Origin of the sequence: Microcoleus sp. MON1_C5 (genome assembly GCF_036701875.1) — a bacterium.
In the GTDB taxonomy this organism is placed as follows: domain Bacteria; phylum Cyanobacteriota; class Cyanobacteriia; order Cyanobacteriales; family Microcoleaceae; genus Microcoleus.
In genome coordinates, this window is the sequence record NZ_JAUBRN010000035.1 from 1 (window position 1) to 57,671 (window position 57,671).

A 57,671-nucleotide genomic window follows, 5' to 3' on the forward strand; every position below is an offset into this window, starting at 1 on the left:
TGACCCCATCTTTTTTTACCATAAATCGGTCTAACCTTTGTTAGCTATGGGTCTTGACGGGGTTGTCACCCCCTGAAGTTCGCGAAATAACGGACATTTTTTTTGAACTTCATTCGGATCGATTGCCATCAAGAGCGAAGGTGTATGGTATCCTTTATAAAAGCGTGCTTTATCGCGCTCGACTTCATATTGAACACTTGACTCAATTAAAGCTTTTGATAGTTTTTCTCGACAGCAATCTCTTTTAGAATCATATTCACTAAATGATTCTGGAGGAGCAAAAGAAAGTTTTCTTTGTGTACTTAGCCACCAACGCATCCGTTCATGTCTGCCTCTAAAATCTCAATGTTTAGCTATTGAATTATTCCAATCAGCAATAATAATCCAAGCTTCGATTTCCGGCGCTGCCAACCCAACAAATTTTTCGATGTCAGCACATTCTGGTATTTTTGATATGACGGTAGATTTTTATAATTCTTTGGTTGTCAAAAATCGAATAATTGGTTGATTCATACGATCGCTCGGGTTATACTTCAGAAAGTTAGGGCAGGCAAGATGCCTACCCTACAAAGGTAAAAAAATATTTTTTTACCTTTTAACTCTCGAATTTCGGATTAGCCGTTACTGAACAAACTTCTTGAATGCCAGTGTCACGTTGTGGCCGCCAAATCCAAAGGAATTCGACAGCGCCACATCAACTTTTAGATCGCGGCTTGTATGAGGAACATAATCCAAATCGCACTCAGGATCGGGATTTTCCAGATTAATTGTCGGCGGGATTTTGTCATTGGCGATCGACATTACCGTCGCCACCGCCTCAATTCCCCCAGAACCGCCCAAAAGATGGCCGGTCATCGACTTGGTAGAACTAATTGCTATTTTGTAAGCATGGTCTCCCAAAGTCTTTTTAATCGCTTTCGTTTCCGTAGAATCGTTGGGAAGCGTGCTCGTGCCGTGAGCGTTGATATAGCTCACTTGATCCGGCGTCAAACCCGCATCCTTGAGCGCTAAAGCCATCGCCCGCGACGCACCTTCCCCCCCCGGTACCGGAGAAGTCATGTGATACGCATCGCAAGTTGAACCGTAGCCGACGATTTCTGCGTAAATCTTCGCGCCACGCGCCAGAGCGTGTTCCATTTCTTCTAGAATCAGAATGCCAGCACCTTCGCCGACGACAAAACCATCACGATCGCGATCGAACGGACGAGAAGCATGAGTCGGGTCATCGTTGCGAGTCGAAAGCGCCCTCGCCGCAGCAAAACCAGCGACGCACAAAGGTGTCACTGCAGCTTCCGTACCGCCGCAAATCATGGCTTGGGCGTAACCCCCCTGAACTAAGCGAAACGCATCGCCCACGGCATTTGACCCGGCAGCGCAGGCCGTCACCGTGCAAGAGTTTGGCCCCTTAGCCCCCGTGTGAATCGCCGTCAGCCCCGCGGCCATATTCGCAATCATCATGGGAATCATAAACGGGCTGCATCGATCGGGGCCGCGATTTAGATAGATCTCTTGCTGCTCTTCCAAAACCTTCAGGCCACCAATGCCAGTGCCAAGAATGACACCCACCTGTTCTGCGTTCAGGTCGTTAATCTCAAACTTTGCATCAGCAATAGCTTGTTTGCTCGCTGACACCCCAAATTGAGCAAAGCGATCCATGCGCTTTGCTTCCTTGCGCTCTAAATAGTCGTGTGGGTCGAAACCCTTCACCTCTGCGGCAAAGCGGCAGTCGTGCCGCGACGAGTCGAATAAGGTGATCGGGCCTATACCATTCTTCCCGGCAAGCAACCCGTCCCAATATTCGGACAAGGTATTGCCGATCGGTGTAATCGCGCCGAGACCCGTGATAACAACGCGCTTACGCTCTAAATTTGTCATGATTTCAGTTTCAAAAAATTAAACACCCAGAACGCAGAACAAAAGAGGAGTTTCCAGTTTTCTAACTTCTCTCCTCTTAGGGGAAAAGACAGGTATTTTATGCTTTTGGAGCTGCAAGTTTGCTGCTGATGAAATCTACAGAAGCTTGAACCGTAGTAATTCCTTCGGCTGCTTCGTCGGGAATTTCAATATCAAACTCTTCTTCCAAAGCCATGACCAGCTCTACAGTATCTAAGGAATCTGCTCCTAAATCGTTAGCAAAGTTGGCTTCGGGCTTGACTTCGCTCTTATCGACTTCCAGTTGCTCTGCCACAATTTTCTGGACTCTAGCAAAAATGTCGTCTTGGCTCATAACATCGTGTCCTCATTGGTTGCTGCGTATCTAATCTTATCCGAAAGGGGGATCTTCGGGGAAAAGGGTTGCCGCTTTTCTAACTGACCCTTTGTGTAGGGAGTGGGCCGTGGGCATTAGGCATGGGTGTCAAGTTAAGGACTGTTGCGGGCGTGCGATCGCTTTTATGAATAGTCCTGGACGCATAAACTCTATTTGACGGTGTAGACCCACCTTAACCGCTACAAATAGTGTTGGAAAGCAATTTTTGCGTCCAGGACTCCCCAGAAAAACTGGGATTACCGATCGCCACATTCATTACCATCAAGTCTTTTGGGCATCGATGCGATAAGATTCGATCGCTCCTCTAAGAATCTCCAGAGGTCGAAGCTTGCTACCGTGTGATAGGCAGCGACCATTATCTAGTCAAGGTAGCCGTTACATCGATGGCTAATTTTGAGCAAATCGAGATTATTAGAGCTGTGTCAACTCTACTCGATGTCCATCTGGGTCTGCCACAACTGCACGTCGTCCCCAAGCTGAATCCGCAGGAGGTGAAACAATTGAAGCACCATGCTTTTTCACTTCACAGACAACAGCATCTACAGAAGACACTTGAAATCCCAGCCGAGTTGCCGTCGTTGGTAGTGTTCCAGCAGTACACGGATAAATCTCAAAGGTGACACAGCCTACCTGACTAGCAAAATGCTCTAAACCATTGCCATGCTGATGTTTGATGAAATACAGACCCAGCCTTTGATAGAAGACAGTAGCTTGTTCAATGTTACCTGAGCGAATGACAACAAGATTCAGTTGGACTTTACTCATTGCTTTTATCAATTTCTGGACATGATTCATCGTGACCCAAGACTCGAACTATTTATGCACCAGGATGTTTGAACAACACATCAAACTCACTATTGGGTATTCTCAATCTTTCAGGAACGAGATAAGTCTGTATGGGTTATTTTAGCACTAACCCATGCCCAGGAAGCAAGATAACGGTAATTTCACCACCGCGCAGGCATCCTAAAACTCGTACTTGAACACGCATATAAAAGGATGGATTGTCTTCTAAATGTTGCATTACAAGATGCTTAACGATTACCTATGTTTCGCGATCGCCAATAGCTTCTCTGGACTCAACAACGGAGCCAACCATCTTTGCTTGCTTAATCTCGGCTGAAAAACTACAAATTTAACAGGCCCGATCTGTTCCGCCTAACGGTGTGATTGAGGGGCTGTCAAAACCATTGCATCTACACCAGTGACTTTCGCCAGTCGGCTCCAAGCGAATTGTTAGACAGCTTAACATCAACTCAACTTACAAGAGCAGAGATTGCACTTTGTTCATCAATTGTGGATGATTCCCCTCATTTCATGGATTTTCAGGAAGAAGCGCCTCAATATATGGGGCAATATAATTGCGACCTTTTTCGATATAGTACGTTGTAAACAGAGATTCAAACTCCTGTTTTACTAATTGAAGTGCAGCATTCAAACGTGGGCGACCGTATACTAAGAACTGAGCCGTCGAATAGGCATAGTATTCTTTCTCTTTATCGGCAATATTTTTCTTGAATGCATCTTGGTAAAGTTCACGTCCCTCCTCAATCAATTGTTTAATGGATGAAGTAAAATGAATTGACTCTCCACTTGGAAAATCTATTTTTTTATTTTGAATAAATCCAATCACTTTTTTCATGCATTCACGGGTCTGTTCAACTGATAAGCATTGCTCATCTTTTCGTCTAAACCCCCATTGAGTGCAACCATTTGTAACTTCAAGAACTCGTAAAATTGCGAGGTTATCAAGCTCTTTAGATGGGATTTTCTGCAATTCATGAATATGATGCTCAATCCGTTTACTAAATCCGTGGAAATCTGTTTCAAAGTAGTCTTTAAGCTCTTTGATCTGGGCTAACTTTTGCCAGTCGAACATTATTGAGTTTAACATAATTGAATTCCCTCCAAATCCTTCATGTTTAGGCAGTATGGGCGACTAAGGATTACCTCAATCCGCTCTAAATCCTCATTCTATCATAGCGATACTCAAGCGTTTTGAAATCTTGATCGTAGCTGACCCGATTGATCAAAACTTCAAGAACGCCTTCTTGAAGTTTTGATTGAACTCCTCGGCAATACTTCTGTCATGTGGACCAGCAAAGTAGCAACTCCCATCAAGGTAGGGAGAATTGTAGGAGAAATCAGTGGGTTGAAACCCCTCCTCCAGTAACTTTTGCCCTTTATCTTTTTGAGGAGCTTTGTAAATTGTGACGGTTTGGGGGAATTGTGCTTGACCAGACTGCATGATTTGACATCTTGGCTGAGATGAAAAGCAGTATCATAAACTACCCCTATGTCATGAACCAAATGATTTTGCAACTACCGACAGCATTGAAGTACAGTCGCACTTATAACCCAGCAAGCTAACGGTTTAGTTCAGCCACCTTGGCTTATTTACTCTTGAATCATAACACTCTAATGGGTCGGTTGTAACGATGTGTTATGCTTGAGCGCCTAACAATTACTTATGCTAGTGCGCTCGCCCTTCGCCTTTGCGAACTGGCAAACTTAGTAACTCTTTTTTGGTTGCCCAGCAGCGATCGCAGATACATAACTTTGACGGTGCGATCGCTTCCAGTGTCTAGACGAACCATCAGCGATGCAATGTTTCCAAAAGCACCTTAAGCAGATTAGCGCGATCGCCCCGCCACCCACCTGAACACTGCGTCCTCATCGATAATAATTGTCTAAAACTAGGTAAGGATATGGAGAGGGTAAACGAAGCAGGAAGCATCCCAACTTCGATCGCTCTCCTTTCTTGTCCCTTGCCTTTTCTCCCCTGCAGAAAAAATTATGCCATCCCCAAATCTCAAATATGCTTATTTTCCCGGTTGCGTAGCCCAAGGGGCTGCCCGCGAACTTTACCTGTCTACCCAAGCCCTCACTCAAGCGTTGGGGATTGAACTGGTGGAACTCAAAAAAGCTTCTTGCTGCGGTTCTGGCACTTTCAAGGAAGATTCGCAGTTACTCGAAGATACTGTCAACGCTCGCAATATTGCTTTGGCTGAGGAACTGAATCTGCCTTTGCTGACGCATTGCAGCACTTGTCAAGGCGTAATCGGTCATGTGGACGATCGCCTTAAGGATTGCCAAAAAACCGATCCCAACTACATAGAAAAAGTCAACGGTTTACTCAAAAAACAAGGCTGTTCGCCTTATCAAGGCAGTACCGAGGTGAAACATCTGTTGTGGGCGATCGTTGCCGATTACGGGCTCGACGAGGTGCAGAAGCGAGTCACCCGCAAGCTTTCTGGCTTGAAGTGCGCGTCTTTTTACGGATGCTACCTGCTGCGAGCTCAGGATAAGCTGCTTTACGATGACCCGCACCAACCCGAATCGATGGAAAATGTGTTTCGGGCGATCGGGGCAACTCCGGTTTATTATCGAGGGCGGACGCAGTGCTGCGGCTGGCCGTTGGCGAGTTATGCCACTAACCAATCTTTTCAGATGGCAGGCAAACATATTCAAGATGCTCTTGACAATGGCGCTGATTGTATGGTAACGCCTTGTCCCCTTTGTCACTTGAATTTGGATTCGCGACAGCCGGAGGTGGAAAAAGTAATCGGGCGCAAATTGAGTTTGCCGGTGTTGCATTTGTCGCAATTGGTGGCTTTGGCTTTGGGTGTGGAGCCAAAAAAACTAGGGCTCGATCGACATATTGTTTCAACTAAGCCCGTGTTAGAAAAATTAGGCTTTTAGTCGATCGATTTGCGCCGCTTTGTAGTAAGGACTTTAGTCCTTTCTAATATCCAATCCAGGTTTGTAGTAAGGATTTTGGTTCTTTCTAAGATGCAATCCCGTTAGATCGGAATTATACCCGAATGCTAGCGGGAAGCTCGATCGCGCTCATACATTCTTGAGCTGATAGAAGATGCCAGCCAAAATTTGTCCTTTTGTGCGGATAGGTAGTCTAGTCTTCTTCTTGTGGGGCAACAATAGCGCTGCGGAGTTCTGACTCTTTGTCGGTTAAGCTGCTGGACTATCCCATTTATTCCCGATCTTAGCTCCTTATCAGACATCCCAAATTGGTTTTTTAAGCTATTGACACCACCAAAAGATGAAGCAGTCTAACGGCGGGGGCTTCAACGGACGGCGTTACAAGGGGGCTACACCACTGATAACCTGTGCCTGAGTTCGTTGTCAGCCCTTGTTTGACTGCGATTGTTAGAGCGCATTCGATAGCCAGATTTACACTCAATAGCAAGTGTGGTGGTTGGTAGGTTAATATGCAGATAACAGAAACAGAAGTTGTATACCATTACACAAAATATTTTTTTAACACTTCCTAACTGGCTAGCTCTTGACAAGGAATAAGGAATGAAACGGAACCCAGTAAATCTCACACGTTCGGTATTGCTATGGGCAATGCTAGGAATAATTTGTGGTTTATTTGCTGCAACTTATTGGATGTTTTTGTCTTACATAATGCAGGGATTTGAATATTTTAGTGGAGTTTCTCTACTAATTATTATGCCCCTTGCTGGTTTGCTCATCGGTTTGCTCATTCATTGGCTGGGAAATCCTGGCGAAATAGGGTTGATTATTGACAATATTCATCTCAATGGTGGGCGGTTACCCATGAACGAAAATCCTTCGATGATTCTGTCGTCGCTAATCAGTATTGCAAGTGGAGGCAGTGCTGGTCCAGAAGCACCAATGGTGCAAGTCACAGGTTCAATTGGTACGTGGTTGGCCGATCGCTTTAAATTGACCGGAGAGGCACTACGAACTTTGAGTATTGCTGGCATGGCATCTGGTTTTACAGTTTTGTTCGGTGCTCCTTTGGGTGGTACTTTTTTTGCTTTAGAAATCCTGCACCATCAGAATGTTGTGGAGTATTTTGAAGCAATATTGCCTGCGGTCGTGGCAAGTTGTGCAAGTTACACCATCTTTGTAGGAATTACCCAGCTTGGAATTGGCCCTACCTGGCATTTTCCTCAATACAATGTGGACAGCCTTTATGACTTTGCCGCAGCGATGGCTTATGGAATCGTAGGGGCAATTATGGGGTGGTTTTTTATCGCTGTATTTCGCAGTGTTGGTCGCTTGTTTGATTCAATACGCAGTCCCATCTATGTGCGAACTACTTTAGCTGGGCTAGCACTGGGTGTTTTATCAGCTTTATTTCCGCTCACTCGTTTCTTTGGCGAACATCAAATTGAAAAAATTGTTGAGGGAAACTTTTCTTTGGGATTTGTCTTAACTTTAGTTATTGCTAAAGTGTTTGCCATTAGTACGACCGTAAATGGAGGCTGGCGGGGGGGGATTATCATCCCACTCTTTTTTATAGGAGCCTGTTTAGGAAAGGCAATCGCTATCATTAATCCCGCGTCCAACGAAACTTTGGCAATGATTTGTGTAATGGCTGCTCTGAATTCAACAGTTACTCGGACTCCAATTAGTACAACTCTGCTACTCGCCAAATTAACAGGATTTAGCACTTTTACACCGATTCTCTTCGCTAGTCTCGTGGGTTTCTTCTTGGCTCCCCGATCTCCCTTCATTACCTCACAGCGTAAAATTGATTGACAAACGCCTAGAAATCCTCTAATAGCTCCGTGTAGCCGTAAAAAATACGTGCAATTTGCGAGTGTCGAGTCTCAAGGCTTCTGCCATTACAAATGCACCAATGGCATCAAACAACATCTAGCCGTTGATACCAGTCAGCTTGCTGTTTTTTATCCATTGCACATTTTGCACCATTCTTAAGAACAGGCTTTCCGGCCTGTTCCACAACAAGTGCATTTTCTTGTGGGGTGGGCATGAGAGCCCGCCCATAGAAGGGTTATTGATAATGGTGCAATATCTCAGATCCCTTGCACAAAAACCAGTGTGCTCGAGGACTGTGGCTTGATGAAATGTTGATTCACCACTGCGATTACTTTCACACTCGGGCTCGTCAATATTCCGAAGACGATCGTTCTGCAAGGGCAAGGGCAAGGGGTATCACCCGGCTCGGCTCATCCCAGAGAAAGTAAAAACTCTATCCCCAGATTATGACCCAGATCCGGTTTAAACTCGCACGGAAACTAACGAAAGCCGAAAAAATGGCGCTGGAGGGGAAAACTGGATTTGTCGTGGTGGCAATTCGCGCTCGTGATTGAACGGTCAAATCCTTGGATGTAAAGCTGTAAGAGTTTAGTCAAGCACTTTGAGCAGACTCTCACCAATGTCACTGCGAAACTCAATTTGTATTTCATAAGGCTGATGCTCAAACGGTTGGCGAATGATTGAGATCCCAAATGGGTTCTATCAGAGTCCCAGCGTGAATAACTGTGAAGTTTTGTCGCTTTTTCGCGAAGTGCTTCCAGGCACTGCGGTAGACTAACCTTTAATTCTCTGTGCAGGCTATAGCGGTGGCATCTCGCCGTCAAATCTGTTAATTCGCAGAGCAAGCAAATTTTTAGTGACTCGTTGGGAGCCTTTATTCAATGTCTCATTCAGTCAAAATTTACGATACTTGCATCGGCTGCACTCAATGCGTCCGCGCTTGTCCGACTGACGTTTTGGAGATGGTGCCCTGGGATGGCTGCAAAGCAGCTCAGATTGCCTCTTCTCCCCGCACCGAAGACTGTGTAGGCTGCAAGCGTTGCGAAACTGCTTGCCCTACCGATTTTCTCAGCATCCGGGTTTACCTGGGAGCCGAAACCACTCGCAGTATGGGTCTAGCTTACTAAAAATCGATCGACACGCCGATCGAATTAGGGGCACAAAAGAGGGGGCAATTTAATTGCCCCCTCTTTTTTTGTCGCGGAATCTGCATTCTGGGGCCGGAAGAAGGTAAAAATGATAAAACTTGAGTTTTATTGCGATCGCTAAGCAGGAGTAGTACGTTAAATGTGCGGAATCGTTGGCTATATCGGCACGCAAGCAGCAAGCGAGATTTTGCTAGCAGGATTGGAGAAACTAGAATACCGGGGCTACGATTCAGCGGGCCTCGCTACCATCTCCGAAGGAGAAATTACCTGCATCCGAGCAAAGGGCAAATTGCACAACCTCCGGGAAAAGTTAGCAGAGATAGACTCTCCCGCTCCCATCGGCATCGGACACACCCGCTGGGCAACTCACGGCAAACCAGAAGAATATAACGCTCACCCTCACATGGATAATAGCGGGCGAATTGCGGTAGTTCAAAATGGAATTGTCGAAAATTATCGCGAGTTGCGGAAAGAATTGAAAGCAAAGGGACATAAATTTGTCTCGGATACGGATACAGAAGTTATTCCTCATTTAATAGCTGAATTTTTGAAAGAAGCAAGAAGGGAGAACGAAGAAAGAAAAGATAGAAAAACAGAAAGAGTGGCTGATTTATCGTTTTTGGAAACTGTTTTAAAGGCGGTAAATAAATTAGAAGGAGCTTTTGCGATCGCCGTTATCTGTGCAGATTTTCCGGAGGAAATAATTGTCGCCAGACAGCAAGCTCCTTTGGTGATTGGCTTTGGTGCAGGCGAATTTTTCTGCGCTTCCGACACGCCGGCCTTAGTATCTCAAACCCGCACTGTTTTGTCCTTGGAAAATGGCGAATTAGCAAGGCTAACTCCGATGGGAGTCGAAGTTTACAGCTTTGCAGGAGAAAGGCTGAAAAAAAGCCCGCGCATCCTTGGTTGGAGTCCGGTTTTAGTCGAAAAACAAGGCTTCAAACACTTCATGCACAAGGAGATTTATGAACAGCCAGCCGTAGTCCGAGCTTGTTTGGAGGCTTATTTAGACAGCGATTGGCAGCCAGGAAATCCGCGCTCTCCCATCAATCTCAACTTGCCCAAGGAACTTTGCGCCGATGTCGAACAAATTTCAATTCTCGCCTGCGGAACGAGCTGGCACGCTTCGCTAATTGGCAAATATTTGTTGGAACAATTAGCTAATATTCCGACTGCCGTGCAGTACGCTTCTGAATACCGCTACGCGCCCGCACCGCTGACAGCAAATACTTTAACTATTGGGGTAACACAGTCGGGAGAAACGGCGGACACACTGGCTGCTTTGGGGATGGAACAGCAGCGCCGCGCGGGTTTTACCGATAAATTTCGGGCGAGAATGTTAGGCATTACTAACAGAACCGAAAGTTCGATCGCCCACATGATGCCGCAGGTAATCAACACCCATGCTGGTATAGAAGTCGGCGTTGCTGCGACTAAAACTTTTGTGACTCAGTTGATGGCATTCTATTTCTTAGCTTTGGATTTGGCGCACCAGCGGCAAACAATCAGCACGGATAGATTGGCAGAAATTATTGCTGGTTTGCGCCAGTTGCCGGCAGAAATTGAGAAGTTTCTGGAGATTCAAGAACAGTATGTGGAGGAATTGTCCCACCAGTTTACAGACACCCAAGATTTTATTTTTTTGGGGCGGGGAATTAACTTTCCGATTGCTTTGGAAGGGGCGCTGAAACTGAAGGAAATTAGCTACATTCACGCCGAAGGATATCCGGCGGGAGAGATGAAACACGGCCCGATCGCCCTTTTGGACGCAAAAGTGCCTGTAGTGGCGATCGCCATGCCAGGAAGCGTCTACGAAAAAGTGCTTTCCAACGCTCAAGAAGCGAAGGCGCGCGACGCCCGTTTAATTGGTGTTACGCCGAAGCAAGGTGTGGCGGAAGCCGATATTTTTGACCACATTTTGCCGGTGCCTTTGGTGGATGAATTGTTGTCACCGATTGTGACAGTGATTCCCTTGCAATTATTGGCTTATCACATTGCGGCGCGTCGGGGTTTGGATGTGGATCAGCCACGAAATTTGGCGAAGTCGGTGACGGTAGAATAAAGGAAGTCATTAGTCAGTAGTCATTGTATTCTGAAAATAAAGTTGTACACTACCTCAGACTCCTTACTGATCAAGGGTTTTGGTATCTGGTGTACAACTTTAGGCGTAAAGTTTTGTACGAGATATCAACGCTTTCGAGCGTTTTCGGTGTACAACTTTATTTTGCATACACAGTCATTAGTCATTAGTGGGTTGTTGGTTGTTGGTTGTTCGTTCTAATAACCAATAACCAATAACCGATGCCCGATGCGCGATGCCCAATGCCCGATCGTCTATTCCCTCTGGCTGACTCCGCAAATTGCGGCTAACAGCAACCAGCTTGTAGTATTGAGTCGAAAATCAAACAGCGTCACATCTACAGTGTTAAAAAGCGTACAGGCGGCGAAGGCTAATAAATAACTGAAAAAAATTAGGCGGTCGGCCGCTCTTACATCTTCATAAGCAACCTGGTTTGTGATAGGAACTCTAGATTTTTTATGAAGAAATAAAGCATTTTTTGCTACTTCATGTGTTGCTATTTTCTCGTGTTTAATATCCCCACGAAAAAGAGGCCAATTCCCCAGCAGCAAAACACCCCTAGCCAAAACCCAACCAACTAAACCAAACAAAAAAAGCGTTGCGGGTATTCCCGTTTCCGCAGTCAACATCAGTATCAAACTGTGAGGATGACCGAGCCATTCTTGCATCTGAGCTTGATAAAGAGGCGTAAAATTTCGCAATCCCCAACCAGTCCAAGGACGCTGCTGAGTCATAGACCAAGCAAATTCCCACTGAGTTTTTCTCAAAGTAGCAGTCGGCCGATTTGGGAACATCTCGTCCGTGAGTCTAGCCCAAAAGAAAGCCGGAACAATTGTTCGTAAAGATTGCCGCAGTGGTTCCGGGCCAAAGGCAGACAAAAAAATTGTGCTAGCCACACTCAAAACCGCAGCTAATAATTTTTTATAACCCGCATAAAATGCAAAAGCCAAAACTGCCAAAACTGCCATTACCCAAGCATTGCGAGAATTAGTAAAAATCAAAGCAAGAGCATTTCCGATCACTGCAATACTTAAAAATAGGAATTGGGCATTGGGGATTGGCCATTGGGCATTGGGCATTGGTAAGTGGTGACGACTGACAACTGCCAACTGACAACTGACTTCTTCCATCCACAGTCCCAGTGCTAAAATAAAAGCAATTGTCAGATAGCAAGCTAAAATATTAGCGTACATAAATACAGAAGCCATACGGCCGGGGGGATTGCCTTGGGGTGCGAGTACCCAGCCAAAAACAGGCTGCAATTGATCGATGCCGCTCCAGCCTAAAAATTGCTGTCCCAGGCCTAAAATTATCACTGGAATTGAACTAATTACAATTATCCAAGACAATTGCCGCAATTGAGGCAAAGTTTGAATTAAACTGCTGAAAGCGGCAAACAATATAAAGAACGGCAAGAAATTGTACAACCCTACAAAAGCCTCAATGCGGTTGTGGGCAAAAACCGCTGTGATGACTAGCAGCGCGCTCAGAATTGCGAATCCTCGATTCAACGGGCGGCGACTAATTTGACGGAACTTTTGCTTGCAAGTGCCGGCCAATCCCAGGAATAAACCTAAAGCTCCCAAAATCGGAATTAAGGGAAAAATCAGCATCCCCACTTGAGCGAAATTCCAAGGGATTTGCAGGCGGGGATCTGGATGTTTTTGGAGGCGAGACTTGAGATTTTCGGCTGTCTGTTTGGCAGCTAATTTCAACCGATTTTTGATATTCACTCACACTCCCAATCTCAAATCTAAAATCTACAATTTACCATCGTTAAGCTAGTTCCCAAACGCATTCCGATCGCGTCAGGCGTATTTGAGCTAAGGCAAAAATGGTCGGGATAATGCGGCCGTAGTTCGTGGAAATCGATCGCCAACCCAAATCCGCTAAAAACCAAGTCCACATCACCGGGCCGACCAACGAAAATACGCTCCGCGTCGCACCGTAACGAGCCGCACTCACCGCCATACCGCGCCGCGCCGTCTGAATTGCGACATAATTTTGAAACTGGGTTGCTGCAGTTGCAGTGCCTGCAAGCACTCCTTGTTTTGCCATTTGATAGGTGGCAAAATGCAGCGCAAATTGATTGGCCATTAGTTTGAGCAGCATTGGTTTTAAGATGGAACTAACAGCTAAAGCGCTGCCACCTTTGAACAGCAAACCGAGCGGGTCTTTTTCTGCAGAAATTGGCAGGGGTTCTGAGAGTTTAGAATCAACGATCGCTCGCTGTACGCGCACTGTCAGCGCTTGCTGTTCGTCTGCGGGTAAACGCTTCCACGCGCGGCCCATTAAGTGCAGAAATACTTCTGCCTCTAAGTCGGTGGTTGACAACTGTCTGGGATAAGGGATTTTGAGATAGCGACAAACTTGAATTAGTGCTTGTCTGTAAGTTACTTGTTGGGTTCGCCCTCTGAGTACCGTCAACCCGTCGGCTGCAAGATAGCGAAACCGCTGTTCTACGGCGTCGAGCCATGCTTGGCGATCGCGACTTTGTACATCTATCGGTGCGGGGGTTTGCACGTAATCTAAAGGGTTAAACTTGCGGCTGAACAGAAGTTCTGTTAGTTGCTGCAATTCTTCTTCTGTTGTCAATTCGAGTGCTGCTCTGAGTTCGTCCAAAATTTTGCCCTCCCCTATTCGATTTTAGATTTTAGATTTTAGATTTTAGATTGCTGCTGGTTGACAACCATTAGGATTTAGGATTTACCTACAGTGGCATTTTTTGATCTGGTCTTAATCATGGATTCGTGCTGTCCTTTATTCTACTACTTGGTGCAGGGCGATGGCGTCGGGTTCCGCAAGCTACGGCTCTTTTAAGCCATCAGTAAGGTACAAATTTAGCTCGCAGCCTTTAAGCTGATGTTTAGATTCACAAGGCTGACTGATTGATTATGTTCGATGTTGCGGTGATTGGTGCGGGTATGGCGGGGCTGAGTTGCGCTCAACGGTTGCGTAAAGCTGGTTATTCTGTAGCTGTTGTTGAGAAATCTCGCGGCGCGGGGGGACGTGTTGCTACCCGCCGCGTACAGGGTACTAGGGCCGATCACGGGGGGCGGTATCTGGAACCGCAGGGGGATGCGGTGCAGGGGTTAATTGAGGCTTTGGTCGATCGGGACATCCTCAAACTCTGGACTGATACTGTCTGGGAATTCAGACAGGGAAAACTTTCTGCTATTCCTAGTTCTTGTTATGTCGCACCAGGGGGTATGAATGCTATCGGTAAGTATCTAGCGGAGGGTTTAGAAATTTGGTTTGGTCGCCGCGTACAAGCTATTTCTATTACAGATAACCAAATGTGGCAGCTTTCTCTAGAAGTTGATGACAATTTACAGACGCCTCAAGAATTGATTGCTAAGGCTGTTGTAGTAGCAATTCCTGCTCCTCAAGCCTTAATGTTTTTGAATTCAGAAATCGGTTTGCAATCTGATTTTCTTGACAAATTGCGTACTGTGGAGTACGACCCTTGCATTACCGTTATGGCTGGCTATCCTGCGGCAAAACAGCAAGATTTGAGTAATCTAAATCCGCAGTGGCAAGCTGTTACTTTTCGAGATGATGCTGATTTAGCTTGGATTGGCTTAGATAGCAGCAAGCGGCTTGAGTCGCAGCAGCCTGTGTTTGTGGTTCACAGCAGTGCTTCTTTTGCCGATCGCCATCTAGAATCTGCCGATTTGCCAACAGTCGGTCAAGAATTGCTCGATCGCACTTCTGAATATTTAATTTCTTGGCTGAAACAGCCGGAATGGTTGCAGGTTCACCGCTGGCGCTATGCTTTTTGTCGAAATCCTTTGCCTGTTTCTTGTTTGGCGGCTGGGGGGACTTTGCCGCTGGTTTGTGCGGGGGATTTGTGCGGGGAAGGTCAAATAGAGGGTGCTTTGCGATCGGGTCTGGCGGCGGCTAATTGGATTAATTCCCAATTGCAGGATTTGCCCTTAGATGCAAGCCTAAATTGGTAATATGGGTAAAATTAATGTATCGATTTTGCCTCTAACGCTATGATTGCCATCCCGTCTGGGTTTAGCCCCGAAGATTACCTTGCCCTCGAACGTGATAATACCGTCCGGCATGAATATCGGCGCGGTTTGGTGTACGCGATGGCGGGAGGTAGCGATGACCACAGCCGTCTCTGTATTAATTTTATAACTGCGATTAACCTTCACCTGCGCGATGGTGACTGTCAGTTTTTTTCGGCTGATGTCAAGGTGAATTATGCGGATGCGTTCTTCTACTATCCAGATGCGTTTGTCACCTGCGATCCGCGCGATCGCGAAGATCGTTATGTGAAGCGTTATCCCAAGTTGATTGCTGAGGTGCTATCCCCTTCGACGGAAAACTTTGATCGCGGTGAGAAGTTTGAGGATTATCAACAGCTTGAATCGTTGGAAGAGTATGTTTTAATCGCGCAGAACCAGATGCGGGTGGAGTGTCGTCGTCGGGTGCAGGATGCGAGTTCCCTGCGGTGGGAAACGGTGGTTTATGAAGCAGGCGATCCGGTGATGCTGCCGAGTATTGGGCTGGAGATGCCGATCGAGGAGTTATATCGGGGTGTGAGCATACTCTGAACTCCTCAGCTTCGATCGATTGAATTGCACTAACGCTTTATTTTGGAGTAGTGGCCCTTTATCCCAATCGCTGCACCTCTTCCAGCGACATGAGAAAGCGCGTGGGCAACTTGTTCCACGTTAAACCCATTGCTAGTAGTTGGGGGATGGCATCTCGTTGTGTTTGCTCCACGCGATCGATCGACTTGCGATCGAACTGATGCTCTGTTATAGCCCAATACGGTTCACTTAAGGCTAGGCTGTGCTTAAAACAGTAAAAATAGGAGGATTCATTTTTATTCCAGTACCTCTATGTTGAACTTTTTTGGAGATGAATTTTGAAACAGGCTTTTTCACCACTCTTGGGTTATTTCTCTGAATTATTTCCGGTAAACTTTGGTCAAGTATCTCCAAAGTTAACCAACTTAAAAAAAGGGAAGTTCTTGTGGTTCTAATCGCTGAATTTTTGGGAGTGCACGACGAATAACTCGTAATGTTCCCGTAAAAGACAGACGTAATGGTGAAATCTCTGCACCCCAAGCTGCTTGACAAATTAATGACCGCACCGCCCAATGTCCTAATAATAGACCATAAATTTCTTGCACTACTTCCTTCGGTCTTTGAGAACGAATATGAGTTTTTCGCTCTAAGAGATGTACTTTGAGTTCATCTATTGTATTTTCGACTTCCCACCGTTGATGATATTCGCAAGCTAGTAACTTGGCGGGAAATTTTTTAGTATCCAACAAACTTGTAATCAAACGATATCTAATTTCGGCTTCCGGGTTCTCTAAATTTTCAATTTTATACTCGATTACTCTAATTTTTATAGGTGGGAATCCTTTTTTTCTGAATTTACCTGGTGGATAAATCAAACTCAAATAAGAACCATCTTTTTGTTGTGTTTCGTTTGTGAATTTAACATTAGATGGAATTCTCCCTAAATAGTCACAACCCTTGCTGACAGTAGCTTCTACCATCGCATAGGAATGTAAACCTCTATCCCACATCAACAACATTTCTTTGGTAACTGAGCGTAATAATCTTAAAGCTCTTACTCTTTCTCCTATCTTATATGGACATATTAAGGCATCGAATATTAAATGTGTTCCTGCTTCTACTAAAATGACTAATCTAGCTTTTGGAAAGCCAGCTCTTGTACCTGGACGACTCCCTGGACGGCCAAAAACTCTGGCATTTTCATCACTGTCTGGGATGTCTAAGCAGGTTCCATCTATCGCTATAATTCTCAATCCATTGAGAAAAGCTCCTACTGTTTCAACCGTAGCCATTGGTTTTACCAACTGATGAAACAACTGTCTCATTACTCCTGCTCCTAATCTTTGTCTGGCTTGAGTAATAGCTGCTTTACATGGGATTTTCCAATATTTACCAGTTTTTAACCCGACTTCATTAAGGCCATCAATTAGATTTTTTAGCACATCCCGCATTGAGTCTTTTGACCACAAACTCATTGCTATTATTAGACATACTACCAGTTGTGATGGTAGCCCGCGATGCCGTTTTTCCTTAACTTTTGTTTTGAGAATCGCCAATTCTATTGCTGTTGATGGAATTGCTATCTCTATAGCTTTGAATATCTCCTTACTTTTGAGCTTGGGAGATTCTAATAATAATTTTTTTAAAGGCACTGTCCTTGATTTACTTTTTTGTACATAATACCTAGTTTACCCTTTTTTCAGCCTTAAGTGAACCGTATTGTGTTATAGCCTAGCGATTGTCGCTCGATGTGTGTATCTGAATATAGCCATCGTTCTGAAAAAATCGATCGCACGACCTACAAAAAAATGGAAAAATGGTGTTAAGTCCCACTTTTCCAAATTTTTATTTTTGTGCTGTTTCCTGCTGTTTTGACTCTTGTTCTTGCATCTGCAATAACTCGGGAACTGTTACGAAACTGTACCCTTCCTTTCTCAATCGAGCAATAATCTCAGGTAAAGCTTTGACAGTTCTTGCTCGATTGCCGCCGCCGTCGTGCATCAGCACAATGCCGCCGGAATTTGCCTGCCTCATCACGTTGTCGATTAAAGATTCCGTAAGAGTGCGCCAATCAAAAGAATCAGCAGACCACATCACAACTGCATAATTTTTCTTTTGAGCGTAAGCTGTCAATCCATTGTTTAAAATGCCTCCTGGCGGGCGGAACATCGATGTTTGGATGCCGGTCAACTCCTCAATTAAGGATGAAGTGCGATCGATCTCGCGATCGGCACCGTCTTCGTTATACTGAAGGTATTCATGATTCCAAGTGTGATTGCCGATCGCGTGACCTGCTGCTGCGACCTGTTGGCCAATTTCGGGAGAATTTTTCAGGTATTTTCCTACCCAGAAAAATGTAGCCTTAATATTATTTTCCTTGAGAATATCTAGGATTTGTGTAGTTGTTTTCGGCCAAGGGCCGTCGTCAAATGTCAGGGCGATCGCCTTGCGCTGGGAGTCGAGTTTCGCGTGACTAATGGTTGTACCTTGAAACTGATCCGGTACGGCTGATTGAAATCGGATTGCCTGCACTTGGGCTAGAGCCTGTTGGGAAAATTCTACTCGATTGGCGATTGCCTCGGAGAACTTATTAATATTGGACATCGGCTGTTGTTCTTGGGACTGGGATACGGCCAAGACTTGCGCCTGAATCGGTTGCAAGGGCTGATTTGCCCGGAAGTTAATTGGCCATGTCACACCCAGCAAAAAACTTCCTGTTGCTGCCATCAAAGCAACGATTAAAGTTTTTCGCCGCCTCCACAGCCGTTTCAATTTTGTCACGTCATTGTCTCCTTCACACCTTGCACAGTTAATTTGAGATTTTATGTTGATATCAAGTTAATCCACTTAAGAGGATAATCTTAAATTGGACTGCCAGTAAAAATGCTACTGGAAATAACCGATCGCGGGGAAGTCCATCCGGATAAAAAAATTTAAGATTTGTGTGCCAGAAATCCCCTAACCCATAAAAACGTGGGATGGTTGAACTTTTTCCCCAGCCAGGGGGACGGCGCTCAAGTCGGATTCATGGCACGATATTCTTCGGGACTCAGCCCGCATCAGCCCGCGTCCCTAGCTGACACTGCAAGATGTGATGAGTTTAACCTGAGAGGTTGCACTATTGTTAATAAGCCTTTCAAGGGCGGGTTAGAAGATTCCACCCCACAAGAAAATTTAGTCTTTGTGGGATAGATGGGAAAGCCTATTAAGCGAGAATGGTGCAAGATGTGAGTTTAACCCGATTTGATATGAGGGCGATCGCGCGCCCCCTGGCTCGTAAAATTAACTTTTAGGGCCGATTCTCTCTTTGTACAAGCCGACAATCCGATCGATAACTTCAGCAACAGTCAGATTGTCTGTTTGAATTTCCACAGCATCCGCCGCTTTACGCAAAGGTGCAACCTCGCGGGTGCTGTCCTTTTCGTCCCGTAGGGCGATGTCTTGTTCCAATTGGGCCAAGCTAATATTAGCCCGATCGGTATCTTTAAGTTCTAACAGCCGCCTGCGCGATCGCTCTTGTACCGAAGCCGTCAAAAAAATCTTCAGTTCCGCATCGGGAAACACGTTAGTGCCGATATCGCGGCCTTCTGCTATAATTCCGCCTTTTGTGCCGCAGCGCCGCTGTTCCTCCACCAGAAACTGCCGCACGGCGGGAATTGCCGCCATTTCCGAGACGCGGGATGTCACTTCCAAACTGCGAATTGCCTCGGTTACCTCTTCGCCGTTAATCTTCAACATCTTTGATGCGGGATCGAGGTTGTATTCCAAATAACTCGAACTGATTAATTCGGCGATCGCGCATTCGTCGGAAATCGGCGTGTCTGTTTTCAATGCCAGCCAAGTCAGCGCCCGATACATCGCACCGGTATCCAGATAAAACAAGTTCAAAGCAGTTGCGGCAAGGCGAGTTACGGTAGATTTGCCTGCTCCCGCCGGGCCGTCGATCGCCACAATGGGCCGGCGATTCCTGAGAATTATATTGTCAATCAAGCGAGTAGAGCCAACTCTGGCGGCCACGGCTAAAAGTCCCGCTGTTTCCACAACCTGCAACGGCGTCAGAGTATCGGAATCGACGATTTCGGCGTATTCGAGCTTTACTGCGGGTTCTTCTGCGACTGCTGCGCGGGCTGCTGCGAGTGCGGCTGCTGCGGTGCGGTCCCCTGAAGAAAAAGTTTCCGAGGCTTGTTGCAGCGCGCGGTAGAGTACGGAGGCTTGCTGTTTTTGCTCTGCTGTTAAATACAGATTGCGAGAACTCATTGCCAGTCCCGACTCTTCGCGGACGATCGGACAAGCGACAATCTCTACAGGCAAGTTAAAATCAAAGACCAGCTTCCGAATAATTGCTAACTGCTGGGCGTCTTTTTGACCGAAATAAGCTTTTGTCGGCTGCACCAAACTCAAGAGTTTAGTAACAATTGCCGCGACGCCCTGAAAATGACCGGGCCTTGCTTTGCCGCACAAAACCGATGTCATCGCCGGTGGCGGCACTACTTGAGTTAAGGATGAAAGGTGAATCTTTATCTGTTTTTGGGCGGTTTGCTCTGTTTCTGCGCCGACTGCTTGATGGCCGAACATTTCCGTTGCTGAGGGAGCAAATATGGCATCAACCCCAGCTTGTTCGCACAACAGCCGGTCTTGCTCGAAATTCCGAGGATAATCTTGAAAATCTTCTGTCGGCCCAAATTGCAGCGGGTTGACAAAAATGCTGACCAGGGCGATCGCATTTTCTTGCCTTGCCCGCTGGATCAAGCTCAGATGTCCTGCGTGCAAAGCTCCCATCGTCGGCACCAAACCGACTGTCAAATGAGGTGCAGCAGACTTTTGTAAATTTAAGTAGCAGCGAAGTGCTGCAATGGTAGTAAACAGGCGCACCGGTAGAATCTCCTGAAGGCATTCTGCAGAAGGCAGAATTTGTTTGTCGGAATTTGTTCGACTTGACATCTTCCACCATCCTGCCTTAACAGGCTTTCGGGCCTCTTCCACAAAGATATGGTGGAAGATGTCAGTTTTATTCTACTTTCTGCTTTCTAAAGTTCGGATAACTTTTGTATTCTGCCTTACAGTACCGTTCAGCGTTCAACTGTTGTTTGCTGCTGCGGTTCGATCACTTCGATTTCCACTCTCGCAACGCCACTGCTCATCATTCCCAGCACGCTGGCGGCGCCGGCGGACAAGTCAATGACCCGATCGCCCACATAGGGGCCGCGGTCATTAATGCGGACGACTACGGTGCGGCCGTTGTCGAGATTTCTCACCATGACTCTAGTTCCAAAAGGCAAGTGGCGGTGGGCTGCGGTCAAATCATTTTGGTTGAAACGCTCGCCGCTGGCGCTGAGGTTGCCGTCAAATCCGGGGCCGTACCAAGAAGCCCAGCCGCTGAGGCGCACTTGAACTGGGCCCATAGACAGCACGGGGGGTTCTGATTGGGGTTTGCCTGCGACTTTTTCTAGGGGTGGGGCGTTGCCCAGAAGCCGGCGGAGGCGATTGGTTGCTTGCAGGGCGTCTCGGCTAAAGTCTGTGGTGCTGTCGGGGAGGATTGTTTCGGCGTTGATGTTTACCAAGTCCTCGCCGTTTGCCTGGATAATGTAGCGATCGCCTTTTTCCCACTTAACGGTAATGCTGTTCGGATCGATGTTGTTGCGGGCTAGCTGGTTGAGTCTTGCTGCTAAGGTTGATGCCCGCCAAACTGAATCGGGTTCTTGGTTGCGGTCGTTGCTGGCAATGTTTCCGACTTTGGGATTTTCTCTGGCGCCCGCTACTTTTGACCGACTGCTAGCACCGGCTTGGCTGTTGCCAGCTTCTCCCATTTTCGTGTTTGTTTCCGGATTGGCGTTCAGAAAGGTGATGACTGGAATGTTTCGCACGTAGACTGTCGCTGCTTGTCGCCCGTCTAACTCGTGGGGCTGGATTTTGGCGATCGAGTCTCGGGCAATTTCAGCTCTTGCTTGATACTGATACTGTCCGACTTTTTGCGCTTCGACCCGACTCGCGTTTAACTGCCGGGACGGTTGGGTGGCAATTACTTGCTCGGAAACCGGAGAGTTTTGGTTGTCGGCACCTGTTGCTTGTGCGTGACAAGAGGATGCCGTTCCTACCACAGGAACTAACAGGACAGCGAGTAGACCACCAACAAATTTTTCCTTCATACGTCCATTTTTGTGAATAGCCATTGCCAACCGAGATTGGAGGATTGGCCATTTGGCGGCGGGCGTCAAGGATTTCTCTCTTGCCCTTCGCCATTCCCCCGTGAGTCAAAGCAAAGTATCGGGGTGCGTTTTTGCTTTCATGCTTCCGCCCCAAAAAAAATTGGCGGAAACTTCCCTGACACTTGACAACTCGTGCTCGATCCGCAATTTGTGTTTTGTTCACGAACTGCAACAGACTACCACAAACTTTTGCGGTTGGGGATCGCTGCGATCGCGATTTTCACCAAATATTCATCAAATTTTCTCCAAACCCTCTATCATAAAATCCTTTAGTTACAGTGCTTACAGCCGTTTCAGTTATTCCCGAAAAATTTATAAAAATTTACAAAAATTTAGTGTCTGTTGTGGGCTGCCGAATAGCTAGTGTGAAAAAAGCTGTTTGTCAACTGTTATGGCCATAAACTAAAAATTAGAAATCGATTTGGCGGACTTATGGATTATCGAGAAGCAGGTGTGGATGTTGAAGCGGGCAGAGCTTTTGTCTCGCGCATCGGGAGTATGGTCAAGAGCACGCACAGATCGGGAGTTTTGGGCGGATTCGGCGGGTTTAGCGGGTTTTTCAGCGTTCCGGAGGGTTTAAAAGAGCCGATTATGGTTTCGGGTACTGACGGCGTTGGGACTAAGTTGAAATTGGCCCACAATCTCGATCGGCACGACACGGTAGGTATCGACTTGGTGGCGATGTGCGTCAACGACGTGCTGACATCCGGGGCCGAACCCCTCTTTTTTCTCGATTATTTAGCGACGGGAAAGTTAAATCCCGAACAATTAGCTGCGGTGGTGGCTGGGATAGCTGACGGTTGCAAGCAAGCGGGCTGTGCTTTGTTGGGCGGGGAAACGGCAGAAATGCCCGGTTTTTACCAACCGGGAGAGTACGATTTAGCTGGTTTTTGCGTGGGAATTGTCGAAAAGAGCAAATTGTTGGACGGTTCGCAGGTGCGGGTAGGAGATGTGGCTGTGGGGCTGGCGAGTTCGGGCGTACACAGCAACGGTTTTAGTTTGGTGAGAAAAATTGCGGGCGATGGAGGTTTTGACTGGAATTCCCAACCCGAAAAGTTAGGTGGCAAAAGTTTAGGAGAAGTGCTGCTAACTCCGACTACAATTTATGTTAAACCAGTCCTCGAAGCAATTAAGAGTGGTTTAGATATTCACGGCATGGCTCACATTACGGGCGGCGGTTTGCCGGAAAATTTGCCCCGCTGTTTGGGAGTTAATCAATCTGTGAAAATTGACAGCAATAGCTGGCCAAATTTACCAATTTTCCAGTGGATTGCTGAAGCTGGCAAAGTTGCCACAGCAGATATGTTCAATACCTTTAATATGGGGATTGGGTTTGTGCTGTTGCTCGATCGCACAGAAGTCGATCTGGCTGTTAAATGGTTTGAATCTCAGGGAATTGGTGCGTTCGCGATCGGGGAAGTGATTGAGGGGAAAGGAGAATTGATAATGGATAATGGGTAATGGGCAATTAGTAAGAAGCAATCGCAGGGGCTGAAGATTGCTTCGCTTTGCTTTGTGCAATAACAGACAATCTCAATCTGCCTTTATCTGTGTATATCTGCGGTTAAATTTATAATTTTGAAAGTAAACGCAGAGGACGCAGAGGAGACAGAGGAAGAAAGAGAAAAAGGAATTCACAACTGATGACTCGTTGCTACAATTTTCAATGAAAGTGAAATAAGCTGTTGTGCCTTTAAATACGGTATAATTCAAAATTATTTCCGTCAAGGAGTGCAAAAATAGCCGCTCAAAAGTATCTGAATACCAAATAAATAGAGCAACTGCAATAGGCATTAAAATAGGAACAAAAAGGAGATATTAGAGGAAAAATTATAATTTTATTATTGCTAAATAACCGAAATAATCAATCTAAAAGCTGAATTTTTTGGTTGCACCGTAAATAAGGTGTTTCATTGGTGGATTCAGGGATATCCAGAGAATCTAGACACGTACTACTATTTTATGTCCGAAGAGAGCCTAGTGAAGCAATCTCAAATCCTTGATTTAACGCTCTTGATTACGTAATTCCTCAATATATTGCTAATGGACTGTTTAAAGTAATTGAAGAGCTAGAGTATTTATTACATCGCCTTTCAGCGAACACCATGATTATTACGATCGCACTTCCTCTCCTCTCATTTGTTCACAACACTCTTTGACGGATGGGTCAACAGGTTTGTGAAGTGCGATTTAACTCAATCCAGGAACATCCTCATACAAAGCAGAGATTGGACACTGAAAATTCATCCTAGCCAACTCTAGACAGTCCCCCTCACCGTAGGAGAAAAAACCCAACGTCCTTCCACATCGCGACGGTAGCAATCTACATTCATCTGCTGTTGACCGATTAATACCTATTCTTGTATAGTTGAGTGCGATCGATAATCCGCAAATTTATCTCCTGTGTCAAACACCTGAGTTGTTGGAGATAATAATTCCACTTTATATGATGTTATGTTAATTACCCATCGAAATGCCTGGTAGTAAGGAGTTTAGTCTTTATTGACTAATATTTTCCCTATTCATGACAGAATTCCTCACTACCAACTTGATTATTTTACGAGCCTAATAGATCGCTCCAAATGAGCTGATTTTGAGACAGAAATCCTAATTTATTAAGAGGGGATTGGCAATCATTAGACTTTTTACAAAAATAGATAATATCTGTGTTCATTTGCGTTTATCGGCAGTTAAAAACAGAAAATCCAGAACTCTTGCAAAAAGTCTAACCACCAATCTTATTTAGTCTTGTCCAAATTCCGCGACTCCAACCAAATAGGAATTGCAATCCAAGCAACTGCTAACAGCAAAGCAAATACCGCAAATTGAGCGGCCCAAGCTACCAATTTCTCCAAAGACACAACTTGTCCCAAGAAGTAGGATAAACTCACCATTACAGATGCCCAGCTTGCAGCACCCAGAACATTGAACAGCGAAAATTTCCAAAAAGGCATTTCTGCAATACCCGCTAGGGGGCTAGCAAAAATTCGCAGCAGTGCGATGAAACGGCCCAAAAATACGGCTTTAGCTGCATTTTTGCTAAACTGTTCTTTTAAGTCAAACAGTTGTTCTTCTCGAAAGCGGAAAAATTGTCCCAGCTTCAGCAGCAGTGGCCAGCCACCGTACCTGCCGATCGCATAACCGAAATTTCCGCCCACAGTCGCACCGCCGATCGCACTGGCGAGCACAAACCAGTAATTCAGTTCCCCGCTACCAGCTAAAAACCCGCCAGCAATCGTAATAGTCTCACCTGGGAGAGGAATTCCCAGATTTTCCAGTAAAATTCCCAGAAATATTGCCCAATAGCCGTAATCATGGGCAAATTTCTGAATAGTCTCTAGCGATAAAAACTCAAAAGACATTGGATGCTGCCTTCGTAAACTTTTGCAAAGCTCAATACTTTTATATATTGGCTCGATTCAGCCAATAGTGCAATCTTTCGCTGTGATGAAGAACACACTATTGTGGCGATCGCTGGTTCCACTAAAAATTAGCCTTTCAGGCATACTAGACTAATAGATAATTGTGGCCGTTGCGTTCTGCGCGATAGCTAGCCAGTTTTCCTACTAAATTTATCACAACGGCTCTCCCCACCGATTCCCACAAGGGCGATCGCCCTTCCTCAAACCTTAGCTGAAATCCCCTGATTCTTTCAACAGAATCAGCAACTGAACTCACTTATTCATACTTTACGATGGTAGGATAACTGCTATGGAATTTCCCAACTTCAACCAACACATCATCCTTCAACCTCACAACTGCCTCGACTCCCAAGCCGGAAGCCTCCTCCAGCAACAGCTAGCCGAGATTGTCCCCGAACGCCACAAACTCTGGGTAATAGACATGGCCGCCGTAGATTTTATCGACAGTTCCGGGATCTGCGCCTTAGTCGGCGGACTCAACGCCGCCCGCCACCGGGGATGCCGCCTCGTCATCTGCAACCTCTCAGCCACAGTCAAGCTAATTTTTGAAATTACTCAACTCGACCAACTCTTTGAAATCTTCGACAGTTTCGACCAAATTATCTCCGCTGAAACTCCGGCTCTAGTTGCTTGATTCAAATGAGGTTCCGAGTTTAAATCTCAAGTTTGCAAGAGACTTCAAGCAACCGCAGAGTAGATTTCTATATCATAAATAGGTTGATTTGTCAAGCAATACCAATGACAAACAAATAAATCCGGCACTTGAACGCCGACAGAAGTGATCGCAGGTGCAGCCGGAAAAGGCCAAAGTCGATCGAAACAAATCCTTTCCCCTACGAACCCGAACTGCATCAAATAAGTCGCCGGCGGCGCATTTAAAAGATTCAGCAAGCGGTAAGCCAACTCATACAACTGCTGTCGCCAAACATCCGACAAATGCACCGGTTGAGAGTAACTCAACTCGCCAGACTGCTTGTCAGGTTCCCCACCGATCACCTCAGCATACAGTGGCCCCTTTGCCGTCAACACCACAGGCAGCCAAAAATTGCCACCCCCGACGGGAACTTGCAACTCCTGGGCCACTCGATCGCGCGCCGCCGAAACATTGCGGCAAAATCGAAACACATCTGGAGCCGGAAAAACGAGATTTTCTGGCACATCCAGCGTCAAGGGACAAACGATAGCCCCACCCGGAGCGATCGCGCCCGAATTGAGTTGAGAAACCCCACAGATATTGACTTCAGTTAAAGGATGAGATTGAGCGATCGCCGCCTTGAGACTTGCGGCTGGGCCTTTCTCGCCACCCGCCACAATCAAAACCTTAGACATTGCCAAAGCTCGGCATTTGAATGCCGCGATCGTCCTCAGCATCGACGCTCGGCAGATCCAAGCCCTTAGCCTTGCGGCTCCGCACAGCGAGACGGTAAGTGACGCTTTGCAACTCTGTGTGCAACTGGCGGTTTTCCTTTTGCAGTTGATCCAATTTTTCCTTAATCGGCTCGATCCGCTCGGCAAACTTTTGGCGGTAAACCCCTGGCAATTCCTGAACCACCTGTTCCAGCATCCGAGAGCGATCCGTCAATTCCTGCACCGACTGCCGCAGTTGGTAAACTTCAGCATCCCGCTCTGCGATTTGTTCCTGATAAAAACCCACCTGTTCTTCAACAGCTTGGAGTTGTTCTCGCATTGCCTGCATTTGAGCTTGGTGGCGATCGGAAACTTCCGGCGCCGGCACAAAACTCGAATTGCCCTTCACCAGCCTGAAAAGTTCTTGAGACAACTGCTGCACCAATTGGTCGCGCATTTGCAGCTCTTCGGTGAGACGAGATACCTCTGATTGCAGTTCTTTTGAGCTTACAAGTTTAGTTTGATTCACGATGACTCTCAGCTTTTGTTATATAATGTGTTTCTCTTTAAAAATATCTTTCCCTTACCGCAGAGGCAAGAGGCACTTCAAAAGTTTTGAACCCATTAGGCTAAATCGAGCCAGCGGCCCGATGTCAAGGGTAAAGCTCAGTCTAACTCAAATCAGGCATCCACGTCATCACCTTAGTTTCTTGCCATAGACACAGGTAGAATCCTAGGTTTTTTGTCAATAAACCCGGTTTCTTAGCTTTTTCTGATAATAGTGCAAGATCTCATGTGTAACCAATCACAGCCGAAAGCACTTTGCCAGCTTCGTCCACGGTGCTGCCAAAACAGATAATGCCGTCCTCGTGACCGGCCATCGCCAGAATTTGGCGCTCTGCCAAATTCTCCTCCTCAAAAAGTCTAAAGATTTCTAAGGCCATCTGAGGAGTGCCGTAAGGTATTTCTTTTCTAGTAGTAGGAATCTTAAACAGCAGTTGCTGCCATAGCTTAGGATTATGCACGTGAATTATCGCGCCCACATCCTGTCTCTGAAGGTACAGGGCCCCGTGAGTCAGGGACTCCGACGAAGCTTGTACGGGGCCCCGGCAGCCGAGGTAATTTTGTTCTAAGTTAAATTCGGTAACAGTACAGTATGATTCTGGTCCCAGAGTTCTCAAGTGTGCAGTCTGGGTTCCCGAAATCACGAATTGGCAAGAATTGCCGAGCCTGACGCTGAGGTTGCCAAACCCTATGCCATTTTCGTAGACGCCAATTAATCCCAAACCGTGGAGCCGATCGCGCCAGTCCATCAAATCTGCTATGTTCTGGGCAGCTACAGGGTCTGCTTTTTCCCAATCACAGCGGTACTTAACGACTCCTTCATCCATCCATTTTTTTGTCCGAGCTGACACGGCAGACATGGCCCAAGCTGAGACTTAATCGAAGTTGTCAAACAGCTTTTTTTGCTTGCTGCCTTATGTCTCGGTGCATAAGTGCCTTAACTAATCTACATTCCAGTGTCGCCGTAATTAGCGACCGACATTAGCAAAAAGTAAGCTAGGAAAGAAGAACCAATTATTTCCAAAATCATGGTTTAGCCTCTAGGTGATTAGAAAAGTTCAATATGAAGATGTACGCTTTCAGTCGGGGAGTTTGATTCAAGGCTTGTGCCCGATCTAGTTTCTGATGTGAAACTACATACTCTCCCTGAATCGGTTATTGTTCTACCCTACAGCATTTTTACTGAGTGTAGTTCTACCTTAAGAAAGATGTAAGGATAAATTACCCTTTAATCAGATAAATTATCTAAAAAGCAACCGTACATTTACTGATTTTTTATCATTATACATATATGTAAGCAAAAAGCAAGCGGAACACAAAAAATATTTTTTAGCCGGTCTGGCAGGGACTGGCACAATCTTCGGGTGATCTACGTTAGTCCACACCTGTGTCGATCGAGCAATTTTTAGCTCCGGGGCATCCTACAAGCTAAGAAACCGGGTTGAGCGTAATATCATGTCGGGTCAAATCACCGCAACGCCAGCTCGCGTCGGCGGGTTCACCAAAATCTGTAAGTAGTAGTATAAGTTATAGATCCCGTAAACCCGCGCCTACCTAGAGGGGGATAGTCGATCGACCGAACCTGATATAAGTCCTATTAAGAAAAAAACCAGCCGATCGAGCAGTGAGGGCCCGATCGGCTAAATTTTTCTGTGGAGCGCGATCGCTCGCAGCCCTTTAAATGTGGAAGTGATACAAGATACTGCCGTCGTCTTTAATTTCGCAATTGGCATTAAAGACTTCAGCTTGTTGGTTCAAAAAACGCTGAGCGACATCCGGCGACAGCCGCGTTTCCATTGCAAACCGCACCAGAGTTATTTCGCCCCGGCCTTCTTTGATCAGTCGGTACAAAGCACTTTGGAGCCTTTCGCTCTCTTCTCGCTGAAAAGCTGCCTTGTACCTCCAATCCGCCACCGAAGGAATCAAACCCCGGCTGACCAAAATCGCCAACAGCAAGCCAATTCCCAAAATCAGAGGCACTGTCGGATCGCTCGTGGGCGTCGCCACAATTTGCGGCACTGTAGCGGCGGCCAAACTGCTCACCATTTCTTTTTCCGAAGCTTGCGTATCCGCCATTGCAAGCTGAGTTTTGTTGTAAAAGTCTTGCTGAAGCTTCATTTGCTGCAACAGCCGAGCGCGTTCTCTTTCGTATTGGTCGAGTTTTTGCTGAGCTTGTTTCAGGTCTTGAGTGACTTGTGCCAAGCGTTGGTTGAGCGACTGATTGACTGATTGCCACCGATATCTGTTAATCAGGCGGCTTTTTTCCACCATGCCCTTCATCAACATATCCACCGTTTGGATTGCTTGCTCCTGATCGAGCGAGCGATACCCAACAACAATCTCTAGGGGTTGTTCCGGCTTAGAAATCTTGACACTAGCATTTTGTCGAACTTGCTGGGGCGACAGCTTAACTGCATCTGCCACTGCTTTGACAACATTATCTGCCAGCAGAACCTCTGGGGTGAGTTGCTCTCCCTGCTTGAGAATTGTCGTGCCCGTACTCGAAAATTTGACTGGCGGATTATTAGAAGTGAGAGTGCCTTGAGCCATGAATCCGGGGGGCGGGGCGAGGCGGTAGGCCAGAGCGCCTGAAATACCCATAATTACAGCAAAACTGCCTAAGGCAATCCATCTGTATTGATGTGCTGAAGATCTAAAACGTAAATTTCCCATTTTGATAGTCAAGTCATAACATTCGCTTGCCGCAGCTCCTGCCAAACCCAAGAGCCATCGTTTTTTTCTGGTTAGTCAAATTGACTGCTGAAAATTTTCTCAGTTTCTACCTAAAAGCTATTAGCTTTTGAGAGTTGTCAATATTCACGATCCGAAAAAACCGATTGCGCTTTTATTTGATCCGAGCTATAACTTCAGTTTTTGTCCTTAATAATTAATCTGTAACAAGGCTTCTGGAAGTCTACTGGCATCAGACTAGCACTCAGGCGTGCGATCGCCTCGCCTCCCCGTGTTTGTTGACATTCAAAACAGTCTCCTTTTCACCCTTGGCAATTCTCCAATTATCTTACGTCTTGGCGTCTTGCGGACGCGGTTGAAGAATAAAAAAAACCTTAAATACTCGACCTAAAAACTTAACAAGCAAGAATTATACCATGCAGTTAAGAGTTTGCTGCGTATTAAAAAAAATTGTGGAGCTGGTCTCGCCCCCAGCTCCACATATTCACATAACAATTATGGTTCGATCGGTTGATGGTTCGATCGAGCTCACCTAGGCGAATGTTCAGAAGCCGATCGGCAAAATAAGACCCTCGCGTGCCATGACAGCCTTGGGAAAAGCAATTTGCACGTCTTCGGCGATGCGATCGAGAAAATCGTCTGTGTGAGCCGGATCGTGGTGAAAAATCACCACTCGTTTCACCCGCGCCTCCTTAGCCATTCTCACCGCTTCCTGCCAAGTCGAGTGTCCCCAACCCACCTTCGGAGACTTGGGGTTGTGATATTCCTCGTCTGTGTACATCGCATCGTAAATCAGCACATCAGCGTCGAGGGCTAAATTGTAGACATTCTCATCTAGGCGATCGGGAAAATGTTCAGTATCCGAACAATAAACAACAGAACGTCCCTGCCAAGTCACCCGATAGCCCATAGCAGTATTCGGGTGATTCAGAGAACCCGTCCTAATCTCAATATCGTCCAGCATCATCGTCTGGTTGTGATGGAGTTCGTAGAAATTCAAATCTGCCTGCAAACCCATCAGTGGCACCGGCGAATTCGAGTGCAGCACCCGTTCGACAAAGTGCCTTTTCATGCAATCTCCATCCGGCGGAGTCGCCCCGTAAATATCAAAGCTATTGCCGCGAATGAAAGCTGGGGCGAACAGCGGGAAACCTTGAATGTGATCCCAATGATAGTGAGTAAAAAACATATAAGCTTGCACGGGCATTTCTTGCACCAACTGGTCTCCCAGCATCCGCAAGCCTGTTCCGCCGTCAAAAATCAAGCGTTTGCCAGCGACTCGCATTTCCAAACAAGAAGTATTGCCGCCGTAGCGAACAGTTTCCTGTCCGGGTGTCGGAACACTGCCCCGCACGCCCCAAAACTGTACTACAAAATCATCTATACCTTTTATTGATTCGGAGGGTTGAGGGCAATCAACGGGAGTTGCCGCTACAGAGGACAAGCTGATTTCCATTTTAAAATTCAGGCTTTAAGGTTCCACATTGTCCGTGATGGCGCAGCAGATGGTCGCACAACACTAAAGCTACCATCGCTTCCACCATTGGCACAGCTCTTGGCAAAACGCAAGGGTCGTGCCGTCCCTTGGCAGCCAGCAGCGTTTCTTCGCCTTCTCGGGTAACGGTGCGCTGCTGCTGGCGAATTGTTGCAGTTGGCTTGAATGCCGCCCGCAAAATGATATTTTCGCCGTTAGCAATCCCACCCTGAATTCCGCCAGAGCGATTCGTTACTGTACGAATTACACCCTTATCATCAGTATAGTATTCATCATTATGTTCGCTGCCCTTGAGCAGAGTCCCGGCAAACCCGGAACCAATTTCAAAGCCTTTGCTGGCGGGCAAGGACATGATGGCTTTTGCCAAGTCGGCTTCGAGTTTGTCGAATACGGGCATTCCCAGTCCTTTGGGTACATTGCGAGCGACGCATTCGACTACACCGCCGATCGAATCTCCGCTGTCGCGAACTTTTTCGATCAGTTCAATCATTTTTTCGGCACATTCGGCATCTGGACAGCGGACGATGTTGCTTTCTACTTGTTCTAAGGTAACAGTGTCCGGGTCGGCGACACATTCTAAGTCTTTGATGCGTTTGACGTAGCCGACTATTTCGACTCCTGCTGCTTGTTTGAGAATTTTTTTAGCGATGGCCCCTGCTGCTACTCTACCTATTGTCTCTCTCGCCGAACTGCGACCTCCGCCTTGCCAGTTACGAATTCCGTACTTAGCATCGTAGGTAGCGTCAGCGTGGGAAGGGCGGTAAGTTGTCGCCATTTCGCCGTAATCTTGGGGGCGAGTGTCTTGATTGCGGACTAAAATTGCGATCGGCGTTCCCAAAGTTTTGCCTTCAAACACCCCTGACAGAATTTCGCAGGTATCTGCTTCTTTGCGGGGGGTAGTAATTTTGCTTTGGCCGGGGCGGCGACGATCGAGTTCGGCTTGAATTTCCGATGCGTCGATCGACACCAGGGGCGGGCAACCGTCAATTACTACTCCCACACCGCCGCCGTGAGATTCCCCAAATGTCGAGATCCGAAATAAATGCCCAAAGGTATTGCCCATTATGCTTTGCCCTGAAACTTAATAATTTTTAGCTTAAATGGAATAGAGATTTACTGTATTTCTGAAAAATATACCATTGACGAGTAGGCGACACGCGATCGCCCCACAGCATCACTCCCTTCCCACCCCTAGAAGAATATCTACCAGGGAGAGAGGGAGAGACAGAGAATAGGAGATATCTGGAAACACACTTAAATTCATCCGTGTCTCCGTGTCCGAATCCGTGTTGTGTCTTCCTTCTTCTTTAGTCTTCGTGTTCTTCAAAAGGATCTCTCAATTCCTTAGACGGGGGACCGAAAGCGGTGTAGATCGAGAAACCGGTGATTGCCACCAGACACACGCCCAGAGAAATGCCGAGAACTGCTGCAGGTTCCATATTTTTGATCGATTATGAGTGATCCACTCTATAATATTACAAAAAATAACAATCCGTCTGAAAGTCTAGTGATTTTAGGCGCTCTACGGTATGGCAACCAACCCCCACTCCCCGTTGTCCGAGTCCCGTTCCCGCATTTCTGAGAAATTGCGATCGCAATTAGCGGTGAAAATATGTCAAACTTCTCTGTAGAGATTCATTGCAGGTGACTTATGGCACAACGAACTTGGTTAGGAGATATACTCAAACCCCTTAACTCAGAGTACGGCAAGGTGGCTCCTGGTTGGGGCACCACGCTGTTGATGAGCGTTTTCATTGGACTGTTTTTCGTGTTCTTGTTGATTATTTTGCAAATCTACAACTCTTCTCTGATTCTGGAGAGTGTGGATATGGATTGGTCGAGCCTAGGCCGCTAAAAATTGATCGCAAAACAGTAAGGCTAAAAGTAAAAGCTGAGGGTTGAGGAGAAAGGGCAAAAGCTAAGTTTTCCCGTTTTTCCTTACCCTTTCCGATTACTTTTGCCATAAATAAACAAGAAGTAACTAAACAAATTGCTGGAGAAAAACCATGAATATTTTTGGCATTGGTTTGCCCGAAATGGCCGTTATTTTTACGATCGCCCTATTGGTATTCGGTCCGAAAAAATTACCTGAAATCGGCAGAAGTATGGGGAAGGCAATTCGGGGCTTTCAAGATGCTTCGCGGGATTTTGAGTCGGAGTTCACGCGGGAAGCTAAGCAGTTAGAAGAAGCAGTAGCAACTAGCAGCAAACCGGAAACTGAAAAACTCACGGCGGCTACTCCCAAGGAAGATAGCACAGACAGTTAAATGAACAACACTCAGAAGTCGGAAACACCAGCGGAGTTAGTGATTCCCCAGCTAATTGTTGGGTTAGGCAATCCCGAACCTAAATACGATCGCACCCGACACAACATAGGCTTTAATGCTGTCGATGCCTTGGCTAAATCTTGGCAGATTTCCCTGTCGGAAAATCGCAAATTTCAAGGCATATTTGGCGAGGGAAACCGGCCGCGGGGACAGAAAATCCGCTTGCTGAAACCGCTTACTTACATGAATCTCTCCGGTCAAGCGATTCGGGCGGCGACGGATTGGTACAAAATACCTGCGGAGTCGGTATTAGTAGTATACGATGATATGGATTTGCCGATCGGGAAATTGAGAATGCGGCTTGCCGGTTCTGCCGGCGGACACAACGGCATGAAATCCACAATTTCTCATTTGGGTACAGACAAATTTCCCCGGTTGCGGATTGGCATCGGCAAACCTCAAAACGATCCTGCTAAAAATGAGAAAGATACGATTTCCTTCGTGTTAGGAAAGTTTTCCTCAGAGGAAAGTCAGTTAGTAGAAAAAGTGCTTAAACTGGTTGTAGAAGCTGTGGAACTAAGTCTGCACCAAGGAGTAGAAAAAGCCATGAGCCTTTACAATAGTCGCACAATTGCAGAAACAAACGCGGAAACAAAAAGGTGAGTTCGAGACGTTTGCCTGAAACAACTGCATATGTCCGGGTTACTGGCCAATCTTGGCAAAAAGGCACGATTGAGGGTGAAGTGACTGCCGGGAATTTTGAGTGGCAGTTTCAGTGGCGTTTCACGTCAGAAAAAACACTGATACTTGAGCCTTCTCAGGGTAGGGCATTGATTCAGGAACCGCTGCACCGTTTTCTGGAAAAATGGGATTATCAATTAGAACCAGGTGGGGATTATTCGTTTACGGTTCGGGCTCAGTTTTAAAATCTTGGTAATGGGAAATGTGGCAAAGGTAATCGGGAATAAAAACTTCCTTTAGTAGGATATCCCGCTTCCAGTAATTCTTTAATTAATCACGGGAAATGGCTGTAATGGGAAATTGGGAAACGGCGAGCGAGAAGGCAAACTTTCTCTAGTAGGAGGTCCCGATTCCAGTAATTCTTTAATTAAAGCAGGTGGCGTCCCTTCTCGGTAAGCCCCGCAATAATACATTGTCAAAACAGCTTTGTAAGCCCAGTGATTGGAAGGTACATCGGTAAAAGGATTTGGCAGAGTTTCAGCCTGATTCTGCACGCAAGCATTGAGAATTTGTTCTGGCGCTGTCTGCACTTGAACTAAAGAATTATTTGGCTTGAGTGGTGCGGTATTTTGTGCGTTTGCAGGAGCTAACAAACCTGTATAAATTAACACTGTAGTAGTGGCAAAGATGCTGAGTTTCATAAGTTTATAAATTTCTGAATAAGTTGGGTGGTAGTGAGGACTAAAGTCCTCAAAGCTGTGGGAAATAAGGAGTCTTCGTCCTTACTACAAACCTTTGGAATGTTCAGACATTTTTCGCATTCCCAAAGCCAAGAAAGTCAAAAACAACAGCCCGATCGCCCCAGCTAGCGGGTTGCCGTTAACTCCTGTCACCCAGTCGGGAACCGATGCCGAATATCGCACTAACCGCCCGATGTTAATCATGTAATATCCCCAGACTAAACCTGCATGAAGCCCGATCGACAAACCGAGGCGATTTTGGCGCGATCTTTTTCCCCAAACCAGAATCAAACCCAGCAACAACAACCCCGGAAACTGCGGCCAACTCCCCAGCATTGCCGCCACAGGTTTGATAAAATGAGATAGGGCAAACACCAGGCTATCCGCCCACAGAGATATTTTATAATTGTAATCCCGCTGCAACTCGTCCAGCAACCAACCCCGGAATACCAACTCCTCGGCAAAACCGACTCCAAGGGCGCTTAACAGCCCTTCTGCGATGATTCTCGGCAAATTATCAGAATTTTGCCACGCGACTAAGCCGAACAGCCCTTGTACCGCAAATAAGCTGAAAGTGAGCAAAAGCCCGATCGCCAATCCAATTAAAAGCTCAAAACCGTTTTTTCGCGTATTGATTAAACCGTAACTTTTGAGTAATTGGGTTTGTCCGTAAACCTGTTTTCCCCAGCGCGGCACTAGGAACAGAAACTCAGTAAACAACAATCCCATTGTCAGAATAGTTGCTAGGTTACTATCTTTAACTAAAAGATAAATTGGTGCGGCTAGCGGCAGCCAAATTGCTAGCAAGATTAATAGGAAAATTATTACACGTAAAGGAAATGGATAACTGGCTATTATTTGGAGGCGGTTAATCATTGTTGTAAATTAAACAGGTTTTACATGATATCTGTAGGGACACAGCATTGCTGTCTCCCTACCCGGATTCTAAACACGCCATTGCCGTAGGCCTAATGTACAAAGCAGACGGAAAAAGCTAGAATAGCATCGTATCGGTTGAAACTTTAAGTGAAGCAAAGCTATAACATCAGGTAACAATGACTGAAGCCTCGGATTTTTCCAATGTCGATCGAGAATTAGATGACACAATTTTAAGCTTCGCAGACATTCAGGCAGAACTCAACCTGCGCCACGCTAAAGATGCTCTGCGAGATATAGTAGAAAATCTCGACTTGACAGTTCAAGAGCGAACTGGACTGGAACCGGAAATTGGCGGATTGGAGAAAATGCTCGACAAGCTAGAGCGCGCTTGCGTGCAAATAGCTGTGTTTGGGATGGTGGGAAGGGGAAAATCTTCGGTTTTGAACGCGCTGCTAGGTCAAAATGTGTTTGAAACTGGCCCAACTCACGGGGTGACTCGCACGACGACTATCGGTCAGTGGGATGTCGGAGAGGGAATTGATAAGAATTTGCCCGATCGACTTTCGCCAGTTATTTACCGTTTGTCGCAAGTTGAATTAATCGACACTCCGGGAATAGATGAAGTTGACGGCGAAACTCGCGAACTTTTAGCCCGCCGCGTTGCTCAACAAGCTGATTTGATTTTGTTTGTGGTGGCTGGCGACATTACGAAGGTGGAATACGCAGCACTTTCGCAGTTGCGGGAAGCCGGAAAACCGATGTTATTAGTGTTTAATAAAATTGACCAGTATCCTGATGCAGACAGGTTGGCAATTTATCATAAAATTCGAGACGAGCGCGTAAGAGAATTGTTGTCTCCCGATGAAATTGTGATGGCGGCGGCTTCGCCTTTGACGGCGAGGGCGGTGCGCCGTCCCGACGGAAGTATGGGCGTGCAAATGACTCGCAGTTTGCCACAAGTGCAAGATTTAAAATTAAAGATTTTGGAGATTTTAGACCGAGAAGGCAAATCTTTGGTCGCCCTGAATACGATGCTCTGTGCGGGGGATATTAACGAGCAGTTGGTGCAGCGAAAAATGGAGATTCGAGATGACGCGGCTAATCGAATTATCTGGAACGGGGTAATGACTAAAGCTGTGGCGATCGCACTTAATCCAATTACTGTAGTTGATATTCTTAGCGGTGCGGTAATTGATGTGGTGATGATATTAACTTTATCTAAAGTTTACGGCATTGCGATGACGGAAGCGGGCGCGGTGGAATTGCTGCAAAAGATTGCGATTAGTATGGGGGGGATTACAGCCGGTGAATTGTTGGCTAATTTTGGCTTGAGTTCTTTGAAAGGATTCTTGGGTTTGGCGACGCCAGCGACGGGGGGTTTGGCTTTAGCGCCTTATTTGTCTGTGGCGGTGACGCAAGCTGCGATCGCGGGGGTTTCTTCCTACGGTATCGGTCAAGTTACTAAGGCTTATTTGGCTAATGGTGCTTCTTGGGGAGATGATGGGCCAAAGGCTGTTGTGAGCAAGATTTTGTCTTCTTTGGATGAGGAGTCTATTTTAAATCGGATTAAGGAAGAGTTGCGGGCTAAGTTGGATTTGGGAAGTGTGGAAAAACAGAAATCTTAGCGATCGGCTGTTTTACGTTGACCCAGCAATCCTGGCGCAGCCCTGCCGCAATCCGGCAGGGGTTTAAACCCCTACCTCAAAGCTAAATTTGTGTGAAGACACTTTAACAAATTATTAGGATAACAACCTGTTACCAATTACCAATTATTGCTGTATCTTACTAACTCATGACTTAGGCAATTGGCAGAGGTTGGGCGATTGCGGCAAATAAGGTGTGCTATGCACACCCTACTCTAATTCCGCGAAGGCGGACTTTGTTTGTGTAGCCGCCAATTCGATTCGGCGGGTTAAGATCGAATTGTTAATCCGAATTCGATTGGGCGGCTTAACATCGAGTTTTTAACCCTAATTCGCTCCTATTTATAACCTCTATTTTTCTCCGACCAAATGCGGGTTGGTAGTCCCCAAACATAGACAAATCCTTCAGCAGCTTTGTGATCGAATTCGTCTTCTGCGCCGTAGGTTGCTAAGTCGAAACTGTACAGGGAATTTTCCGATTTGCGGCCAACAATCGTCGCATTTCCTTTGAATAGCTTGAGCCGCACGGTTCCAGTTACTCGCTTTTGCGTGTCCTGAATAAATGCGTCTAAAGCGGTTTTCAAAGGATTGTACCAAAGACCGTTGTAAATCATTTGGCTGTAGGTTTCTTCGATGCCGCGTTTGTACCGCGTCACATCTGCTGTCAGCGTCAAACTTTCTAAGTCTCGGTGCGCCTGCATCAAAACTAAAATCGCTGGTGTTTCGTAAATTTCCCGCGATTTAATCCCGACTAAGCGGTTTTCAATCATGTCAATTCGGCCGACTCCGTGGTTTCCAACTATTTCGTTTAGTTGGGAAATTAAGGCGACTGGTGATAAATTTTGGTCGTTCAAAGTGACAGGATTTCCGCAATCGAAACCGATTTCTATGTATTCGGGTGTGTCGGGAGTTTGTTCGATCGCCTTTGTCATCAAATAAACTTCTTCCGGCGGTTCCGCCCAAGGATCTTCCAGGATTCCGGCTTCGATTGCCATTCCTAATAAGTTGCGATCGATACTGTAAGGAGAAGACTTTTTCACGGGCGACGGAATACCGCATTTCTCGCCGTATGCGATCGTTTCCTCGCGGCTCATTTTCCACTCCCGCGCAGGTGCTAAAATCTTAATCTTGGGGTTTAGCGCGCCGATCGACACATCGAACCGCACCTGATCGTTTCCTTTACCGGTGCAACCGTGGGCGATCGCATCTGCACCGTATTTTTCTGCAGCTTCTACTAACAATTTAGCAATCAGCGGGCGAGCGAGGGCGGTCGAAAGGGGATAACGGTTTTCGTAAAGTGCGTTAGCTTGAATCGCTGGAAACGCATAGTCTTTGACAAATTCTTCGGTAGCATCAATAACTAAAGATTCCGAAGCACCGGATGCTAAAGCTTTTTTGCGGATCGGTTCTAATTCGTCTCCCTGTCCCAAATCCGCAGCCAGAGTAATTACCTCTTCCACACCCCACTCGTTTTTGAGGTAAGGAATGCAGACGGAGGTATCGACTCCGCCGGAATATGCTAGCACAACTTTTTTAGCGCGACTCATTGCTATTTACATCCTGAATTTAACTGACATCTTGCACCCTTGTCACTAAGCTTTTCAGGGCGGGCTAGATGCCCACACCACAAAAAAATATCATTTTTGTGGAACAGGCATCTTGCCTGTTCTTGAGAATGGTGCCTAATGTGAGGTTTAACCGACTTTTCATTATGCACCTAATTGAGATCGATTCTTGTCAGAAATAGCACAGATTTATATATTCTTTTTTTGCTAAACTTGGCTATTTCGCGGGGGAGTTGCTGCGAAAAATCTGCTACCGTGGGATACGGTAACTGTGGAGATGGGGAAAAACCGTGTTTTTTAGTGTTGTGATTCCGACGTACAATCGTAAACCGATTTTGGCAAAATGTCTACTGGCTTTGGAAAATCAGCAGTTCGGTGAGATTGTCAGAGAGTATGAAGTAATTGTGGTGGACGACGGATCGACCGACGGGACGCTGGAGTGGTTGGCTGCAGATGCTGAGTTGTTGCCTCATGTGCGATCGATCGCTCAATGTCACCAAGGCCCCGCGGCTGCCCGGAATTTGGGCGTTGAAGATGCCAAGGGCGATACGATTATTTTTATTGACAGCGATTTGGTGGTAACAGAGCATTTTTTGCAAGCACACGCAGATGCTTTACTACAGGGTTACAAAGATACTGATGCTGTTTTTACTTACGGCAGCGTGATTAACACTTGCAATTTCGAGAATCCTACTTCGGAACCTTACAAAATCACCGATTTTTCGGCGGCTTATTTTGCTACGGGAAATGTTGCCATCGCGCGCCACTGGCTGCTGGCTGCTGGACTTTTTGACACTCGCTTTCAACTGTACGGATGGGAAGACTTAGAATTGGGTGTTAGGTTGAAAAAATTAGGTTTGAAACTGATTAAATGTCCGGCGGCCGTGGGTTATCACTGGCATCCACCTTTTAGTTTAGAGCAAATTCCGGGCATGATTGACCGAGAAATTCAGCGCGGGAGAATGGGAGTTTTGTTTTATCAAAAGCACCCTAATTGGGAAGTGCGGATGATGATTCAAATGACTGTTTTGCACCAAATACTGTGGGGAGTTTTATCATTAGGTGGGATGCTAAACGAGCGGACGATGACTCCTTTTTTGCAGTGGTTGATTGACCGAGGTAAGCCGCAGTTAGCTTTAGAAATCGCTCGGATTTTTCTGAATTGGTATAACGTGAAAGCCGTGTACGCCGCTTGTGGGGAATTGCAGGTCGAGACAAAGATACCATAAATCAGCCGGACGGTGCAAATAAAATATAAGATATTGTAGGAGTGTTTCAGGGCCCATTGGTGTCAACTTAAGCTCAAATGTAGTAACGGTATACTGGTTGACACTTATGCCTAAATTCTCCTAGCCTTGCTTAAGAAACGGGATTTACCGGACTCAAGACTTGGATACAAACCAGAGAAACAAAGGATTTTAGTCTTAAGTTGACACCACTGATCGGGGGGTGTTTTAATTGTCATTTCGACTAAGGATATTTGCTTAGAAAACACAATAGCGAGCCACCAGGTAAAGGCAGGCGAAACCCGGTTCTAGACATTGTAAAAATTTTACCTTTAATCAAAGTTGCTTGCGGAGCCTGTGATTTGAGGAATCTCGGCTGTTTTGTTGATGGGGTGCGATAATTAAATTTTCACACATTTTCCCACTCTTCTTATTTTTGATATAATTACAGATAATTTAGGAGTGTGCTATCTACCCAAGAGTTGTGCTGGTTTACCTGAAAGTGTTAGCTACAAACGGTTAATGACTTAAAACTATTCCCACAGGAAAAATTTGAATAATTTGAGGGTCTGCTGTGAATACAACTGATGAGAAAAATCCCAGACGAGAAACAATTAGACTTCCCAACACTGCTTTACAAGAAAATATTTTAATGGTGGACGACAATCCAGAAAGCTTGCGACTTGTATCCCGGCTTTTGTCTAAGCGGGGATATAAAGTGCGGCCGACACGAGATGGCAAATTGGCCCTCAACTTTGCTGTATCGAGTCCACCGGATTTGATTTTGCTGGACATCATGATGCCCGGTATGGATGGCTATCAAGTCTGCGAACAGCTAAAAGCGTCTCCGAAAACGAAAAATATTCCTGTGATCTTTATCAGCTCTTTAAATGAAGTTTTTGATAAAGTCAAAGCTTTTTCGCTGGGGGCGGTAGACTACATTACTAAACCGTTTGAAATAGAAGAAGTCGTAGCTCGCGTCGAAAATCAACTGCTGCTCAGTCGGCTTTCTAAAGAAATTTTAGCGAAAAATGTGCTGTTAGAAGCTGAAATAGAAGAACGTAAGCGGATCGAAGCACAACTACGAGAAAGCCAGCACTGGCTGTCGGCAGTAATTAAAACGAATCCTAATCTATTGTACGTTTACGATTTGATAGAAGAGAGAAGTCTCTACGTCAACCGCGAAATTTATAGCGATATTGGCTACACGTTTGAAGAAATACACCAGATGGCAGCCACATTTATTCCTAAGTTAATACACCCTGACGATATCCCTGGATTCTTAGAACAAAGAAAAAAAATTGCGACAGCAAAAGATGGCGAAAGCTTTGATTTTGAATACCGGATACAGCACAAGAATGGTGAATATCGGTGGTTTTGCAGCCGGGAGAGCGTGTTTGCCAGAACAGCGCAGGGCCAACCTTGGAAAATTCTGGGAACTGCTGCTGAAATTAGCGATCGCAAACAAGCAGAACTCGAACTTAAAACAGCTTTAGCTGCTTTGGAACGGCAAATCAAGCAAAGATTTCTTCTAGAAACAATTACTCTCGAAATCCGCTACAGCTTAAATCCCGAGCAAGTTTTTCAAACCGCGGCGGCCCAAATAGGCCGAATTTTTAATGCCGATTGCTGCTTGATTCACACCTACACAGAAAACCCAGTTCCCCGAATTTTTAATGTCGCTGAGTACAGAAAAGGCCCATCACAATCACTTTTAGATTTAGAAATCCCCGTACAGGGCAATCCTCACGTTCAGTTTTTATTGTCCCAAGATCAAGCTGTAGTTTCTGACGATGTTTTTTCCGAACCCCTGCTAGAAAACGTCAGAGATTTGTGCTGTCAAATAGGTTTGAAGTCGCTGATATCCATCCGCACTTCCTACCAGGGAAAAGCCAACGGAATGATATGCTTGCACCAGTACGATAGCCCGCGTCACTGGACACAAGATGAGATCAGATTATTGAACGCTGTGGCGGCACAGATGGGAATTGCGATCGCTCAAGCCAATCTTCTCGAACAAGATAAACAACAGCGACTTAAACTTCAACAGAGCGAAGCTAGTCTAGCAGCAGCCCAGAAAATTGCCCATATCGGCAGTTGGGAATTTGATTTAGTCACCCATAAAATTACTTGGTCAGAAGAAGTATTCCGCATTTTTGGTCTTGACTCAACTGCAACTGAACCGACATCTGCCCAACTTTTAAAGATGTGTCATCCCCGCGACAGACACTTGTTTCAAAAAACTGTCACCCTCACTATCTCACAAGGCATTTCCTACAAAAGAGAGTTCCGATTTTTTCATACTAGCGGTCAAATCATATACGTGGAAGGAAGGGGAGAAGCGGTTTTTAACGAAACCGGGGAAGTAATCAAACTTTTGGGAACAGTAATGGATATTAGCGATCGCAAACAAGCCGAAGTTGCTTTGCTTCTTAGTGAAGAACGTTTTGAGCTGGCATTTGAAGGCAGTGCGATGGGATTGTGGGATTGGAATCTGGTCACGGCAGAAGTCTATTTTAATTCGCGGTGGAAAACGATGCTAGGATATGAAGTAGAGGAAATAGAAAATAAAATCGCATCGTGGGAGCAACTGGTACATCCAGAGGATTGGCATCCGGTTAAAGCAGCGCTAGATGCTCACCTAGAAGGCAAAGAGCCGACTTACGAAAAGGAATTTCGGATGCTGACAAAATCCGGCGAGTGGAAGTGGATTTTGAGTCAAGCGAAGGTGATGGAACGCGACGCTTCGGGAAATCCTGTGCGGATGACGGGCACGCATATCGATATTAGCGATCGCAAACAAGCCGAAGCAGATTTGCTGCTTAGCGAACTGCGAGAACGGGAAAAAGCGCAACAGTTAGAACAAACTCTGGAATACTTAAAAAATGCTCAATCCCAGCTCATTCAATCCGAAAAAATGTCAAGTATCGGGCAAATGGTAGCGGGAGTTGCCCACGAAATTAATAACCCTGTCAACTTCATCTACGGCAATATTCTTCCCGCCAAACAGTACGCTGGCGATTTAGTAAAATTGCTCAGCCTTTATCAGCAACACTATCCCGCACCAGTTCCCGAAATAGCTCAAGAATTGGCAGAAATCGAGGTAGATTTTATCGCTGACGATTTTCCGAAAATCATGGCTTCAATGCAAGAAGGTGCTAATCGAATTAAGCAGATAGTGCTGTCTTTGCGAAACTTTTCGAGACTTGACGAAACAGAGCGCAAAGTAATAGACATTCATGAAGGGATAGAAAGCACTTTGGTGATTTTGCAGCACCGATTGCAGTCACAGCAAAAACGTCGGGAAATTCAACTTATTAAAAATTACGGCACACTGCCAAAAGTCGAGTGTTATCCGGCTCAATTAAACCAGGTATTTATGAATTTGTTGTTGAATGCGATCGACGCTGTGGAAGAGTCATCAGCAAGCTGTACTTGCAAAGTTAACCAAATTCGCATTGTTACTGAAGTCAGCCGAAAAAACCAAGTGTGTGTGCGGATTTCTGACAGCGGGCCCGGTATCCGTCCCGAAGTTCAGTCAAGGATATTTGACCCGTTTTTTACTACCAAACCGATCGGCAGCGGCACTGGTTTGGGGTTGTCGATTAGTTACCAAATTGTTAAACACAGGCACGGCGGTAAGTTGGAGTGTCATTCAGAAGTTGGCCGGGGAACAGAATTTGCGATCGAACTTCCGATTTCGCAAAAGTTGAAAATTAACAGCTAGGATAAGCTGTTATATCCTGTCCGGCCAATTAACCATAATTATTGTAGGGGCGAGTCCACCAACAATCTCTAATATCAGCCTGAGACGACCGTAAACCCGCCCCGATCGTCCAATTGGGGGCAATTGAACGGAAACCATATTAATCGTCTATCAGAACCTATTTTAGGTTGCGTCATAACCTGGCATTATCTCCAGTATTTCTTGCTAACAGTCTGTGATTTAGTATAATTTAATCCTAAGGCTGATATAATAAAAAGTTAGCCTTAAAAGCCTCCAGACGTTACGCTGCTAAAATTAGTAGTGAATATTACAGTTGCTCTTATACAAACTCTGTCAACATACGTCTGCTGTAGCGTCTACCACATTTTTACTGAATTATGACTGACTCAATTCGCTTCCTCATGTGTGCTCCTGACCACTACGATGTGGATTACGTGATTAATCCGTGGATGGAGGGCAACGTACACAAATCATCGCGCGATCGCGCCGTCGAACAGTGGGAAAAACTCTACCACGTCCTCAAAGACAACGCGGTGGTAGACCTCGTACCGCCCGCAAAAGGCTGGCCGGATATGGTTTTCACCGCAAACGCAGGCTTACTTTTAGGCAATACCTTCGTCCTCAGCCGTTTCTATCACAAAGAACGCCAAGGCGAAGAGCCCTATTTCAAAGCATGGTTTGAAAGCAAAGGTTTCACGGTGCACGAACTCCCGAAAGACTTGCCGTTTGAGGGCGCTGGCGATGCTTTGCTCGATCGCGAAGGACGCTGGTTGTGGGCCGGATACGGCTTCCGTTCCGAACTCGACTCGCACCCGTTACTAGCAAAATGGCTCAACATAGAAGTGCTTTCGCTGCGTTTAGTTGACGAACGTTTCTATCACCTAGACACCTGTTTTTGTCCCCTGACAGGTGGCTATTTGCTCTACTATCCAGCAGCATTTGACTCCTACTCCAACCGCTTAATTGAAATGCGAGTTGCGCCGGAAAAACGCATTGCCATTGAAGAAGCAGATGCCGCCAATTTTGCCTGCAATGCCGTCAATATTGACAAAGTAGTGGTAATGAACAAGGTTAGCGAAGCCTTGAAAACTCGCATTACTCAGGCAGGTTTTCAAGTAATTGAAACGCCGATGACCGAATTCCTGAAAGCGGGCGGCGCCTGTAAGTGTTTGACGCTGCGGGTAACGGAACCGATTCAAGAAGATGGATCGCCAAACGTGATGGTAGAAAGCCGCACAATTCGCATGGAAGGTCACTTGCTCGATGCTGGTTTAATCAGCCGCGCTTTAGACTTAATTATCGAAAACGGCGGCAGTTTCCAAGTGCTCAATTTCAATTTAGGAGAGCAGCGGCAAAGCACGTCATCTGCAGACGTTAAAGTTTCGGCTCCTTCCCACGATGTGATGGAAGAAATCATGGGAATGCTGATTGACTTGGGTGCAGTTCCTCCGCCGCAAGAGATTTGCGACGCTATTTTAGAGCCGGTAGTGCAAGATGGCGTCGGCCCCGACGACTTTTATGTGAGTACGATTTATCCCACGGAAGTGCGGGTAAATAACCAGTGGGTGAAGGTAGAAAATCAGCGGATGGATGGAGCAGTAGCTATTACAGAAACGGCAGAAGGCCCAGTGGCTAAATGCAAATTATTGCGCGATTTAAAAGTAGGAGAAAAAGTCGTTGTAGATGTAGTGGGTATCCGCACAATCCGCAAAACAGAATCGCGGGAACAGCGCAATTCTCAAGAATTCAGCTTTATGTCGGGCAGCGTTTCTAGCGAGCGGCGCGTAGAATTGGTAGTGGAACAAGTAGCGTGGGAATTGCGCCAAATTCGCGATCGCGGTGGCAAAGTTGTAGTTACGGCGGGGCCTGTTGTCATCCATACCGGCGGTGGCGAACATTTAGCGCATTTGATTCGTGAAGGTTACGTGCAAGCTTTGTTAGGTGGAAATGCGATCGCAGTTCACGACATGGAACAATCGAATATGGGAACCTCTTTAGGGGTTGACATGAAACGTGGCGTAGCTGTGCGCGGCGGACATCGGCATCACTTGAAAATAATTAACACTGTGCGGCGTTACGGGAGTATTGCAAAAGCTGTTGAAGCAGGCCTGGTTACTAACGGTGTGATGTACGAGTGCGTGAAGAACAATATACCGTTTTCTCTTGCCGGTTCAATCCGCGATGACGGGCCACTTCCCGACACGCAAATGGATTTAGTTAAGGCTCAAGAAGAATATACTGAGCTGTTACGCGGTGCGGATATGGTGTTAATGCTGTCGTCTATGCTGCACTCAATTGGTGTGGGAAATATGACGCCGGCGGGTGTGAAGATGGTGTGTGTGGACATTAATCCGGCGGTGGTGACGAAATTGAGCGATCGGGGCTCGATCGAATCTACTGGAGTTGTCACTGATGTGGGATTGTTCCTGAGTTTGTTGGTGAATCAATTGGATAAATTGACTAGCCGCCATCATGTAACTCAATCTGTTTAGATTTAGCGAGTAGGGTGCGCGCGGCGCACCTTACTAAACTCCGATAAATCTTGAGCGCCAAATCAAGAGTACAGGAATTAATAGACCTAAAAAATTGTATTTTGGCACGCAGGAATGAAGATACCCTAGCAATTATCGATGAATTAGAGGGTATCAGTAAACAGGCTAATTTGCGGAATATTTTTTTTTTCCTAATTCTGCTAATCTATCTATTGTGTCTCTAAAATTCAAAAGCTTGCAGCCTTTTAGATCTAACTGAGTAATTATGTGATGGGGACTTAAAATCATCATGGATGAAACTCTAGGAAAAGTATCGCCGCCGACAAAAGAACCTTGTTCTATATATCCTCGCGTACCCGGTATTGACTGCGGCAACTTTCAACACATTTTTACGATGCCTCACGTTACGGAGAATTTAATGCAGCAACTGATTGAAGATTTGAGCCAAGACGGAGCCTTTGAAGAGCCTGAAGAGGTATTACGATCGCACACAGAGGAAATTGCCGCTGAAACGAATGCTCGAAAACTGGTTTATGTTCCTCATATCGGACGTGGCTTTAAGTAGTTGCTTTCGGTTTTGACTCCGGGGTGAATCTGCCCAAGCGTTATGTTTTTACCCATCTTAAGGGCTAGAAGGTCTGCCGATGCTGTTTCAACCTTTAAACACGATTGCTACTCGAATTGCTCGGGCAGTTGCTCTTGGTGGGTATATGTCCTCCCCATCTCAATCTTCTCAATTTAAAGGCTCGCTGACCCGCGAAACCTTAATTAAGATGACCCTTCGCATCGCTACGATCGTGGTCATCTCAACGGCGATTAGTTATTGGCATTTGATTTCGCACTTGGAATCGCAAACCCTGGGACAATTAGAAAAATATATCGTGCAGCGAGGACAGCGAGAAAGTACGCTTTTTAAACTCGCCCAAGATAACCATGCGATTTTCAAAAGCGAATTTCTCGCTCGACTGCAAGAACTGGGGAACGACGATCCGCAACAGAGATTCGATCGACTCTTTGAAACGCAAGCAGATGGAACAACTCGCCTGCGTCCAGAATTTTTCTACGGTCAGAAAACTGCAGACGGCGCGATCGAAAAAAATACCTCTGGCATTATTGGCAAAAACGTCAAAATTACGCCGGATTTGCGCCGTCGGATGGTCGTAGCCTACGATTTGATAAACAGTTACGGTCCAGCTTGGAGCAATCGCTTCATCAACCTCTACGTTTCCACTCCCGAAAACATCAATGTCGTTCGCTGGCCCGGAACTCCTTGGGGATTAGATGCTAATGCTGACATAGATATGACTCAAGAAGAGTGGGTTTACGTTGCAGATTTTCAACATAACCCCAGTCGAAAAACCGCATGGACGGGCTTGTATTACGACGAGGTGGCAAAAGCGTCAATGGTTTCTTGCGAAACGCCCGTCGATATTAACGATCGCCATTTAATTACGATCGGACACGATATTTTAGTCAACGAACTGTTCGATCGCGCGATTAACGAGCGCCTTTCCGGAGCCTACAATCTAATTTTCCGCGAAGATGGCCGTCTAATTGTTCATCCAGAACGCATGGCCGAAATTCAGCAAAAAGGAGGTCTATTCGATATTTTGACTTCCAGCGATCGCCACATTCAACAAATCTTTAAGTTGGTCACAAACGCGCCGTCGGGTCAAATTGTCCTGGAAAATACTCAGGATCGGGAATACTTAGCCATCACTCGGCTCGAAGGACCCAACTGGTATTTTGTAACCGTCTATCCTAAAGCACTTCTGTCGGAGTTGGCAGGCGATACCGCTCGCTTTATTTTGCTTCTGGGAGGGCTTTCCTTGCTGGTTGAAATTACCGTCCTATTTTTCGTCTTACAACAGCAAGTGGCTCAACCTTTAAAAAAATTGATCGAGGCTACCGAGAAAGTTTCGGCGGGCAACTTTGACACTCAACTCAACATTGCCCGACAGGACGAACTCGGTCGTCTCGCTTATTCCTTTAATACGATGGCTCGGGAAGTGCAAACTCGCGAAATGAGTCTTCAGCAAGCTAACCGACTCAAAGACGAATTCCTAGCCAATACCTCCCACGAATTGCGGACTCCTCTCAATGGAATTATTGGCCTGGCAGAATCGCTCATCGACGGTGCAACAGGAGAGTTACCGTCTGCAACTCATTCCAATCTCGCCATGATTATCTCCAGCGGCCGCCGTTTGGCAAGTTTAGTTAATGATATCTTGGACTTTTCAAAACTGCGCCACAAAAATCTGGAACTGCAACTCAAACCTGTCGATCTGCGATCGATTGCTGATGTGGTTCTTACCCTGAGCCAACCTCTCGTTGGTGGTAAGGACATACAACTGGTAAATGCTATTCCAGAGACTCTTCCTCCCGCCAACGCCGATGAAAACCGCCTGCAACAAATCTTCCATAATTTGATCGGTAATGCCATCAAGTTTACTGAAAGCGGGACAGTGGAAGTTTCAGCAGCAATGGTCGAGCGATCGGGAGGAAACGAGGCAGATCGGGACAAAGAACAACTTGCAATTACTATCTCCGACACGGGGATTGGCATCCCAGAAGATAAATTCGATCGCATCTTTGAATCTTTTGAACAAGCTGAAGGTTCGACCGCGAGAGAGTATGGAGGAACGGGTTTAGGACTTGCTGTAACCAAACAACTCGTCGAACTTCATGAGGGGAAGATTTACGTCAAATCGGAAGTTGGGAAAGGCTCTCAATTTACCGTAACTTTACCGATTGCTCGCGGTTCTGCGGCACAGAGTCGCTCCGTTCCGGCAGTCTCCGAGAGTCAAAGTTCGATTTCGTTAGCAACGCAAAACGTAACATATCGCCAAGACTCGATCGAGGGGAACAAACCCACGATTAAGGTTTTGATTGTCGATGACGAACCGATTAATCGTCAGGTTTTGATTAATCATCTTTCTGTGTACGGCTACACCATTACTCAAGCAAGCAACGGACTGGAAGCGATCGCGCTGATGGAAGGCGGTTTAAAACCCGATGTCGTTCTGCTGGATGTGATGATGCCCAAAATGACGGGTTACGAAGTAACGAAAAAACTACGAGAACGCTTCTCCAGCACCGAACTGCCGATTTTGCTCCTCACGGCTAAAACTCAAGTTCAAGATATTGTTATGGGTTTGAATATCGGGGCCAACGACTATTTAGCGAAACCCATCGCTAAAGATGAATTGATTGCTCGCATCGACACTCAAATCAATATGCGTAGCTTGAGAACGGAAAACCTGCGCCTGGCTGCCGAACTCGATATCGCGAAACAACTGCAACAAATGGTGCTGCCTAAAGCTGAAGAACTTCAAGCCATTGCAGGGTTAGAAATAGCTGGTTTCATGGCACCTGCTGATGAAGTAGGTGGTGATTATTATGATATACTTTATACTGATGATATTGTCACTATTGGGATTGGTGATGTCACGGGACACGGACTCGAAAGCGGAATTTGGATGGTGATGACTCAAACGGCTGTCCGCACCCTGAAAGAAATTAAAGAACTCGATCCAGTGCGTTTTTTAGACACTCTGAATCGCACAATTTATAAAAACTTGCAGCGCATGAACTGCGATAAAAACTTAACCCTAGCTATCCTCAACTATGCCGAGGGCAGAATCAGTATCAGCGGTCAACATGAGGAAATAATTGTCGTCAGAAAAGGCGGTCAAATAGAACGGATTGACACAATAAATTTAGGGTTTCCCATTGGGTTGGATGACGACATTGCCGATCTAATTAGTGAGGAATTGGTGGAGTTAGAACCGGGGGATGGGGTGGTCTTGTACACCGATGGCATCCCCGAAGCTAGAGATATCGATCGCAAATTCTACGGATTGGAAAGACTGTGTGAAGTGGTGGGGATTAATTGGCACTTGAGTGCCGAACAAATCAAGCAAGCAGCCATTGATGACCTGCGGGGATTTATTGGAGAACAAAAGGTGTTTGATGATATTACTTTGGTGGTTCTCAAGCGCACGGATGAGAAGAACGCACAGAGTTCGGAGGGATCGCTGGCTGTTGCTTATAATTAAAAATACTTATTATTTGCGATCGCAATTCCGCTACTATCGTTGACCTACAATTATTCGAGGAAGGAATTGGAAGATGCGATCGATGAGCATTTAGCTGACTTTCCTGGTGGTGAAGACTGGAATTAAGAGATTTAACCGCAGAGGGCGCAGAGAACGCAGAGGGAGCTCCCAGAGAGATGAATAATTCCGATGAAGCGCGGATTTGATATTACTTAGGGCAATAAAAAACCTCAGACCCGCAAGTCTGAGGACCGGAGTTCCTGAAAATCGTCACTTAGCAACATTGTCGCCAATTAACAGCACAAAATACAAGAGGGGTGAAACCCAGCACGGCAGCTTTTGGCTTTTACAGGAGTATTCGCTGTGAGAGATCGAAGCGAGATATATCAGCAAGCGAGCGGTCACGTCAGCGCTCCTAAAAAACGCTTTTTATGAAATTGGGATGCTCGCAAATTCTCCCTTTCTCCACTTGCCAGCTAGGGCTCATACTACTGCTTTTTAGCTTCTACCTTTTAGGTTAGGACGGCAACCTTTCTTCCATCGGAATATAAGGAGCACCGTGAGTCCCCGTATATATTTGAGTCGGGCGGTAAATGCGGTTTGCCTCTAGCTGTTCCTTCCAGTGGGCCAACCAGCCAGCAACACGGGCGATCGCAAAAACCGGCGTAAACAAGTCCAGCGGAATTCCCATTTTTCGGTAAACCAGACCAGAATAGAAATCTACATTTGCATAAATTCCTTTGTGACCCAATTTCTCTTCAACCACTTCTTCCAACTTGACAGCAATGTCGTAATAATCGTCGTGGCCGAAGTTCTCAAACAACTGTTCTGCTAACCTCTGAAGAATAGTTGCTCTCGGATCTTTCACCTTGTAAACTCGGTGACCGAAGCCCATGATTTTGTCCTTATTTGCAACACTCTTCTCGACAAAAGCCCGCACGTTTTCTACCGAACCAATTTGCTCCAACATATCAATCACTTCTTCATTAGCTCCCCCATGCAGCGGCCCCGCCAAAGTGCCAACTGCTGAAGCAATCACTCCGTAAGGGTCTGTCAGCGTCGAAGCTGTTACCATTGCCGAAAATGTAGAGGCATTAATTGTATGTTCAGCGTGGAGAGTCAGACAAGTGTCAAAAATGCTAGCTAACAGCGGATCGGGTTCTTGCTCGTTGAGCATATAAAGAAAGTTAGCCGAGTAGTCCAAGTCATCCCTCGGTCGCACCGGGTCATTTCCCCGCCGCATTTGCTGGAACGCTGCTACCATTGTGGGAATCTTAGCTAGCAGCCGCACTACAGCTTCTCGAATGTATGCTGGGTTAGCCAGAGCTCTGCGGGAGTAGAACAAGCCCAAGGCGGCCGCTGAAGCTTGCAGGGCGTCCATGGGATGTCCTCTTTCTGGAAAGCATTTCATCATGTCCCGGATGCGATATTTGATCCGGCGGTGATAGCGAATTTCATGCTCGAAAGCTTCGAGTTCTTCCTTTGTCGGAAGTACCCCCCAGATTAATAAATATGAAGTTTCGAGAAAGGAGCTTTTCAGTGCCAGTTCCTCGATGCTAATCCCGCGATATTCCAGCAACCCTTTTTGTCCATCGACGTAGCTAATGCTGGACAAGGTGGCGGGAACACCTTCTAAACCTGGTTTGAATTCGCCGACGACCATTGCGATACCGTTTTGTGTGAGTTCAATCTACTAAAAGTACATTACCAGAAACGAAGATAGTGTCACAGTGTTGACAAATAATCATTTAATTGGGGTTCAGAAACCGGGTTTTTCAACAGACAGCCCGATCGCACCGCTGCGTATTGTCGCCCCTCAAACCCGGTTTCGCCGTCCCAGAATGCGGTTTTAAGAGGGCTGGCGCGTCCTGTTAATGTCGGGGCGGTTCGCTGTTTCTAGTGCAGCAAAAACTTGGGCGGAGTCAGCCAAAACATTTGGCTGCGGCCCACTGGGGAGCCGGTCTCCGGGAGGATTAAGCCGATGATACCTGCTTTTTTGAGAATCAGGGCATCTTGCGATCGAGCCCAAAGCAAAGTTTCTGCCCAGTGGCCTAAGTCTGGTTGGTGGCCCACCAGGGCCAAGCTGCGGCTACCTATTTCCTGCCACTGTTTGTACCACTCCAGCCAGTTTCCGATTTCTCCTGAAGGTGCCAGGGCGCCGGATTCTTCTATTTTGGAACTCAAATCGGCTGTTTGCAGGATTTGGGCGGTTTGCTGCGCCCGCAGTAGGGGACTGGTGAGAATCAAGTCAAACTGAATTTCGAGTTCGTACAGCCGTTGGGCAATTTTCCGGGTTTTACGATTGCCCTCTTTAGTCAGCGGGCGTTCTGAGTCTGTATCATATTCTTCGGGCTCGGCTGCGATACCGTGACGGATCAGATATAAATCCACTGTCGCTGTCCTTTTGATAGCTGTGCGATGGCTACGCCCCGGCTTACGCCTACGAACTTATGGGTGAAGTTTGGCGCGATCGACATCTTTTGCCTATTCTACAACTGCATTGAAATCTGCCGCCGTCATCGGGTTTGCGCTTTTGTAGCGATCGCGCCCTTGTCGTTTCGCATCGTACAATGCTCGATCGGATGCGGCTATCAGTTCATCCGGCGATTTTTCGCAGCAGGGAATCACAGTCGCAATTCCCATGCTCACAGTCACGATCGAGCTCACATCAGATTGCTCGTGAGGGATTCCCAAATCTCGGATTGCCTGACGCATCGACTCAGCAACCGCGATCGCCCCTGCAGCATCCGTACTCGGCAGGATAGCAGCAAATTCTTCGCCCCCATACCGCACAAACAAATCGGTGGAACGCTTAACCGCGGCTGCTGCGGCTTTCGCGACTTTCACCAAACAAGTATCCCCAGCTTGATGTCCGTAGCAATCGTTATATCGCTTGAAATAATCTACATCCAACATAATCAACGAAAGCTGTTGTTTGGTCTGCATCAGCCTATGCCATTCCGACTCCAATCGCTCATCAAAACAGCGGCGGTTTGCTACTTGTGTTAACCCATCTGTCGTAGCAATTAATCTTTCTCGTTCCGCCCGGTGTCTTAGCATCTCATCTGCCCGCTTGCGTTCTGTAATATCAGCAAAAGTCGTCACTACTGCATAGGGTTGAGACTGATTGAGATGGAACAGCGGTTGCGAATTAATGGAAATCCAAGTCAGCGTTTTATCCGATTTGTGAATGCCCATCACCACATTCGATCGCCCTTGTCCCGTGCGTAGGGTGAGGATTGCCGGATGCTGTTGGCCCGGGAACGGTTGGCCATCCTCCCGAACGATTCGCCAGTCTAAATCTACGGATGTGCGCCCCATCATTTGCTCGGGGGTCAGTCCGAGAATTCTTTCGGCACTAGCATTACACGCAGTAATTTGTCCGTTTGCTAGCTGGAGTACGACACCTTCTGTCATGCTTGTAATCACAGAACGATACCGTTCCTCGCTTTCCTGCAATTGACTCAGGAGAATGTTTTTAGCATCAAACTCTGAAGCCAGATGCAGGCTGCTTGCCAGAAACCCGGCCATCAGTTGTAAGGTATGAATATCTGGCTCTGTAAAGGCACAGGGTGTAGCTGAAACAACTTTTAAGACGCCAACCCGATCGTCCTGATAGAACAAGGGAACAACCACCAGTGACCGGATACCAATGCGCCCACAGGCAGCCCGATCCACCCGTGCATCGGTTTCTGAATCCTCGCAAAGCATGATTTGGCCGGTCGCAATACATTTTCCCGATAAACTTGTCGCTACTTTGATCCGTAATCCCACATAGGCGCTGGCGATACCGCTCGCCGATCGATACACCAACTCATCCCCTTCAAGCATTTCAATCACGGCCCCATCGGCGCCGATCAATTTTTGAGTTCGATCGGTAATCACCGCCATCACTGCATCCAGGTTAGGATTGCGGATGGCGATTTCCTGTTGGGTGGCAATCACCACAGCCAGACGCTGGAACTCTTGTTGTAAGGCTGCTTCTGCTTGCTTGCGATCGCTGATATCCTTCATAAAGCAGTGATGCCCGATCGATCGCTCCTGCGAGTCGTAGGCTGCCAACAGCACCACCTGCTTGTAAAAGATCGAGCCATCTTTCCTGATACCCCGGGCCTCAACCTCCACTCGGCCCTCGGCTAGCATTTTTTGATAAGCCGCCATCATCCTGTGGCAATCGTCGGGATGAACTGTTTTCTGCCAATTCATACCAACCATTTCTTCAGGTTGATAACCTGCTATATTCGCGTAGGCTTGATTAACGGTGATGTACTGTCCGAAAATATCCAGCCGCGAGATGCCTTCGACGGCATTAGCAAGAGCTGTACTCAATTCTCTGAGTTCTGTTTCCGCCTGAACAAGATCTGTAATGTCTTGGGATGTACCAAACAACCGAATGACTTGTCCCTCTGCATTGAGTTCGGCCTGTCCTCTGGCTTCGATATGGCGGATAGAACCATTCGGGAGCAGGATTTTGAGCCGCAATAGATAAGGCACTCCGCGAGTGAGCGCTCGTTGAACTACCAGGTGTAGCTCTTCGGCACTTTCGGGATGGTAAAGCAGCAGGTTTTCTTCATAAGTAGGTTCGCCCAGGGCCCGGGATCGTCCCACAATCTCGAATAGTTCGGGAGACCAGGTAATTTTACCCGTAATCACGTCGCATTCCCAGCTACCCATGCGGGCAACCCGCTGGGCTTCTGACAACCGGGTTTCACTCTTTTGCAGGGCTGTTTCTGTCTGCTGGCGGTCGGTAATATCCTTTTCGTTGACGAGCAACATCGGGTTGCCTGTTACCGGGTCGTCGGTACACCGCACGTCCATCCCGTGCCAGCGAATTCCCGCCAGAGTCATCACTTGAGCTTCCGTGCTAAAGACCTCACCGGACTTAAGAACTGCCATTGCTCGCTCTCCTACCTGAGAGTCAACAAAGCGGCTTAGAAAAGCATTATCTGTCGCAGAGCCAGGGTGCAGCGCCTCCCCGTAACAGCGCAAGGCCGCCGGGTTTTGCAGCAGCGGCACACCTTCGAGAGTGTAAAGCGAAACCATGAGCGTGGTGTGTCGGAGTGCCTCGATCGATCGCAGGGTTTCTGGTTCGATTTGATGAGCGGTTTCGACCGTACCCTCGACCAAGATTGCCAAACGCCCATTATCAATCCTGATGGCAGAACACCGACAGCCGACAGAAACAGGCTCACCGCCCGGATAAAACGTCCACTGCTCGGACAAGGTTTGGCCTTGCTCAAACTGTCGCACATAGGCCTGCAAGCGAATCCGAGTAGACTCTGACAACATATCCCTAAAGTTGCGGCTCGCGAGTTGCTGCCGCGTGGAAGCATCCCACAGATACAAGGATGCTTGGTTTGCCCACCGCATTTGCCAATCCTCAATATCAAATATCCAGATCGGGTTTTGCAACAAGTCAAAGGCTTTGAGGTGGACAATATCCCCGCTCAGGGAACAGGCAAACTCTGGTTGGAGACAATTTTGATGATGGACTCTTGGCGCGCTTTCTGTATTGGGATCAGTTTGATTCGGTTCTGTTTCGAGTTCCGGCGGTTGATTTGACCCCAGCACCGGGCGGTGAGATTCCAAGTGCCGCATCCTGAACCCGATGTGCATTGCAACCTGTTGCAGGATCTGAACGTCGAGAGGTCCCCACTGACGCGGACTTCGGCAGTGATGAGCAATCAACAGTCCCCAAAGCTTCGGAGATTGCTGCTGTTTGTCATCTAGCAAGACTGGCGCAACTAAATTTGCCTGAACTTGGAGGCGATCGAGCAATTCTACATAACAAGCTTGAAGATGAGCGCTGGGAATATCAGAAATGCTGCTCGTTTGTCCCTGGCTGTAACGCTCTACCCAGGTAGCTTCCAAGCAAGGAGCGTAAATCTGTTTTCCTAGGATTTGCGGCCACTGGGCATCAACCGATTCAGCCCATACTACGCCATTTCCTTTTGGTAGGAAGCGATAAATAATCAGGCGATCGGTTTCCAGCAGCACCCTGGTTTCTTCTAGCGCACATTGCAAAATTGTCTCCAGCTCCACGAAATCGTTGATGTGAAGTGCAATTTCAGATTTTTTTTCTATGATTTTCTCTAACGACCAAGAGAAAGTCTGTTTTGTAGACATCTCCGTGTTCCTTTTTTTTTAAGCTATTTGTTACTATTCTACCCCGCAACAAATAAATATAATATTTTTTTCAATCAGAAGAATCGGTTTTTGGGTTTATCAAAAAAAATACTTGACTTGTGTTAAAAAAATTGGTAATACTACAATTCGTTGTTTTTGGGAAGTTAGACAATAATCTAAACTCTGCTGTATGTGTTTTGCCTTTTCTACGGCGTTTATTTTATAATTGCGATCGGAAATCTCCTGCACCAACTATAACAAATTATGATTGAGTTAGCTAATTTATAATTAAATACAGCACTTTGCGTGACTAAGAGGTACAGTAACAGCAGTGAGCAAAATAATTTCTGATTTGCTTACTTGAACATAATTTCACTCCCAACTCCAAGAGTTTTTCCACTATTTGTACACTTTTAGGTATGAATCTCCTGAGCAATGCCTTTAGTTCCCACCATAAATGTTCTATTGGATTAAATTCTGGTGAGTACGGTGATAAATACACTACTCTTGCTCCCACTGCCTCGATCATTTCTTCCACCCCTTCTACCTTATGTACTCTCAGATTATCCATTACTACTACCGCTCCTTTCCACAATTTCGGTGCCAGTTCTTCTTGCACAAACTTCAAGAATTCTTCTCCGTTTATCGATTTTCCCATTGTTTTCATCGCGATTACTTTCTTCTGGCTTATTGCCCCAACTACTGTTACCCTACTTCCTCTATAAAATGGCTTTATATCGTAGACTCTTTCTCCCTTCATACTTCTAGCTCTACCCCTCATCATCCCTAGCAATACACCCATTTCATCCAAAAACACGAGATTTTCGGGGGCGACATCCCTGATTTTTTCCCAATATTCTATCCGCTGCTTTTTTGTACTTTCTTTATCGGCTTGGCTGCTGCGTATGGTTTTTTTTTTACGGTGAGTTTCTGTTTGTGCAGGAATCT

48 protein-coding genes (2 of these 48 only partly in view) are annotated in these 57,671 nt (G+C 46.4%); 18 read left to right on the top strand and 30 right to left on the bottom strand.

Annotated elements, in window-relative coordinates:
* Positions 1 to 30: 30 nt before the first annotated feature.
* The 6 genes from QUA71_RS17705 to QUA71_RS17730 form a co-directional block, all read right to left on the bottom strand.
* On the bottom strand, positions 31 to 318 hold the full coding sequence (locus tag QUA71_RS17705; protein ID WP_333286917.1) for a hypothetical protein: 288 nt from the start codon (positions 316 to 318) through the stop codon (positions 31 to 33).
* Between the two features lie 303 nt (positions 319 to 621).
* Positions 622 to 1,875 carry a beta-ketoacyl-ACP synthase II gene (fabF, locus tag QUA71_RS17710; protein ID WP_333286919.1) on the bottom strand — a complete coding sequence of 418 codons (1,254 nt, stop codon included), beginning with the start codon at positions 1,873 to 1,875 and terminating at the stop codon, positions 622 to 624.
* A 97-nt stretch (positions 1,876 to 1,972) separates the two neighbouring features.
* Positions 1,973 to 2,227: an acyl carrier protein gene (gene acpP, locus QUA71_RS17715; protein ID WP_006633716.1), complete on the bottom strand. Its 255-nt coding sequence runs from the start codon at positions 2,225 to 2,227 to the stop codon at positions 1,973 to 1,975.
* Between the two features lie 453 nt (positions 2,228 to 2,680).
* A complete protein-coding gene (locus QUA71_RS17720) occupies positions 2,681 to 3,034 on the bottom strand; it encodes a VOC family protein (protein WP_333286921.1) in 354 nt (117 codons plus the stop codon).
* A gap of 550 nt (positions 3,035 to 3,584) precedes the next feature.
* Positions 3,585 to 4,163 carry a hypothetical protein gene (locus tag QUA71_RS17725; protein ID WP_333286923.1) on the bottom strand — a complete coding sequence of 193 codons (579 nt, stop codon included), beginning with the start codon at positions 4,161 to 4,163 and terminating at the stop codon, positions 3,585 to 3,587.
* 574 nt (positions 4,164 to 4,737) lie between these two features.
* Entirely contained in the window at positions 4,738 to 4,866 is a 129-nt protein-coding gene (locus tag QUA71_RS17730) for a hypothetical protein (protein WP_333286925.1), read from the bottom strand.
* Positions 4,867 to 5,065: 199 nt separating this feature from the next.
* On the opposite strand from QUA71_RS17730, the gene QUA71_RS17735 reads away from it, so the two are divergent.
* Complete coding sequence (locus tag QUA71_RS17735) at positions 5,066 to 5,971, top strand: CoB--CoM heterodisulfide reductase iron-sulfur subunit B family protein (protein ID WP_333286927.1); 906 nt, start codon at positions 5,066 to 5,068, stop codon at positions 5,969 to 5,971.
* Positions 5,972 to 6,589: 618 nt separating this feature from the next.
* Entirely contained in the window at positions 6,590 to 7,801 is a 1,212-nt protein-coding gene (locus QUA71_RS17740) for a chloride channel protein (protein WP_333286929.1), read from the top strand.
* Positions 7,802 to 7,907: 106 nt separating this feature from the next.
* On the opposite strand, the gene QUA71_RS17745 is transcribed toward QUA71_RS17740, so the two are convergent.
* Positions 7,908 to 8,036, bottom strand: coding sequence for a hypothetical protein (locus QUA71_RS17745; RefSeq protein WP_333286931.1), 129 nt, complete (start codon positions 8,034 to 8,036; stop codon positions 7,908 to 7,910).
* A gap of 667 nt (positions 8,037 to 8,703) precedes the next feature.
* Here QUA71_RS17745 and psaC point away from each other — a divergent pair.
* Positions 8,704 to 8,949 carry a photosystem I iron-sulfur center protein PsaC gene (gene psaC / locus QUA71_RS17750; RefSeq protein WP_015175986.1) on the top strand — a complete coding sequence of 82 codons (246 nt, stop codon included), beginning with the start codon at positions 8,704 to 8,706 and terminating at the stop codon, positions 8,947 to 8,949.
* A 160-nt stretch (positions 8,950 to 9,109) separates the two neighbouring features.
* The gene (gene glmS / locus QUA71_RS17755) at positions 9,110 to 11,032 is read left to right on the top strand and encodes a glutamine--fructose-6-phosphate transaminase (isomerizing) (RefSeq protein ID WP_333286933.1); all 1,923 of its coding nucleotides are present in this window, start codon (positions 9,110 to 9,112) and stop codon (positions 11,030 to 11,032) included.
* 272 nt (positions 11,033 to 11,304) lie between these two features.
* Here glmS and QUA71_RS17760 read toward each other — a convergent pair whose 3' ends face one another.
* Together QUA71_RS17760 and QUA71_RS17765 are read right to left on the bottom strand one after the other, a co-directional pair.
* Complete coding sequence (locus tag QUA71_RS17760; RefSeq protein WP_333286935.1) at positions 11,305 to 12,783, bottom strand: O-antigen ligase family protein; 1,479 nt, start codon at positions 12,781 to 12,783, stop codon at positions 11,305 to 11,307.
* Between the two features lie 43 nt (positions 12,784 to 12,826).
* Entirely contained in the window at positions 12,827 to 13,672 is an 846-nt protein-coding gene (locus QUA71_RS17765; RefSeq protein ID WP_190659331.1) for a YaaW family protein, read from the bottom strand.
* Between the two features lie 272 nt (positions 13,673 to 13,944).
* Here QUA71_RS17765 and QUA71_RS17770 point away from each other — a divergent pair, with 272 nt between their 5' ends.
* Together QUA71_RS17770 and QUA71_RS17775 are read left to right on the top strand one after the other, a co-directional pair.
* Positions 13,945 to 15,009 carry an FAD-dependent oxidoreductase gene (locus tag QUA71_RS17770; RefSeq protein ID WP_333286937.1) on the top strand — a complete coding sequence of 355 codons (1,065 nt, stop codon included), beginning with the start codon at positions 13,945 to 13,947 and terminating at the stop codon, positions 15,007 to 15,009.
* Positions 15,010 to 15,048: 39 nt separating this feature from the next.
* Positions 15,049 to 15,615: a Uma2 family endonuclease gene (locus tag QUA71_RS17775; RefSeq protein ID WP_190659327.1), complete on the top strand. Its 567-nt coding sequence runs from the start codon at positions 15,049 to 15,051 to the stop codon at positions 15,613 to 15,615.
* Positions 15,616 to 16,019: 404 nt separating this feature from the next.
* Here the strand turns inward: QUA71_RS17775 and QUA71_RS17780 are convergent, their stop codons facing one another.
* The 4 genes from QUA71_RS17780 to QUA71_RS17795 form a co-directional block, all read right to left on the bottom strand.
* Positions 16,020 to 17,246 (bottom strand): IS4 family transposase, encoded by a 1,227-nt coding sequence (locus QUA71_RS17780; RefSeq protein WP_333286939.1) that lies wholly within the window; start codon positions 17,244 to 17,246, stop codon positions 16,020 to 16,022.
* Positions 17,247 to 17,439: 193 nt separating this feature from the next.
* Positions 17,440 to 18,375 carry a polysaccharide deacetylase family protein gene (locus QUA71_RS17785; RefSeq protein WP_333286941.1) on the bottom strand — a complete coding sequence of 312 codons (936 nt, stop codon included), beginning with the start codon at positions 18,373 to 18,375 and terminating at the stop codon, positions 17,440 to 17,442.
* 501 nt (positions 18,376 to 18,876) lie between these two features.
* Positions 18,877 to 20,466, bottom strand: coding sequence for a bifunctional pantoate--beta-alanine ligase/(d)CMP kinase (locus QUA71_RS17790; protein ID WP_333287000.1), 1,590 nt, complete (start codon positions 20,464 to 20,466; stop codon positions 18,877 to 18,879).
* A gap of 197 nt (positions 20,467 to 20,663) precedes the next feature.
* A complete protein-coding gene (locus tag QUA71_RS17795; RefSeq protein WP_190659349.1) occupies positions 20,664 to 21,740 on the bottom strand; it encodes a septal ring lytic transglycosylase RlpA family protein in 1,077 nt (358 codons plus the stop codon).
* A gap of 492 nt (positions 21,741 to 22,232) precedes the next feature.
* Between QUA71_RS17795 and purM the strand changes: the two genes are divergently transcribed.
* Positions 22,233 to 23,261: a phosphoribosylformylglycinamidine cyclo-ligase gene (gene purM / locus QUA71_RS17800; protein ID WP_333286943.1), complete on the top strand. Its 1,029-nt coding sequence runs from the start codon at positions 22,233 to 22,235 to the stop codon at positions 23,259 to 23,261.
* Between the two features lie 1,277 nt (positions 23,262 to 24,538).
* Here the strand turns inward: purM and QUA71_RS17805 are convergent.
* Both QUA71_RS17805 and QUA71_RS17810 read right to left on the bottom strand, forming a co-directional pair.
* Positions 24,539 to 25,162 (bottom strand): DedA family protein, encoded by a 624-nt coding sequence (locus QUA71_RS17805; protein WP_333218170.1) that lies wholly within the window; start codon positions 25,160 to 25,162, stop codon positions 24,539 to 24,541.
* A 145-nt stretch (positions 25,163 to 25,307) separates the two neighbouring features.
* Positions 25,308 to 25,478: a hypothetical protein gene (locus tag QUA71_RS17810; protein ID WP_190659319.1), complete on the bottom strand. Its 171-nt coding sequence runs from the start codon at positions 25,476 to 25,478 to the stop codon at positions 25,308 to 25,310.
* Between the two features lie 33 nt (positions 25,479 to 25,511).
* Between QUA71_RS17810 and QUA71_RS17815 the strand changes: the two genes are divergently transcribed.
* Positions 25,512 to 25,856, top strand: coding sequence for an STAS domain-containing protein (locus QUA71_RS17815; RefSeq protein ID WP_190659317.1), 345 nt, complete (start codon positions 25,512 to 25,514; stop codon positions 25,854 to 25,856).
* A gap of 44 nt (positions 25,857 to 25,900) precedes the next feature.
* Here the strand turns inward: QUA71_RS17815 and QUA71_RS17820 are convergent, their stop codons facing one another.
* From QUA71_RS17820 to psbN, 7 genes are all read right to left on the bottom strand, one after another.
* Positions 25,901 to 26,551: a hypothetical protein gene (locus tag QUA71_RS17820; RefSeq protein WP_333286946.1), complete on the bottom strand. Its 651-nt coding sequence runs from the start codon at positions 26,549 to 26,551 to the stop codon at positions 25,901 to 25,903.
* Positions 26,544 to 27,098 carry an Npun_F5560 family protein gene (locus tag QUA71_RS17825; protein ID WP_190742499.1) on the bottom strand — a complete coding sequence of 185 codons (555 nt, stop codon included), beginning with the start codon at positions 27,096 to 27,098 and terminating at the stop codon, positions 26,544 to 26,546. The genes QUA71_RS17820 and QUA71_RS17825 overlap by 8 nt, the downstream gene beginning before the upstream one ends.
* 262 nt (positions 27,099 to 27,360) lie before the next feature.
* On the bottom strand, positions 27,361 to 27,993 hold the full coding sequence (locus QUA71_RS17830; RefSeq protein WP_333286948.1) for a class II aldolase/adducin family protein: 633 nt from the start codon (positions 27,991 to 27,993) through the stop codon (positions 27,361 to 27,363).
* An 817-nt stretch (positions 27,994 to 28,810) separates the two neighbouring features.
* On the bottom strand, positions 28,811 to 29,734 hold the full coding sequence (locus QUA71_RS17835) for a hypothetical protein (RefSeq protein WP_333119890.1): 924 nt from the start codon (positions 29,732 to 29,734) through the stop codon (positions 28,811 to 28,813).
* A gap of 634 nt (positions 29,735 to 30,368) precedes the next feature.
* Entirely contained in the window at positions 30,369 to 31,280 is a 912-nt protein-coding gene (locus QUA71_RS17840) for an MBL fold metallo-hydrolase (RefSeq protein WP_006633695.1), read from the bottom strand.
* 1 nt (position 31,281) lies between these two features.
* Positions 31,282 to 32,382 carry a chorismate synthase gene (gene aroC, locus QUA71_RS17845; protein ID WP_333286950.1) on the bottom strand — a complete coding sequence of 367 codons (1,101 nt, stop codon included), beginning with the start codon at positions 32,380 to 32,382 and terminating at the stop codon, positions 31,282 to 31,284.
* Positions 32,383 to 32,626: 244 nt separating this feature from the next.
* A complete protein-coding gene (psbN, locus tag QUA71_RS17850; RefSeq protein ID WP_006633693.1) occupies positions 32,627 to 32,758 on the bottom strand; it encodes a photosystem II reaction center protein PsbN in 132 nt (43 codons plus the stop codon).
* 212 nt (positions 32,759 to 32,970) lie between these two features.
* On the opposite strand from psbN, the gene psbH reads away from it, so the two are divergent.
* From psbH to QUA71_RS17870, 4 genes are all read left to right on the top strand, one after another.
* Positions 32,971 to 33,174 carry a photosystem II reaction center phosphoprotein PsbH gene (gene psbH, locus QUA71_RS17855; RefSeq protein ID WP_015176007.1) on the top strand — a complete coding sequence of 68 codons (204 nt, stop codon included), beginning with the start codon at positions 32,971 to 32,973 and terminating at the stop codon, positions 33,172 to 33,174.
* Positions 33,175 to 33,325: 151 nt separating this feature from the next.
* Entirely contained in the window at positions 33,326 to 33,586 is a 261-nt protein-coding gene (locus tag QUA71_RS17860; protein ID WP_006633691.1) for a TatA/E family twin arginine-targeting protein translocase, read from the top strand.
* Positions 33,587 to 34,249 carry an aminoacyl-tRNA hydrolase gene (pth, locus tag QUA71_RS17865; protein WP_333286953.1) on the top strand — a complete coding sequence of 221 codons (663 nt, stop codon included), beginning with the start codon at positions 33,587 to 33,589 and terminating at the stop codon, positions 34,247 to 34,249.
* The gene (locus QUA71_RS17870; protein WP_006633689.1) at positions 34,246 to 34,512 is read left to right on the top strand and encodes a DUF3146 family protein; all 267 of its coding nucleotides are present in this window, start codon (positions 34,246 to 34,248) and stop codon (positions 34,510 to 34,512) included. Before pth ends, QUA71_RS17870 begins: the two co-directional genes overlap by 4 nt.
* 81 nt (positions 34,513 to 34,593) lie before the next feature.
* Here QUA71_RS17870 and QUA71_RS17875 read toward each other — a convergent pair whose 3' ends face one another.
* Together QUA71_RS17875 and QUA71_RS17880 are read right to left on the bottom strand one after the other, a co-directional pair.
* Positions 34,594 to 34,968: an S-layer protein gene (locus QUA71_RS17875; protein WP_333286955.1), complete on the bottom strand. Its 375-nt coding sequence runs from the start codon at positions 34,966 to 34,968 to the stop codon at positions 34,594 to 34,596.
* Between the two features lie 84 nt (positions 34,969 to 35,052).
* Positions 35,053 to 35,883: a CPBP family intramembrane glutamic endopeptidase gene (locus QUA71_RS17880; protein WP_333286957.1), complete on the bottom strand. Its 831-nt coding sequence runs from the start codon at positions 35,881 to 35,883 to the stop codon at positions 35,053 to 35,055.
* A 179-nt stretch (positions 35,884 to 36,062) separates the two neighbouring features.
* Between QUA71_RS17880 and QUA71_RS17885 the strand changes: the two genes are divergently transcribed.
* Entirely contained in the window at positions 36,063 to 37,511 is a 1,449-nt protein-coding gene (locus QUA71_RS17885; protein WP_333286959.1) for a GTP-binding protein, read from the top strand.
* Between the two features lie 356 nt (positions 37,512 to 37,867).
* Here the strand turns inward: QUA71_RS17885 and QUA71_RS17890 are convergent, their stop codons facing one another.
* Positions 37,868 to 39,076, bottom strand: a complete 1,209-nt coding sequence (locus QUA71_RS17890) for an argininosuccinate synthase (protein ID WP_333286961.1) — start codon at positions 39,074 to 39,076, stop codon at positions 37,868 to 37,870.
* Positions 39,077 to 39,384: 308 nt separating this feature from the next.
* Here QUA71_RS17890 and QUA71_RS17895 point away from each other — a divergent pair, with 308 nt between their 5' ends.
* The 5 genes from QUA71_RS17895 to QUA71_RS17915 all read left to right on the top strand — a co-directional run bounded on the left by QUA71_RS17895 (position 39,385) and on the right by QUA71_RS17915 (position 50,597).
* A complete protein-coding gene (locus QUA71_RS17895; RefSeq protein ID WP_333286963.1) occupies positions 39,385 to 40,323 on the top strand; it encodes a glycosyltransferase in 939 nt (312 codons plus the stop codon).
* A gap of 571 nt (positions 40,324 to 40,894) precedes the next feature.
* Complete coding sequence (locus QUA71_RS17900; RefSeq protein ID WP_333286966.1) at positions 40,895 to 44,047, top strand: PAS domain-containing protein; 3,153 nt, start codon at positions 40,895 to 40,897, stop codon at positions 44,045 to 44,047.
* A gap of 377 nt (positions 44,048 to 44,424) precedes the next feature.
* Positions 44,425 to 46,539, top strand: a complete 2,115-nt coding sequence (gene argZ, locus QUA71_RS17905) for a bifunctional arginine dihydrolase/ornithine cyclodeaminase (protein ID WP_333286968.1) — start codon at positions 44,425 to 44,427, stop codon at positions 46,537 to 46,539.
* 289 nt (positions 46,540 to 46,828) lie between these two features.
* The gene (locus tag QUA71_RS17910; protein ID WP_333286970.1) at positions 46,829 to 47,104 is read left to right on the top strand and encodes a hypothetical protein; all 276 of its coding nucleotides are present in this window, start codon (positions 46,829 to 46,831) and stop codon (positions 47,102 to 47,104) included.
* 79 nt (positions 47,105 to 47,183) lie between these two features.
* Positions 47,184 to 50,597 carry a SpoIIE family protein phosphatase gene (locus tag QUA71_RS17915; protein WP_333286971.1) on the top strand — a complete coding sequence of 1,138 codons (3,414 nt, stop codon included), beginning with the start codon at positions 47,184 to 47,186 and terminating at the stop codon, positions 50,595 to 50,597.
* A 517-nt stretch (positions 50,598 to 51,114) separates the two neighbouring features.
* Here the strand turns inward: QUA71_RS17915 and QUA71_RS17920 are convergent.
* Positions 51,115 to 52,260 (bottom strand): citrate synthase, encoded by a 1,146-nt coding sequence (locus QUA71_RS17920; RefSeq protein WP_333218689.1) that lies wholly within the window; start codon positions 52,258 to 52,260, stop codon positions 51,115 to 51,117.
* Between the two features lie 233 nt (positions 52,261 to 52,493).
* A complete protein-coding gene (sixA, locus tag QUA71_RS17925) occupies positions 52,494 to 52,988 on the bottom strand; it encodes a phosphohistidine phosphatase SixA (protein WP_333286973.1) in 495 nt (164 codons plus the stop codon).
* 93 nt (positions 52,989 to 53,081) lie between these two features.
* Positions 53,082 to 56,723 carry a diguanylate cyclase domain-containing protein gene (locus tag QUA71_RS17930; protein ID WP_333286975.1) on the bottom strand — a complete coding sequence of 1,214 codons (3,642 nt, stop codon included), beginning with the start codon at positions 56,721 to 56,723 and terminating at the stop codon, positions 53,082 to 53,084.
* A 310-nt stretch (positions 56,724 to 57,033) separates the two neighbouring features.
* On the bottom strand, positions 57,034 to 57,671 hold the 3' portion of the coding sequence (locus tag QUA71_RS17935; protein WP_333286977.1) for an IS630 family transposase. The gene runs 4 nt beyond the window's last position; only the last 638 of its 642 coding nucleotides appear in the window; its start codon lies beyond the right edge, outside the window; its stop codon occupies positions 57,034 to 57,036.
* On the bottom strand, positions 57,582 to 57,671 hold the final stretch of the coding sequence (locus QUA71_RS17940) for a transposase (RefSeq protein ID WP_333286979.1). It continues 309 nt past the right edge of the window; 90 of the gene's 399 nt are visible here — the last part of the coding sequence; its start codon lies beyond the right edge, outside the window; its stop codon occupies positions 57,582 to 57,584. Before QUA71_RS17940 ends, QUA71_RS17935 begins: the two co-directional genes overlap by 94 nt.

Coding starts and splice junctions, on each gene's coding strand:
- QUA71_RS17705 (WP_333286917.1), bottom strand. CDS start 318: ATGCGTTGGTGGCTAAGTACACAAAGAAAACTTTCTTTTGCTCCTCCA.
- acpP (WP_006633716.1), bottom strand. CDS start 2,227: ATGAGCCAAGACGACATTTTTGCTAGAGTCCAGAAAATTGTGGCAGAG.
- argZ (WP_333286968.1), top strand. CDS start 44,425: ATGACTGACTCAATTCGCTTCCTCATGTGTGCTCCTGACCACTACGAT.
- QUA71_RS17830 (WP_333286948.1), bottom strand. CDS start 27,993: ATGTCTGCCGTGTCAGCTCGGACAAAAAAATGGATGGATGAAGGAGTC.
- QUA71_RS17910 (WP_333286970.1), top strand. CDS start 46,829: ATGGATGAAACTCTAGGAAAAGTATCGCCGCCGACAAAAGAACCTTGT.
- QUA71_RS17745 (WP_333286931.1), bottom strand. CDS start 8,036: ATGCCCACCCCACAAGAAAATGCACTTGTTGTGGAACAGGCCGGAAAG.
- QUA71_RS17740 (WP_333286929.1), top strand. CDS start 6,590: ATGAAACGGAACCCAGTAAATCTCACACGTTCGGTATTGCTATGGGCA.
- QUA71_RS17930 (WP_333286975.1), bottom strand. CDS start 56,723: ATGTCTACAAAACAGACTTTCTCTTGGTCGTTAGAGAAAATCATAGAA.
- aroC (WP_333286950.1), bottom strand. CDS start 32,382: ATGGGCAATACCTTTGGGCATTTATTTCGGATCTCGACATTTGGGGAA.
- QUA71_RS17725 (WP_333286923.1), bottom strand. CDS start 4,163: ATGTTAAACTCAATAATGTTCGACTGGCAAAAGTTAGCCCAGATCAAA.
- psbH (WP_015176007.1), top strand. CDS start 32,971: ATGGCACAACGAACTTGGTTAGGAGATATACTCAAACCCCTTAACTCA.
- fabF (WP_333286919.1), bottom strand. CDS start 1,875: ATGACAAATTTAGAGCGTAAGCGCGTTGTTATCACGGGTCTCGGCGCG.
- QUA71_RS17820 (WP_333286946.1), bottom strand. CDS start 26,551: ATGTCTAAGGTTTTGATTGTGGCGGGTGGCGAGAAAGGCCCAGCCGCA.
- QUA71_RS17880 (WP_333286957.1), bottom strand. CDS start 35,883: ATGATTAACCGCCTCCAAATAATAGCCAGTTATCCATTTCCTTTACGT.
- QUA71_RS17795 (WP_190659349.1), bottom strand. CDS start 21,740: ATGAAGGAAAAATTTGTTGGTGGTCTACTCGCTGTCCTGTTAGTTCCT.
- QUA71_RS17885 (WP_333286959.1), top strand. CDS start 36,063: ATGACTGAAGCCTCGGATTTTTCCAATGTCGATCGAGAATTAGATGAC.
- QUA71_RS17860 (WP_006633691.1), top strand. CDS start 33,326: ATGAATATTTTTGGCATTGGTTTGCCCGAAATGGCCGTTATTTTTACG.
- QUA71_RS17890 (WP_333286961.1), bottom strand. CDS start 39,076: ATGAGTCGCGCTAAAAAAGTTGTGCTAGCATATTCCGGCGGAGTCGAT.
- QUA71_RS17720 (WP_333286921.1), bottom strand. CDS start 3,034: ATGAGTAAAGTCCAACTGAATCTTGTTGTCATTCGCTCAGGTAACATT.
- QUA71_RS17805 (WP_333218170.1), bottom strand. CDS start 25,162: ATGTCTTTTGAGTTTTTATCGCTAGAGACTATTCAGAAATTTGCCCAT.
- QUA71_RS17730 (WP_333286925.1), bottom strand. CDS start 4,866: ATGGTTCGTCTAGACACTGGAAGCGATCGCACCGTCAAAGTTATGTAT.
- QUA71_RS17840 (WP_006633695.1), bottom strand. CDS start 31,280: ATGGAAATCAGCTTGTCCTCTGTAGCGGCAACTCCCGTTGATTGCCCT.
- QUA71_RS17735 (WP_333286927.1), top strand. CDS start 5,066: ATGCCATCCCCAAATCTCAAATATGCTTATTTTCCCGGTTGCGTAGCC.
- QUA71_RS17770 (WP_333286937.1), top strand. CDS start 13,945: ATGTTCGATGTTGCGGTGATTGGTGCGGGTATGGCGGGGCTGAGTTGC.
- QUA71_RS17815 (WP_190659317.1), top strand. CDS start 25,512: ATGGAATTTCCCAACTTCAACCAACACATCATCCTTCAACCTCACAAC.
- purM (WP_333286943.1), top strand. CDS start 22,233: ATGGATTATCGAGAAGCAGGTGTGGATGTTGAAGCGGGCAGAGCTTTT.
- QUA71_RS17915 (WP_333286971.1), top strand. CDS start 47,184: ATGCTGTTTCAACCTTTAAACACGATTGCTACTCGAATTGCTCGGGCA.
- pth (WP_333286953.1), top strand. CDS start 33,587: ATGAACAACACTCAGAAGTCGGAAACACCAGCGGAGTTAGTGATTCCC.
- glmS (WP_333286933.1), top strand. CDS start 9,110: ATGTGCGGAATCGTTGGCTATATCGGCACGCAAGCAGCAAGCGAGATT.
- QUA71_RS17835 (WP_333119890.1), bottom strand. CDS start 29,734: ATGGGTATTTCAGGCGCTCTGGCCTACCGCCTCGCCCCGCCCCCCGGA.
- QUA71_RS17920 (WP_333218689.1), bottom strand. CDS start 52,260: ATGGTCGTCGGCGAATTCAAACCAGGTTTAGAAGGTGTTCCCGCCACC.
- psaC (WP_015175986.1), top strand. CDS start 8,704: ATGTCTCATTCAGTCAAAATTTACGATACTTGCATCGGCTGCACTCAA.
- psbN (WP_006633693.1), bottom strand. CDS start 32,758: ATGGAACCTGCAGCAGTTCTCGGCATTTCTCTGGGCGTGTGTCTGGTG.
- QUA71_RS17775 (WP_190659327.1), top strand. CDS start 15,049: ATGATTGCCATCCCGTCTGGGTTTAGCCCCGAAGATTACCTTGCCCTC.
- QUA71_RS17875 (WP_333286955.1), bottom strand. CDS start 34,968: ATGAAACTCAGCATCTTTGCCACTACTACAGTGTTAATTTATACAGGT.